This is a genomic window from Streptomyces antarcticus (genome assembly GCF_026627255.1).
Classification (GTDB): Bacteria; Actinomycetota; Actinomycetes; order Streptomycetales; family Streptomycetaceae; genus Streptomyces; species Streptomyces antarcticus.
The window spans coordinates 441,097-485,390 of sequence record NZ_JAPNLM010000002.1 but is presented as its reverse complement, the minus strand read 5'-3'; the positions used below and the strand labels follow the sequence as shown (position 1 = coordinate 485,390).

The following is a 44,294-nucleotide window of genomic DNA, read 5'->3' as shown; positions in this document are numbered from 1 at the left end:
GCCCCCGCCCCAGCCCTCGGCCCCAGCCCCCGCCCCGGACCCTGCCCAAACCCGGGGGAGTTCCGCACCCGGCGCGGCTAGGGTCGCCGGATGGGCGAGATGATCATCAGGTTGGACGCCGCCGACCGCGCCGAGCTGGCCGACCTCGCCGACGCCGTCGGCAGCACCCCCGAGACCGTCGCCCTCGAGGCCGTACGCGCCCGCCTGCGGGCCGAGCGCGCCCGGGTCGGCGCGGCCGCCGGGCGGCTCGCGGAGCAGCACTCCGCCCTGCTGAAGCGGCTCGGCTCGTGACGGCCCGCCCCCCGGCCCGCGCCAAGACCGCCCCGGGGACCGCCGCCGCCCCCGTACGGCACCTCACGCTCGCCGAGGTGCTCGACCTCGCCCGGCACGCCTGCCTCGCCCAGGGGCAGCCCGTCGAGCTGCGCGCGCCCGGGCTGCTGGAGTCCGCCGTGCACCGGCCCCGGGCGCGGATGTTCGGGACGCCGGCCTACGAGGACGCGTACGAGCAGGCCGCCGCGCTGCTCCACGGCATCGCCGTGAACCACCCCCTCGTCGACGGCAACAAGCGCACCGCCTGGCTCGCCGCCGCGACCTTCCTCACCGTGAACGGCGCCGACTTCGGGGGCGTCGACCAGGAGCTCGCGTACGGCCTGGTCATCGACGTGGCGGCCGGGAACGAGTCGGACATCGGGCGGATCGCGCAGCGGCTGCGCCGGATGTGACGCTCGCCGCACTGCCCGAGGTCACGGGCCTGTCCCTCCGCGAGGGGCGGGCCCGGGCCGGTAGGGTGGCCCGGTTGTCCTACGTACGACTGCCCGTACCAGTACGCGAGTACGCCGAGAGCACGAACCGGAGACCGTGACTACTACCGCCTCCCACCACCTCTCACCCGCCTTCCCCGGCCGTGCCCCATGGGGCACCGCCAACGCGCTGCGTGCCTGGCAGCAAGGGGCGCTGGACCGCTACATCGAGACCCAGCCGCGGGACTTCCTCGCGGTCGCGACGCCAGGCGCCGGAAAGACCACCTTCGCGCTGACGCTCGCGTCCTGGCTGCTGCACCACCACGTGGTCCAGCAGGTGACCGTCGTCGCGCCGACCGAGCACCTGAAGAAGCAGTGGGCCGAGGCCGCCGCCCGGATAGGCATCCGGCTGGACCCCGAGTACTCGGCGGGCCCGCTGAGCAAGGACTACCACGGGGTCGCCGTGACGTACGCGGGTGTCGGCGTACGCCCGATGCTGCACCGCAACCGGTGCGAGCAGCGCAAGACCCTGGTGATCCTCGACGAGATCCACCACGCGGGCGACTCCAAGTCCTGGGGCGAGGCCTGCCTGGAGGCCTTCGACCCGGCGACCCGGCGCCTCGCCCTGACCGGCACCCCCTTCCGGTCCGACACCAACCCCATCCCCTTCGTCGCGTACGAGGAGGGGAACGACGGCATCCGGCGGTCCTCCGCCGACTACACCTACGGCTACGGGAACGCCTTGGGCGACGGCGTCGTCCGGCCGGTGATCTTCCTGTCCTACAGCGGCAACATGCGCTGGCGCACCAAGGCGGGCGACGAGATCGCCGCCCGGCTCGGCGAGCCGATGACCAAGGACGCCATCTCGCAGGCCTGGCGCACGGCACTGGACCCGCGCGGCGACTGGATGCCGAACGTGCTGCGCGCCGCCGACCGGCGCCTCACGGAGGTCAGGAAGGGCATCCCGGACGCGGGCGGGCTCGTCATCGCCTCCGACCAGGAGTCGGCGCGCGCGTACGCCAAGCTGCTGAAGGACATCACGGGCAGCAAGGTGACCGTGGTGCTGTCCGACGACACCGGCGCGTCGAAGCGGATCGACGAGTTCAGCGTGGACGGCAGCCGCTGGATGGTCGCGGTCCGCATGGTGTCCGAGGGCGTCGACGTGCCGCGGCTGGCGGTGGGCGTGTACGCGACGACCATCTCGACGCCGCTCTTCTTCGCGCAGGCCGTCGGACGCTTCGTGCGATCGCGCAGGCGCGGCGAGACGGCCTCCGTGTTCCTTCCGACCATTCCCTACCTGCTGGGCTTCGCGAACGAGATGGAGGTCGAGCGCGACCACGTGCTCGACAAGCCGAAGAAGCAGGGCGAGGAAGACCCGTACGCCGAGTCCGAGAAGGAAATGGACGAGGCGAACAAGCAGGAGGACGAGGACACCGGCGACGAGGAGCAGATGTCCTTCGAGGCGCTGGAGTCCGACGCCGTCTTCGACCGGGTCCTCTACGACGGCGCCGAGTTCGGCATGCAGGCCCACCCGGGCAGTGAAGAGGAGCAGGACTACCTCGGCATCCCGGGGCTGCTGGAGCCGGACCAGGTGCAGATGCTGCTCCAGAAGCGGCAGTCGCGGCAGATCGCGCACAGCCGCCGCAAGCCGGACACCGAGGCGGACCTGCTGGAGCTGCCGGCCGACCGGCGGCCCGTGGTCTCGCACAAGGAGCTGCTGGAGCTGCGCAAGTCGCTGAACACGATGGTGGGCGCGTACGTCCACCAGAGCGGCAAGCCGCACGGGGTGATCCACACGGAGCTGCGCCGGGTGTGCGGCGGCCCGCCGAGCGCGGAGGCGACGGCCGGGCAGCTGCGCGAGCGGATCAAGAAGGTGCAGGAGTGGGCCACCCGCATGCGGTGAGCCGTTCGTACAGGGGACGGGCCGGGGTCCGTGCGGCGCATCGCACGGACCCCGGCCCGCGCCGTGCGGTGGGACCCGCCGAACGGCCGTTTTGAGCCACCGCCGGTCTCCTGCCGCGCGCCGGTCCGGGGCTGCGGGCCGGGGTCGCCGGGGCCGTTCACCCGGCCCCGCGGGGCCTCGCCGACGCGGTCGCCAAAGTCGCCGGACCTGCCTCGGGTGCGCCGCCGCGACCGCCCCGCTGGCGTCCCGCCGCCGGAGCCGGCGCCTTGCGGCGAGCGTCCCGGGTGCGCCCGGAGCACCCCTCCGGGGCGGGGTCGGGCCGTCGTGCCGGACGCGCTCGGAGCGGCGACCGGAGCGACGGCCTTCCGGGAGCCTCTGACGACCCGCGAGGTCACAAATTGACACCGAGGACGATCAGGAACCGTCATAAACGGGTAGTAGGCGCCCGGATTCTGGACGAGGCCTTCCGCTCAGCGGACCCGCTCGCTACTGTCCCCGCATCGAACGCACCGTGGCAGCGCCGCCGCGGGAGCGCAGCCGGTGCCATGGCCGCTACCGGCGGCCTCTCCGTGCGCCGCCGCGGGACCGGCGGCGTGCCACCCCGAGAGTCACCGCCGCCCACCGAAAGAGGGAGAGGCGTCGTGACCGCGGAAACCTCCCAGACTCTCGACAGAGGGCTCAGAGTCCTCAAACTGCTCGCCGACACCGACCACGGTCTGACCGTCACCGAGCTGTCCAACCGCCTCGGTGTGAACCGCACCGTGGTCTACCGGCTTCTGGCCACTCTGGAACAGCACGCGCTGGTCCGTCGTGACCTCGGCGGCCGGGCCCGTGTCGGGCTCGGCGTGCTGCGGCTGGGCCGTCAGGTGCACCCGCTCGTACGCGAGGCGGCCCTGCCCGCGCTGCGGTCCCTCGCCGAGGACATAGGGGCCACCGCGCACCTGACCCTCGTCGACGGTACCGAGGCGCTGGCCGTCGCCGTCGTCGAGCCGACCTGGACGGACTACCACGTGGCCTACCGGCCCGGCTTCCGCCACCCGCTGGACCGCGGGGCCGCCGGACGGGCCATCCTGGCGGCCCGCCAGGGCACGCTGATCGAGCCGGGCTACACGCTGACCCACGGGGAGCTGGAAGCGGGCGCCAGCGGCGCCGCCGCGCCCCTCGTGGGCATCACCGGGCTGGAGGGCAGCGTCGGCGTCGTGATGCTGGCCGACGCGGTACCGGAGCGGGTCGGGCCGCGAGTGGTCGACGCGGCACGCGAGGTCGCGGACGCGCTTCGCTGACGCGGGCCGGGCCGGGTCGGGTGCCGCTGGTGGGCACCGGCCCGGCCCGTCTGCGTGCCGCCGTCCGCCCCGCTGCCGACGGCTCCGCCCTCGGACCCCCGCGCCTCAAGCGCCGGCGGGGCTGGGTGATGCGCCTCAAGCGCCGGCGGGGCTGGGTGGCGCGCCTCAAGCGCCGGCGGGGCTAAGGGTGCGCCTCTAGCGCCGGCGGGGCTGGGGTGGTCGCCTCAGGTGTGGCTGGGGCGGGGGAGCAGTCGCGCGTTGGCGGCACCGGGCGGGGTGTGACCGGGCGGGGTGGCTGTGGTCCGGGCGGGCGGGGCGGGCCTCCTGGGGGCGGTGGGCCGATAGATTGGGCGGGTGCTCTCTCGCCTCACGCGCCTGCCGCTTCCCGCCGCCCTGGCCGTCTGCGCCGCGCCCGTCGTGGCGCTGCTCGCCGTCGTGGCGCTCGCGCCGCTGCCCTTCGTGATCGCCCAGCCCGGTCTCACGGCCGACGTGCTCGGCGACCGGGACGGGAAGGCGGTCATCGCGGTCACCGGAGCCCCGACGCGGGAGACCAAGGGCCAGCTGCGCATGACCACCATCCAGGCCACCGGCCCGTCCACGACGGTGACCCTGCCGGAGCTGGTCGACCACTGGTTCGACCCCGCCCGGGCGGTCATGCCCAAGGAGGCCGTCTACTCCGGTGGCGGAAGCGACGAGGAGATCGAAGCGCACAATCTGGAGGAAATGGCCAGGTCCCAGTCGAGTGCCACCGACGCCGCCCTCGGCTTTCTCCGCAAGGACCCCAAGGACGTGAAGGTCGAGCTGAACCTCGCCGACGTCGGCGGCCCGAGCGCCGGTCTGCTCTTCTCCCTCGGCATCGTCGACAAGCTCGACGGCGACGGCAGCGGCGGCGACCTCACCGGCGGCCGCAGCATCGCCGGTACGGGCACCATCACCGCCGACGGTGAGGTCGGCCCGGTCGGCGGCGTCCCCCTCAAGACGCAGGCCGCCCGCCGCGACGGGGCCGGCGTGTTCCTCGTACCGAAGGCGGAGTGCTCGGACGCGCAGTCGGAACTCCCCGAGGGGCTGCGGCTGGTCCCCGTCACTTCGCTGACGGATGCGGTGAACGCGCTGCGCGCGCTGAACCGGGGAGAGCCGGTTCCGTCCTGCTGACGAGGTCCGCGGCCGGCCCCGGGGCCTCCAGCCCGCGCCACGCCGGGAAGACCAGCGGGGCGAGCGTCGTCAGCAGGTAGGTGCCGCCGAACAGCAGCAGCGCCTTCGTCGCCCCGAACCCCTCGACGAGCAGACCGGCCGCCAGCCCGCCCAGCGGCATGGTCAGCTCACAGCCCGCCGTCGTCACCCCGGACACCCGGCTGCGCAGCTCCTCCGGAACCCGCTCGTACGTCACCGTCGTCAGGATCGGGTTGAGCATGCCCGCGCCCAGACCGGCCAGGGCCATCGTCACCGCGAGCGGCAGGGTCGTGTCGGTGACGGCCGCCACCGCGTACCGGGTCGCCCCCGAGGCCAGGAAGGCCGCCGCGAACACCGTCCGGCGCGGGAACCGCTCGCCCCACGCCCCGTAGATCAGGGCGCCCAGCAGCGCGAAGCCGCCGAAGAGGGAGATCAGCAGGCCCAGCGCGCCGGCGCCGCCGAGGCTGCCGCCGGCGTGCACGGGCAGCAGGACGGAAGACCAGCCCTGGTCCAGGCCGTTGGTCATCATCACCATCACGGTGACGCCCAGGAGCAGCCTCGAACGGGTCAGGAAGGCCCACCCCTCGGCGAGTTCGGCCCGGTACGACGCGAACGACACCTTCCCGCCCGTGCGTTGCGGCTCGGCCGCCGGGATCCCGCGCAGGAAGGCGGTGAGCAGCAGCGCCGAGACGCCGAAGGTCACCGCGTCCAGGAGCAGTACGGTCTCGGCGCCGAAGGCCGCGATGAGGACGCCCGCCACCGCCGCCCCGATCATCCGGGCGCCGCGCGAGACGGCGTCGTAGAGGCCCGCGGCCCGGGTCACCGACGTCCCGGCGTGCTCGGCGAGGTGGGGGAGCAGGACGTAGCGGGCGGTCAGTCCCGGCGTGTGTACGAGGCCGCTGACGGCCATCAGCGCGCACAGCATCCAGAACTCCAGCAGCCCCGCGTGGTGCAGCAGCGGCACCGCCCCCACCGCGAGGCCGCAGACGAGGTCGGAGGTTGCCGCGACCCGGCGGCGGCCCGCGCGGTCGATGACCGGGCCGCCGACGAGCGCGGCGACGACGACGGGCAGGGTGGCGCAGAAGGCGACGACACCGGCCCGGGCGGCGCTCCCCGTGGTCTCGAGCACGAACCACGGGACGCCGATGAGGGTGAGCGAACTACCGGCTATTGAGATGGTGTTGGCGGCCAGGACCGCGACGAACGGACGTCTGCTCACGCGGCGCCCCGCTGGTACCGGGTGTGGACGCGGGCGGGCTGCATGAGCCGGATCCCGGTGGCGACCAGGGCCTCGCCCAGCCGGTTGCGCAGGGCGGGTAGTACGGCCGCGACCGCCCCGGCCCCGGCGGCGGGCCCGGTGACCGGCGCGGCCTCCCGGGCGAGGCGCCGCGCGGAGGCCTCGGCGGCCAGCTCGGCGGTGCGGGCGGCGTGCGCGCGGACGTGGTCGAAGGCGTACATGGCAGGTGACTCCTTCTGCGGAAGATGGGGACGGAACGGAACGGAACGGAACGGAACGGGGCAGGGCGGGCCGGCGCCCGAGGACTCGGACGAGGGGCCTGGGGCGAGGGCTGAGGGGCGAGGGACGAGGAGGTGCCTAGCCGCCCGCGGGCCGCGGGGCGGCGGGTGCGAGCGTGCCCGGGAGGACGTGCGTGTGGACGCGGACCGCCTCCGTGCCCTCGGCGGGCTGCAGGTCGCGGTAGCTGTTGACCAGGTCGTGCATCTTGTGGATCAGCTCGTGGCTCTGAGCGGCGGTCAGGTGCAGGGTGAAGTCGCTGAGGTCCGAACCGCGCCGCCAGTCCTGCGACCAGTGGTGGGCGTTGCCGAGCCAGGTGCTCATTTCCTGCGTGTGGATCGTCGCGATCTCGTGCATGAAGAGGTCCGCCGCGCCCCGGGTGGCCGGGTCGTCGCTGTACATCAGGCTCTCGTCGAACCGCGTGCCGTCGTGCGCGGCCCGCCACCAGCGCTCACGGCCCTTGCCGTGCTCCGGCGCGTCCTCGACGAAGCCGTGGGCGGCGAGCTGGCGCAGGTGGTAGCTGGTGGACCCGCTCGACTCCCCGAGCCGCTCGGCCAGTTGGGAGGCGGTCGCCGGACCCTGGTGGCGCAGGTCGGCCAGCATCCGGATGCGCAGCGGGTGGGCCAGGCCGCGCAGGGAGCGGGCGTCGAGCGTACGGACCTCCAGCGCCTGGTCCTGGGCCTGTTCGGGGGAGTGCTGCGGGGGTTCCGGGGCTTCCGGCGTCTCGGGCATGCCTCGACGATAGAGTTGCAAAGGTTCCTATGCAAGGGTTTCTTTGCAACGTCTTCTTCGGATCGACTCGAACCCGGGCCCTCCGCCGTCGTCCCGGCGCCGCGCCCCTCCCGCCGTCCCGGCCCCGCTAGCCCTCCTTGATGAAGCCCTCCTTCAGCAGCCAGTCCTTCGCCACCGCGTGCGGGTCCTGCCCCTCCACGTCCACCTTGGCGTTCAGCTCCTGCGCCACCGCCGTCGTCAGCTTCGCCGTCACCGGCGCCAGCAGCTCCGCGATCACCGGGAACTCGGCCAGCGTCTTCGCGTTGACCGCCGGCGCCGCGTTGTAGTTGGGGAAGAAGCGCCGGTCGTCGGTGAGGGTGTCCAGGTCCATGGCCCTGATCCGGCCGTCCGTCGTGAACGCCTCGCCCAGCAGGCAGGATTCGGACTTCGAGACCTGCGTGTAGATGATCCCGGCGTCCATCTTCCGGATGTTGCCGGCCGGGATCTTCATCCCGTACGCCTTCTCCAGGCCCGGGAGCCCGTCCTCGCGGGCGGCGAACTCGTTCTCCACGCACAGGGTCACCGCCGAGGGGTCCTCCTTGGCCAGCCTCGCCACGTCCGACATCGTCTTCAGCCCGTACTTCGCGTTGTTCTTCTTGCTGATCGCCAGGGTGTAGGTGTTGTTCAGGGTGGCCGGTGGCAGCCACACCACCCCGTTCTTCGCGTCCGCCGCCCGCAGCGCCGCCCACTGCTCCCGCGGGTCGTCGATGGGCTCGGTGTTGCCCAGGTAGGTGATCCAGGCGGTGCCCGTGTACTCGTACATGGCGTCCGCGTCGCCCTTGCGGATCGCCTCGCGCGCGCTGATCGAGCCCGGCAGGTTCGTACGGTCCAGGACCTCCGCGCCGGCCGCCTTGAAGACGAGGCCGAGGATCTGGCCGAGCACGATGTTCTCGCTGAAGTTCTTCGAGGTGATGGTGAGCGAGGCCCCTTCGAGGGGCCGGCCCTGCCCGACCGAGCCCGGCTGGACGTCGTCGGCCATCGGGGAGCCGCTCTTGAGGCCGCAGCCCGCGAGCACCAGCGCCAGCACCGGTCCGGCCAGGACCGCCACCGCCGCCGTGCGAGCGGCCGCCCGTACGCGGAAGGTACGCATCTACGCCTCCAGCCCGCGCGGGGTCAGGACCGTCTCCGCCAGCGACGCCAGCCAGTCCAGGAACAGGGCGAGCACCACGGTCAGCACCGAGCCCAGCACCAGCACCGGCATCCGCTGTGTCTGGATCCCGGAGGTGATCAGGTCGCCGAGCCCGCCGCCGCCGCCGAAGGTGGCCAGGGTGGCGGTGCCGACGTTCAGCACCAGGGCCGTCCGTACGCCCGCCAGGATCAGCGGGACCGCCAGCGGCAGCTCCACCTTCACCAGCCGCCCCGCCCCGGTCATCCCGATCCCGCGCGCCGCCTCCACCAGCTGGGGGTCGACCGCCCGCAGCCCCGCCACCGTGTTGGACAGCACGGGCAGCACGGCGTACGCGACCATGCCGACGATCGCGGTGGACGGGCCGATGCCGAGCCAGATGACGAGCAGGGCGAGGAGGCCGATGGCCGGCGTGGCCTGGCCGATGTTGGCGACCGCCGTGAACAGCGGCGCGGTCCGGCGCATCCCGCCCCGGGTCAGCGCGATGCCCAGCGGGATCGCGATGATCAGCACCCAGAACGTGGAGATGGCGACGAGCTGGATCTGCTGCCACAGCCGCAGCCGCACGTTGCCGCCGCCGAGGGAGTTCTGCTCGATGGGGTCGAGGGGGATGTTGGTGATCCACAGGTACGTGGCCAGCAGCACCAGCGCCAGGACGGCGGGCGTGACCAGCAGCTTGGACCAGGTGAGCCGGCGGGCGGGAGCCTGCGGGACGACCGCCGGCTCCTCGGCGCCGGCGGCGATCCCGTCACGGAACGCGTGGCCCTTCACGTCGTGCTCGCCGGGCGGGCGCTCGCCGGAGGGTCGTTGCCGGGAGGTGGTGTTCACGGGCTGTCCGCACCGCCCTCCAGCTCCTGTTCCGTCCGGTGGTGGCGCAGTTCCTCCAGGTCGTGCCGGTGCTCGGCGGCCGCCAGCCGGTCGGCCTCCAGCATCTCGTGCACCGAGTTCATCAGGGTCTCCATGTCGACGACGCCGATGTACTCGCCGCGCCGCCCGGTGACCGCGACCCGGCCCCCGCTGTCGGTGAGGACGGCCTCCAGGGCGTCGTGCAGGGTCGCGTCCCGGGTCACGGTGTCGTGCACCAGCTGGCCGGCCCGCGCCAGGGACCCCTTGGCGCGCATCAGGTCGCCGCGGCGGAGCCACTTGTACGGCCGGCCGCGCCGGTCCAGCATCAGCAGCTCGTTGCCCGCGCCGCCGCGCAGCGCGTTGAAGATCCGCTGGAGCGGGTCGTCCACGGACACGGTGGGGAAGTCGGCGATCTCCACGTCCCGAACGCGGGTCAGGTTGAGCCGTTTGAGGGCCGCGCCGGCGCCGACGAACCCGGAGACGAAGTCGTCGGTCGGGTTGGTCAGGATGGCCTCGGGGGTGTCGAACTGGGCGATGTGCGAGCGCTCGCGCAGCACCGCGATCCGGTCGCCGAGCTTGATGGCCTCGTCGAAGTCGTGGGTAACGAAGACGATGGTCTTGTGCAGCTCGTGCTGGAGCCGGATCAGCTCGTCCTGGAGGTGGTCGCGGGTGATCGGGTCGACGGCGCCGAACGGCTCGTCCATGAGCAGTACGGGCGGGTCGGCCGCCAGCGCCCGGGCCACGCCGACCCGCTGCTGCTGGCCGCCGGAGAGCTGGCGCGGGTAGCGGCCGTGGAACTCGCGGGGGTCGAGCCCGACCAGGTCGAGCATCTCCTCCACCCGGTCCTTCACCTTCGCCTTGGACCAGCCGGTCATCTTCGGGACGAGGGCGATGTTCTCGGCGACCGTCATGTGCGGGAAGAGCCCCGAGGACTGGATCGCGTAGCCGATCTTGCGCCGCAGCTTGACCGGGTCCATGTCGGTGACGTCCTCGTCGCCGATCCTGATCCGGCCGGACGTCGGCTCGATCAGCCGGTTGATCATCTTCAGGGTGGTGGACTTCCCGCAGCCCGAGGGGCCGACGAAGACGACCGTCTCGCCCGCCTTGATGTCCATTGAGACGTCGTCGACGGAGGGGTTCGGGTTGCCGGGGTAGCGCTTGGTGAGGTTCTCCAGCCGGATGGTCGCGCCGGAGGTGCTGCCCCGGCCGTCGGTCTCAGACACGGATACCCCTCGGGATGGTGAGACGGCCGAGCAGGACGTACGCGGAGTCGAAGAGGAGCGCCAGGATGACGATGCCGATCGTGCCCGCCAGCACCTGGTTCAGGGCATTCGCGCTGCCGAGCGAGGCGATCCCGCGGAAGATCTCGTTCCCCAGACCCGGGCCGGAGGCGTACGCGGCGATGGCGGCGATGCCCATCAGCATCTGGGTGGCCACGCGGATGCCCGTCAGGATCGGCGGCCAGGCGAGCGGCAGCTCCACCCTCAGCAGCTGGGCGCTCCGGGACATCCCGATGCCCTTGGCGGCGTCGACCAGGGCCGGATCCACCCCGCGCAGGCCGACGATCGAGTTCCGGACGACCGGCAGCAGCCCGTACAGGGTCAGGGCGATCACGGTCGGTGGCACGCCCAGCCCGACCAGCGGGATCAGCAGGCCGATCAGGGCCAGGGAGGGGATGGTCAGCATCGTGGCGGTGGAGGTGATGGCCAGGTGGCCGCCCCACGTGCTGCGGTAGCTGACCAGGCCGATGGCGATGCCGAGCGCGGTCGCGATCACCATGCACTGGAAGACGGCGCTGGCGTGCTGGAAGGCGTCGGTGAGGAGCTGTTCGTGGCGGGCGGACAGATAGCTCCAGAAGCTCACGCCGTGTCACCTCGTCCTGTGTCCGGCCGCCCTCGGCCCGCGCTGGCCGGGGGCGGTCAGCGAGTGTCGTCCTCGGCCGCCTGTTCGACGAGCGGGATGATCCGCAGCGGTACGGGATTTTCCATCACGATCGCCGTCGAAGCCCGCACGATGCCATCAAAGCCGACAACCCGGTCGATCACCCGCTGGAGATCGGCGTTGGACCGCGCCACGAGCCGGCACAGCATGTCCCCGTGGCCGGTCGTGGTGTGCAGCTCCAGCACCTCCGGCACCCCGTCCAAGTGGGCCCGTACGTCCGCCCCTTGGCCCTGCTTGATCTCCAGGGTGGCGAAGGCGGTCACCGGGTACCCGAGGGCCGCCGGATCGACCTGCGGGCCGAACCCGCGGATGACTCCGTTCGACTGAAGCCGGTCCAGCCGGGCCTGCGCGGTGCCGCGCGCCACCCCGAGCCGGCGCGAGGCCTCCAGTACCCCGATCCGGGGCTCGCGGGCGAGCAGGACGATGAGCCGGCCGTCGAGATCGTCGATGCCCATGGGTGCCTCCGGGGTGGTCATAGTGCGCAGATGTTTCAGCAATGTTGCGGCGCAGCTGGTCACTATGTACAGCAAAAATTGAAACTATTGCGCAGCTTGTGGATCGGCGGGACTCTGCGGTCATGACTGAGTCTCTGGCGAACCTGGAAACCACCCCCCACACCGCGCGTGAGGCAGACCCCTTCCCGGTGAAGGGCATGGACGCGGTCGTCTTCGCCGTCGGCAACGCCAAGCAGGCCGCGCACTACTACTCGACCGCCTTCGGCATGAAGCTCGTGGCCTACTCCGGACCGGAGAACGGCACCCGCGAGACGGCGAGCTACGTCCTCACCAACGGCGCCGCCCGCTTCGTCCTGACCTCGGTCATCAAGGCGTCGACCGACCGCGGCCGCTTCCTCGCCGAGCACGTCGCCGAGCACGGCGACGGCGTCGTCGACCTCGCCATCGAGGTCCCGGACGCCCGCGCGGCCTACGCGTACGCCGTCGAGCACGGCGCGCGCGGCCTGGACGAGCCGCACGAGGTCAAGGACGAGCACGGCACCGTCGTGCTGGCCGCCATCGCCACCTACGGCCAGACCCGCCACACCCTGGTCGAGCGCCGCGACTACTCCGGCCCGTACCTGCCCGGCTTCGTCGCCGTCGCCCCGATGGTCGAGCCCCCGGCCAAGCGGATCTTCCAGGCCATCGACCACTGCGTCGGCAACGTCGAGCTCGGCCGGATGAACGAGTGGGTCGCCTTCTACAACAAGGTCATGGGCTTCACGAACATGAAGGAGTTCGTGGGCGACGACATCGCGACCGAGTACTCGGCGCTGATGTCGAAGGTCGTCGCGGACGGCACCCTCAAGGTGAAGTTCCCGATCAACGAGCCGGCGATCGCGAAGAAGAAGTCGCAGATCGACGAGTACCTGGACTTCTACGGCGGCGCGGGCGTCCAGCACATCGCGCTGGCCACGAACGACATCGTCGCCTCCGTGCGCGCCATGCGGGCCGCCGGCGTCACCTTCCTGGACACCCCCGACTCGTACTACGACACGCTCGGCGAGTGGGCCGGCGAGACGCGGGTGCCGGTGGAGACCCTGCGCGAGCTGAAGATCCTCGTCGACCGCGACGAGGACGGCTACCTGCTGCAGATCTTCACCAAGCCGGTGCAGGACCGGCCGACGGTCTTCTTCGAGATGATCGAGCGGCACGGGTCGATGGGCTTCGGCAAGGGCAACTTCAAGGCGCTGTTCGAGGCGATCGAGCGGGAGCAGGAAAAGCGCGGCAACCTCTAGCCGCCGCGCCCGGGCCCGTCGGGGCTCCGCCCCGGCCCCGAGTCCCGGCGCCCGGGGGTCCCGCCCTGGTGCTCCGCCCCAGACCCCACGCCTCAAACGCCGGCGAGGCTGGATCTGCCCGCCAGAGCCGCCACGCGCAAACGGGGCTGGGTTGCGCGGAGCGCAATCCCAGCCCCGCCGGCGTTTGAGGCGCGGCGCGGCGCGCCGTAGGGGTCCGGGGCGGAGCCCCGCGGGGCCGGGTCAGTCGGACCGGGGCTTCGCGGACGGTGCCGCAGGCGGGGAGGGCTTCGCCGCAGGCGGCTTCGGCTTCGCCTTCGCCTTCGGCGGGTTCGGCTTCGGCAGCTCCGGAGCCACCCACGGCTTCGTCGGGAGCAGGTTCTCCGGCCCCCCGGCCGCCGGCTGCGCGATGGCCGCCAGCGCCTCCTTGGCCGCGGGCGCCCGCAGCGGCGAGAACCGCGGGTTCGTCCGCAGCGCCTCCTGGAGGTGCCGCCGCGTCGCCGCCTCGTCGCCCAGGCCCCGCTCGATCATCGCCCGGTGGTACGCGAAGTCCGCGTTCCGCACCCCCGGCTCCGCGGCCTTCTTCGCGTACTCCAGTGCCGCCACGTCGTCGCCCGCCTTGTGCAGGGCCCAGCCCAGCGCGTCCGCGACCTGCACGCTCTTGTGCCGCGACCACTCCTGCGACAGCCGCCGCACCGCCGCCGCGGGATCGCCGTGGTCCGCCTCGTACAGGCCCAGCACCACGTCCTCGTCGACGCCGTTCGACCCGTCCCGCGCCGCCAGCGCGCCCAGCATGTCGTACGGGACCTGCGCCTCCTGCTCCCGGCCCAGCGAGTCCAGCAGCTCGCCCAGCTCCAGCGCCAGCTGCGGCACCGGCGTCCGCCCCAGCGCCATCCGGTAGTCCCGTACCGCCTCCCCGCCGCGCCCCAGCCCGGCCAGCGCCCGCGCCCGGCCGCCGAGGGCCTGCGCCTGCGCCGGATCCGCCCGCAGCGCGGCCTCGTACTGCCGCAGGGCCTCCGTGGTCTCCCCCCGCTCCCAGGACAGCTCCCCGAGCCGGAACAGCGCGTAGGCCTTCTCCGCCGGAGCCTTGGCGGCGCCCGCCGCGTGCTCCATCGCCATCACCGCGTCCTCGCGCCAGCCGCGGTCCCGGTAGACCTGCGAGGCCTTCGTGTACGCCACCAGGCCCGTCCGCAGCTCCAGAAGCCGGTCCGCCGCCGCCTGGGCCGCCTTGTAGTCCCCGAGGCCCGAGTACGCGTCCACCAGCACCGGGTACGCCGTCCAGCGCTGCGGGGCCTGCGCCCGCACGAGCTCGCCCCACTTCTTCCCGGTGCCGAAGTCCCGGCGGGCGTTGGCCAGCGTGCCCATGCCCGTCATCGCGTCGAAGTTGCCCTTCTCCACCGGGCGGACCTCCAGCGACCGCTTCAGCGCCCGCTCCGCCTTCGGGTACCAGCCCGTGTCCGCGGTGCGCCGCGCCTGCTCCAGATAGGCGGCGCCCAGCACCGACCACGACGCGTCGTCGTCCGGATGCGCCGCGACCCACTTCTCCCGGTCCGCGACCAGCGCCGTCAGGTCCACCGCCGCCGCCGGCGCGCCCATGCCGACCGCCGAGGCGGCCCGCTCGCTCGGCCCCGGCGGGCGTGCGTCGTCCCCGGTGCGGGCCGGCCGGATCAGCAGGGCCCCGGCGATCAGGACCACGGCGACCGCGGCCGCCACGAGCGTCTTGCGGCCCGTGAACGTCACGGGCGGCGCCGGCTGCTGCGATTCCTCGTCGATACGGTCCATGGGGTCACTGTGCGTCAATATGAAGAGTTCGCCGGAGTGTCCGAAGAGGGGCGCGGGCGTGTTCACACCGATGGCCCCGACTGCCACGCTGGCCCTATGGACGAAGACCTCTCCGCACAGCTCACCGAGCGCCTGCGGGCCGGGCTCCCGGCCGAGGCCCTGCTCACCGATCCCCAGGTCACCGCCTCCTACGCCTCCGACATGGCGGGCTTCTGCGCCGCCGGCAGCCCCGCCGTCGTCGTCCTGCCCCGGACCGTCGAACAGGTGCAGCACGTGATGCGCACCGCCACCGCGCTACGGGTCCCCGTGGTCCCGCAGGGCGCCCGTACCGGCCTGTCGGGAGCCGCCAACGCCTCCGACGGCTGCATCGTGCTCTCCCTCGTCAAGATGGACCGGATCCTGGAGGTCTCCGCCGTCGACCGGATCGCCGTCGTCGAGCCGGGCGTCGTCAACGCCGTCCTGTCGCGCGCCGTCGCCGCGCAGGGCCTGTACTACCCGCCCGACCCCTCCAGCTGGGAGCAGTGCACCATCGGCGGCAACATCGGCACCGCCTCCGGCGGCCTGTGCTGCGTCAAGTACGGGGTCACCGCCGAGTACGTGCTCGGCCTCGACGTGGTCCTGGCCGACGGGCGGCTGCTGCGCACGGGACGGCGTACCGCCAAGGGCGTCGCCGGATACGACCTGACCCGGCTGTTCGTGGGCTCCGAGGGCAGCCTCGGCATCGTCGTCCAGGCCGTCCTCGCCCTGCGCCCCGCGCCGCCCCGGCAACTCGCGCTGGCAGCCGAGTTCCCCTCCGCCGCGGCCGCCTGCGCGGCCGTGTGCGCCGTCATGGAGGCAGGCCTGACCCCCTCGCTGCTGGAACTGATGGACGGGACGACCGTCCGCGCCGTCAACGCCCTCGGGAAGATGGGCCTGCCCGAAACCACCGAGGCGCTGCTGCTCGCCGCCTTCGACACCCCGCACGCCCCCGAGGAACTCGCCGTCGTGGGGGAGCTGTGCACGGCCGCCGGAGCCACCTCCGTGGTCCCCGCCGAGGACGCGGCCGAGTCCGAACTGCTCCTCCAGGCACGCCGGATGTCGCTGACCGCCCTGGACGCGCTGCGCCCCGCGACGATGATCGACGACGTGTGCGTGCCGCGCTCGCGCCTCGCCGAGATGCTGGACGGGACGGCCGCCATCGCCCGCGCGTACGACCTGCTCATCGGCGTCTGCGCGCACGCCGGGGACGGCAACACCCACCCGGTCGTCTGCTTCGACCCCGCCGACGCGGACGAGGCGCGGCGGGCCCGCGAGTCCTTCGACGCGATCATGGCGCTCGGCCTGTCGCTCGGCGGCACGATCACCGGCGAACACGGGGTCGGCGTGCTGAAGAAGGAGTGGCTGGCCCGCGAACTGGGGCCGGTGGGAATGGAGATGCAGCGCGCGGTCAAGCACGCCTTCGACCCACTGGGCCTGCTCAACCCCGGCAAGCTCTTCTGACCGCGCGCGGCCCGTCCGCTCGACCCCGGCAGGTCCTTCCGGCCGCGCGCGCGGCCCGTCCGCTCCGCCGCGCGCATGCCCGGCGGCACGCCGTGGGCCGTACGGCCCGCCCCGGGACCGGGCGTCACAGGTCGCCGTCCGCAGACTCGTCCGACGGCCACGGGTCGCGCAGCCACAGCTCGTCGGCCGGTGTGGGGGAGAGCAGTTCGGCGAGCGCGGCGTCCAGGCCGAGCCGGTCGGCCTCGGTGCCGGGCGGGACGACCCGCAGGGTGTGCTCCAGCCAGGCCGACACGGCGGCGGCGGGGGCCTCCAGCAGGGCGTCGCCGTCGGGGGAGCTGAGCGCCATGCAGAGCACGGCCCTGTTGTCGATCTTCGTCGGCCAGATCCGGACGTCGCCGTGCCCGGACGGCCGGAAGACCCCCTCGACCAGCAGCTCGCGCGAGAAGGTCCACTCGACGGGAGCGTTGGAGCCGGTGTGGAAGGTGATGTGGACGGCGAACGGGTCGTCCGTGAGATAGAGCAGGCGGGCGGGGACGGCGACGCTGCGCTCGGGGGACAGGACCAGCTTCAGTTCCAGCTCGCGTTCGACGACGGGGTGGTGCATGGCGGCCTCACTTCGGTGCACTGCGCGTGCGCTGGGTGCGCGCCGCGCTTCGGTGTGCGGGGCCGGGTCGCGCCCCACACCCGGAGAGAGCGGCGAGGTGCCCGTGTATGACGCGACTTCGGGCCGCGGAACCTAGATTGGCCGGATTCTGTCGTCTGACGAAAAACAGTCGTATGGGCCAGAGTTTGTCCGAAGGCGTGCATTCTCCCGTTACCGGACCTGTCGGGGGGAGGTTCTTGGCTATGGTCCTCCCCTGGACAAGCCTCAAGCCACGAACGGAGTTGGGGACATGACGGCCTCCCCTGGTGACGGCGAGCACGCGGCCCGCGAGGGCTACTACCCGGATCCGTCCATCCCCGGTTTCGTCCGGTACTGGAACGGCGCCGCCTGGGTACCGGGTACGAGCCGCCCTGCTCCGGCCGTTCCGACATCGGGTCCCGCTCCCATGGAGGAGACGGGGCCGGTGTTCCTGGACGACACCTCCGCGACCGAGACCCTGCCGGAACCGGAACCCGAACGTGAACCGGCGCCGGAGCGCGAACCGGAACGCGAAGCGGAATCCGCCGTCGAGCCGGTGTGGCAGGCCGACCGGCTGCACCAGGCCGGCTTCGGCGGGCCGCGCGACCACCGGGTGTCCTGGGGCAGCCCGGCGGAGCCGGCCGCCGCGTACGAGCCCGTGGCGCAGGAGCCGGCCGCCGGGAGCGAACCCGCCGCCGGGAGCGAACCCCACGCCGTGCGTGAGCTGGCTGCCAGGTACGAGTCGGCTGGGTACGAGCCGGCCGCCGGGTACGAGCCCGCTGGGGGGAGCGGGCCCGCCGCCGTGCGTGAGCCGGCCGGGTACGAGCGGGCCGGCGTGCGTGAGCCGGCCGCCGTGCGTGAGCCGGCCGGCCGGCGGGCCGGCGTCTCGCTGGGCCGGCCCCGCCCGGACTCCGCCGACGGGCCGGGCGGGGCCGGGGTCTCCCTGGCGCGTACGCCGGCCGCCGCCGCTCCGGCCGCTCCGGCGGCGCGGTTCCCCGCGCAGGTCTCGGCGGGCGTCCCCTCGGTGCGCCCGCCGGCCGCCGCCCCCGCGGCCCCCGCCGCGCAGGCCGCCCCCGCCCCTGCCGCCGCCCCGGCGCAGGCGTGGCCCGAGGCCCCGGGCGGCAGCGGGAGCGGCGGGGTCTCCGGCCTGACCTCGTCCTGGCCCGGGGCGACCCCCCGCGCCGCGGCGGCCGCCCCGGCGGCGCCCAAGGCCCCCGCCGCTCCGGCCCCGGCCCGGTCCGCCGCGCCGCCCGCCGCCGCCCGCGAGGCGGCCGCGGCCCGCCGCGGGGCCCCGGCGCCCGGTGCCGCGAAGCCCGCCGCCCGCACCGCCGCCCGCACCTCCGCCGCGCCGCCCGCAGCCACCCAGGCGCCCGCGCCCGGCGCGTCCGCCGCCCAGGCGTCCCCGTCTGCGTCCGGGTGGGAGCCCCGGGCCGGGGGAGCCCGTCCGTCGCTGCCGCAGCCCGAGGCGGGGGCCCGTACGGCCCGCGGCTCGACCCCCCGGGCCGTGTTCGAGCGGATGGCGGAGCGGGCCTCGCGCCCGGCCGGACTGCCGCGCCGGGTCGTGGCCCGGATCCTGGACTCCCTGGTGTTCGCAGCCGTCGCGGCCGCCGTCGCCCTGCCGATGGTCCCCGCGGCCACCGCGCACCTCCAGGCCAAGGTCGACGCCGCCCGGGCCGGCGGCCGCACCACCACCGTCTGGCTGTTCGACACCACCATCGCCACCGACGTGGGCCTCGTCCTCGGCGCCGTCCTCCTCTTCGGGGTCTTCTACGAGGTGCTGCCCACCGCGCGCTGGGGCTGGACCCCCGGCAAGAAGCTGCTCGGCGTACGCGTCCTGGCCACCGGCACCCTGCGGCCGCCCACCTTCGGCGCCGCACTGCTCCGCTGGCTGGTGTACGCCTTCCTCGGCCTCCCCGGCAGCCTCTGGTGCCTGGTGGACCGCCCGCGCCGACGGGCCTGGCACGACCGGGCGGCGGGCACGTACGTGGCCCGCTGAGCCGTGCGGGGCCCCGCGTACCCCGAACGGACGCGGTCCCGTTGCGGGGGTCCCGGAGCCGGGTTCGACTCGGGCCATGAGTACCGACCAGCCGCCGCAGGGCCAGCCGCCCGAGGACGACCCGTTCCTCAAGAAGCCCCAGGAACCGACGCCTCCGTCGGGCGGTTCGCCGTACGGCTCACCGCCCCCCGGAAGCGGCGGCTACCCGCCGCCCCCGCCCCCCGGAGGCCCGGGAGGCGGCGGGGGATACCCGCCCCCGCCCCCGCCGTACGGGAGCGGCGGCGATCCGTACGGCGGGGGCGGCGGCATGCCCGATCCGCTCGCCGGGATGCCCCCGCTCGCCGACATCGGCAAGCGGCTCGCCGCCCGCGTCATCGACGTGGTCATCGTGGCGATCCCGCTGTTCCTGATCCAGCTGGCGTTCGGCACGAACCGCTACACGGTCGAGACGGAGCGGGGCGAGGACATCTCCGAGGTCATCACCAAGTCCTACAGCGGCAGTGGCCTGATCATGACCCTGATCTCGATCCTCGCCTACGTCGGCTACGACTGGTTCTTCACCAAGAAGAACGGCCAGACGATCGGCAAGAAGACGGTGGGCCTGCGCGTCGCGATGCTCAACGACGGCAGCGTCCCCCAGTCCGGTCCGGCCCTGTCCCGCGCCGCCGTCCTCTGGCTGCCGACGCTGATCTGCTGCTTCTGCCTGTGGCCGATCGCGCTGATCATCTCGGTCCTCGTGGACAAGCCGTACAAGCAGGGCCTGCACGACAAGGTCGCCAAGACCGTGGTGGTCAGGTCCGCTTAGGGCGGCCGGCACGGCACCACGAAAGCACGGCACCACGGCACCACGAAAGCACGGCACCACGGCAGCGCGCAGCACGAAGCGGGCGGTCTTCCTCCGGGGAGGCCGCCCGCGGCGCGTGGGGCGCCGGCCGGGTGCGGCAACCGTCAGTGGTGCACGGGGTGTTCGGACGCCGCCGCCCTGGGCTCGGGTACCCGGGCGGCCACCGCCGTACGGGCCGCGTGGCGGCCGCGGCGTTTCGGTACGGGCACGGTCAGTGCGACGAGCAGGCCAAGGGCGAGGGCGGCCGCGGAGATGACCCCGACCCCGAACCCCGTGCTGGTCTGCGAGAGCAGCAGCATGGCGATCGTCGACACGATGACGGTGGCTGACCCGTAGGCAAGCTGTGCGGCAGTCGGACGCGGCATGGCGATATCCGTCCTCAGGGAGGGGAGGGGGAGTCGGCTCAACAAGGTCGCGCGTCAAGAGACTCTACGACGGGAGATGCCCGTGGGGAACCGCCAGTAAGCGTGACCTAACCCACGGTGCCGGAGCACGGGGGGCGCACGGGGTCATTTCACGTGCCCCAACGCGGCCTGAACGGGTCGGGAAACTGGCTGGAATCGGACAGGCGTGCCGTCGGGAAGCACCCTTCGCCCCGTATGGCTGCGGAACGTCCGAATAGCGGAACTCATTGCCCGCATAGTGCAGTTGTAACGAACAAGTCAAGGACTGTCTTTTCTCGCGTCTCTCCGGTCAAATGTCGTCACTTGAGACGCGCGCCGCGCGGAACCCCCCGCTCCTATGGAGAAGTTCCGACCTACGTCGCGGCCGCGGGAGGGGAACGACATCAAGTGACCAGCAACTCCGTCAGACGACGCGCGCTGCGCGCCGCTGCCGTCACCGTGACCATGGCCGCCTGTGCGACCAGCGTCACCTTCTTCAGCGTGAGCGCCGCCCAGGCCGAGCCCAGCCCGGTAGCCGCTCCGGCCGCCGACCGGCAGGACCCGACCGCCCCGGCCAAGGTGGTCGAGCACAACCTCAAGGGCCCGTTCAGCGAGCAGCAGGCGCAGCAGCGCAAGGCCGCCCTGGACCAGGTGCTGACCGGCAAGAAGGACGTCGAGCAGCGCGGCGCCTCCAAGGTCGTCAAGCTCGACGAGAAGAAGTACGTCGAGCTCGGCCGGGAGAAGACCGACAAGATCTTCACGATCCTCGTGGAGTTCGGCGACCAGGTCGACAACACGACCATGCACGACCCGGACGGTCCGGGCCCCAAGCCCGAGGCGCCCAAGTACGGCGGCACCCCCGGTCCCATGCACAACACGATCGCCCAGCCGGACCGGAAGCTGGACAACAGCACCGCCTGGCGCGCGGACTTCAGCCGCAGCTACTTCCAGGACCTGTACTTCGGTACCGGCAAGGGCAAGGACTCGCTGAAGACCTACTACGAGAAGACCTCCTCGGGCCGTTACTCGGTCGAGGGCGAGGTCTCCGACTGGGTGAAGGTCCCGTACAACGAGGCCCGTTACGGCTCGAACTACTGCGGCCAGACCAACTGCTCCAACGTGTGGGACACCGTCAAGGACGGCGTCCTCGCGTGGACGGAGGCCCAGAAGAAGGCCGGGAAGACCGACGCGCAGATCAAGGCGCTGCTGGCCCAGTACGACCTCTGGGACCGCTACGACTTCGACGGCGACGGCAACTTCAACGAGTCCGACGGCTACATCGACCACTTCCAGATCGTCCACGCGGGCGAGGACGAGTCGGCCGGCGGCGGCGTGCAGGGCACCACCGCGCTGTGGGCCCACCGCTGGTACGCCTACGGCACCAGCGCGGGCAAGACCGGCCCGGCGAACAACAAGGCCGGCGGTACCCAGATCGGTGACACCGGCATCTGGGTCGGCGACTACACGATGCAGCCCGAGAACGGCGGCCTCGGCGTCTTCGCGCACGAGTACGGCCACGACCTGGGCCTGCCGGACCTCTACGACACCTCCGGTGGCGGCGAGAACGGCGTCGGCTTCTGGTCCCTGATGTCGGCGGGCTCCTGGCTCGGCAAGGGCAAGGACTCCATAGGCGACCTCCCGGGCGACATGACCGCCTGGGACAAGCTCCAGCTGGGCTGGCTGAACTACGACAAGGCGAAGGCCGCGACGAAGTCCACCCACAAGCTGGGCGTCTCCGCGTACAACACCAAGGACAAGCAGGCGCTGGTCGTCGAGCTGCCCAAGAAGAAGGTCCAGACCGACGTCGTCGCTCCCGCCGAGGGTTCCTCGCAGTGGTGGAGCAACATGGGTGACGACCTCAAGAACACCCTCACCCGGTCGGTCGACCTGACCGGCAAGAAGTCCGCCGCCCTGTCCCTCAAGGGCTGGTGGGACATCGAGGCCGAGTACGACTACCTCTACACCGAGGTGTCCACCGACGGCGGCGCCAACTGGACCGCCCTCGCGGGTACGGCCGACGGCGTGGCCCTCCCGGCCGACGCGGGCGGCAGCCCCTCGCTGACCGGTGTCTCGGGTACCTGGAAGTCGCTGAACTTCCCGCTCGACGCCTACGCGGGCAAGAAGGTCGACGTCCGCTTCCGCTACCAGACGGACGGCGGCGCGGGCGGCAAGGGCTTCACGGCCGACGCCGTCAACATCACCGCGGACGGCTCCACCGTCTTCGCCGACGGCGCCGAGAACGGCGACAACGGCTGGACCGGCAAGGGCTTCTCCCGCATCGGCGCCGGCTTCACCAAGGAGTACGCGCAGTACTACCTGGCCGAGAACCGCCGCTACGTGTCGTACGACTCCACCCTGAAGGTGGGCCCGTACAACTTCGGATTCGGCAACACCCGTCCGGACTGGGTCGAGCACTACCCGTACCAGGACGGTCTGCTGATCTGGCAGTGGGACACCTCCCAGAAGGACAACAACACCAGCCAGCACCCGGGCCAGGGTCTGATCCTGCCGGTCGACGCCAACGCCAAGCCCATGAAGTGGGCGGACGGCACGCTGCTGCGGAACAAGATTCAGCCGTACGACGCGACGTTCAGCGCCTACTCGACGGACGCGTTCACGCTGCACAAGAACGGCGAGGAGCTCTTCGTCAAGCCGAAGCCCACGAACCTGGTCTTCGACGACCGCAAGGGCAAGTACTACTACGACGAGAACCCGACCGGCTCCGTGAAGGTCACTGACACCAACACGAAGATCAAGATCCTCAAGGAGGCCTACGACGGTCTCCAGATGACGGTCGAAGTGGGTCCCTCCAAGTAGTTTTCCAGCCAAACCGCAGGTCAAAGCATGATCGGCCGTCGCCCTCTAGCGGGCGGCGGCCGTTCGCGTTTAGATGCACGGGCTGAGTTTTCTTATTGACGGGGGAGCTGAAGATCATGCCCGGTGGAGGTTTCGTCAGATTGCCAGGCGGCAGCGTGGTGGTCGCGCTCACGCTGCCGAGGCCGTCATCCGGCGACGGCGGCGACGGTGGGAGCGTCCGCGTGCTGGTGCACGCCGCGAACCGGGCCCGCGCCCTGACCAGGCTGCGGAACCTCGGAATGCGCGCGGTGTACCTGCGGGGCAACGCCCGCCCCCCGACCCCGGACGAGGTCACGGCCGTCCTGCACCACCCGGACGGCCTGCTGTGGCGCTGTGCCCCCGACGTGGCGGAGGAGCTCTGGCACCCGATCCGGGCCCTGCTCGGCCGCTAGGGGGTGTCTTCACCCTCGTTCCCGGGGGTGGCGGGCGGCCCCGGGAACGGCCGGGGTCAGCCGCCGGCCAGCTCCACCCCGGCCGCGCGGAGCTCGTCCAGGGCGCGGGCGGTGGTGTGCGGGGCTACGGCGGCCGTCAGGTCGAGCAGGACGCGGGTGGTGAAGCCGGCGCGGGCCGCGTCGAGGGCGGTGGCCTTCACGCAGTGGTCGGTGGCGATCCCGACCACGTCGACCTCGGTCACGTTCCGGTCCCGCAGCCAGCGGTCGAGCGTGACGCCGTTCTCGTCGGCCCCCTCGAACCCGCTGTACGCGGCCTCGTGGGCGCCCTTGTCGAAGACGGCGGCGACGGCTCCGGACGCCACGGCGGGCGCGAAGTTCGGGTGGAAGCCGACGCCCTCGGTCCCCGCGACGCAGTGCACGGGCCAGGACGTCTCGAAGTCGGGCAGGGCCGGGGGGCGTGCGAAGTGGGCGCCGGGGTCGATGTGGTGGTCGCGGGTGGCGACGACGTGCCGGTACCCGGGCGTGGCCTGGCCTATCAGCTCGGTGACGGCGGCGGCGACATCGGCCCCGCCGGTGACCGCGAGGCTGCCGCCTTCGCAGAAGTCGTTCTGTACGTCGACGACGATCAGTGCGCGGTGCATGGCGCGTGCCCTTCGGTTCGTGGTGGTGTGCGGGGTGGGGCCGGGGCCCGCGAGGCTCCTCCCCCACCCCGCCCCTTCCCGAAACCGGGGGCCCGACCCGGCCGACGGGCCCCGGGCGCGGGGGCGACGTACGCGGTGGGGGTCAGACGTACGCGGCGGGAGGTCAGACGTACTCGGTGGGGAGCACGGCCTCGCCCCGAGAGAGCTGCGTCGCGGACAGCGGCAGGCCGGCCAGGACCGTCCGGTGGCGGTCGCGGGCGGTCTCCAGCGGCTCGCGCGCGATCACCTCGCCCGCCTTGACCAGCTGGGTCAGCAGCTGGTGGTCGGCCAGCGCCGCCGGGACCGGCCCCAGGCCCACGACCTCCGCCTCGGCGACGCCCTCGGCGTCGACCCGGCGGGCCGCCCACTTGCGGCCGCCCAGGGAGGTCTTGCCGCCCGAGGACTTCTTCGCCACCGGGGCCAGCGCCGCCTTCGGGTCCGCCGAGGTGGCCCGCGCCACCAGCTTGTAGACCATCGAGCACGTGGGGTGGCCGCTGCCCGTCACCAGCTGCGTGCCGACCCCGTACGCGTCCACCGGCGCCGCCGCCAGCGAGGCGATGGCGTACTCGTCCAGGTCCGAGGTGACCACGATCTTCGTCGCGGTGGCCCCCAGCTCGTCCAGCTGCTGGCGGACCCGGTGGGCCACCAGCAGCAGGTCGCCGGAGTCGATGCGCACCGAGCCCAGGTCCGTCCCGGCGATGTCGACGGCCGTGCGGACGGCCTCGGCGACGTCGTAGGTGTCCACCAGCAGCGTCGTGCCCCGGCCCAGCGAGGCGACCTGCGCGGTGAACGCGTCGCGCTCGCTGTCGTGGACCAGGGTGAAGGCGTGGGCGCTGGTGCCGACCGTGGGGATGCCGTACCGGAAGCCGGCCGCCAGGTCCGAGGTCGAGGTGAAGCCGCCCACGTACGCGGCCCGCGCCGCGGCCACCGCCGCCAGTTCGTGCGTGCGCCGGGCGCCCATCTCGATCAGCGGGCGCGCGCCCGCCGCCGAGGACATCCGGGAGGCGGCCGCGGCGATCGCCGAGTCGTGGTTCAGGATCGACAGGATCACGGTCTCCAGCAGCACGCACTCGGCGAAGCTGCCCTCGACGCGCAGGACGGGAGAGCCGGGGAAGTAGACCTCGCCCTCCGGGTAGCCCCAGATGTCGCCGGAGAAGCGGTAGGAGGCCAGCCAGTCGAGCGTCCGCATGTCGACGACGGCCCGCTCGCGCAGGAACTCCAGCACGGCGCCGTCGAAGCGGAAGTTCTCCACCGCGTCCAGCACCCGGCCGGTGCCGGCGACGACCCCGTAGCGGCGCCCCTCGGGCAGCCGCCGGGTGAATACCTCGAAGACCGAGCGGCGGTCGGCGGTGCCGTTCGCCAGGGCGGCCTGCAGCATCGTGAGCTCGTAATGGTCCGTGAAGAGCGCTGTCGACGGCACGTCCACCGGCAGGCCCAGGTCCGCAGGGTTCATGGCTGGGATGCTAGCGCACATTTCGTCAGAGTGACGAGATGTACGGCCCGTTTGTGCGACGGGCCCCCGGCAGTGGCAGCATGGGACGAGTGAGTGTTGCTCCTGTAGAGATCGAACGCACCGAATCGGCCGAAGAGACCTTCGCGGTCCCCGACCCCGACGTCCCCTGGGTGACCTTGGTGCACAACGACCCGGTCAACCTCATGAGCTACGTGGCGTACGTGTTCCAGGCGTACTTCGCCTATTCCAAGGACAAGGCGCACAAGCTGATGCTGGACGTCCACCACAAGGGGCGGGCGGTCGTCTCCAGCGGCACCCGCGAGGAAATGGAGCGCGACGTGCAGGCCATGCACGGCTACGGCCTGTGGGCGACCCTGACGCAGGACCGCGGCTGATGGGGGGCACGTTCGAGACCCGCAAGGGCGGCGGCGCCGCCATCGCGCTCGACGAGATCGAGATCTCCATCCTGCGCTCGCTGGCCGTCCAGCTGCTGGAGCTGATCGGCCCCGGCGCCCCGGAGCCCGCCGAGGACGCCGACCCGCTGGCCGCGCTGTTCGCCGAGGGCCCCTCCGAGCCCCCGTCCGACCCGGCGCTGGCCCGGCTCTTCCCCGACGCGTACGGGGCTCCCGGCGGAGCCGCCGAGGCGGGCGTGGACGCGGCCGAGCTGACGGCCCGGGCGGCGGAGTTCCGCCGCTTCACCGAGAACGACCTGCGCGCCCGCAAGCGCGAGGACGCGCTCGCCGTCGTGCGCAGCCTGGACGGGCTCACCCCGGCCGGTGACGGGGCGGCGGTGCTGGAGCTGGCGGGGGAGCTGCCGCTGCGCTGGCTCGGCGCGCTCAACGACCTGCGCCTGACGATCGCGGCCCGCCTGGACATCACCGAGGACGACGAGAGCGCGGTGCTGTTCCGGCTGCCGGACGACGATCCGCGCAAGCCGATGGTGATGGCGTACCTGTGGCTCGGCGGGCTTCAGGAGACCCTCATCGAAACCCTCTGAGGCGGCGGGCTCCCCGCGGCCTCCGGAGATCGTCCGGAGATCGTCCGGAGGGCCCAAGAAGATCCTCAGAAGATCCTCAAGGACGGACGGCGTTCGCTCAGTGGACGCTCAAATCCGGATAACGATCAGATCACCGCGATGCGGTGATCTGACGTGTTCCGGGGTCCATGTCCTGAATTTCCCGTGGCCCGTGTCACATCCGCCTGCCTCGATCACCCGTAAGCCCGTGATAAATCTTCACGACCGCCGCCGGGACGCCACCCATGTCCCGCGGCCTGCTTGAACCGGCGGACCGCCGGCGTGCAACTCCATCCGTATCCGGGGGGATCGAGGACCCGATCCGCAGCCTGTAGAGGGCGCGGGTCGGCGTGGAGAAAGGCGCACCAGACATGACCTCTGTGCAGGTCGAGCAGCACGGCAAGACGCCCGGCGAGGGCACGCGGGGCGAGGGCGACGGCGAGGGTTACCACCGCGCGCTCGGGGCCCGGCAGATCCAGATGATCGCGATCGGCGGGGCCATCGGCACCGGCCTGTTCCTGGGAGCGGGCAAGGCCATCTCCAAGGCCGGCCCGAGCCTGATCCTGGCCTACGCCATCGCGGGCCTGGTCATCTTCTTCATCATGCGGGCCCTGGGTGAGCTCCTCATGTACCGCCCCGTCTCCGGTTCCTTCTCGGACTACGCCCGCGAGTTCCTGGGCCCGTTCTGGGGGTACGCGACTGGCTGGACGTACTGGCTGTTCTGGGTGGTCACCGGCATCACCGAGGTCACCGCGGCCGCGAAGTACATGTCGTACTGGACCGATGACAGCTTCCCGCAATGGGCGTACGCGCTGATCTTCACGGTCATCCTCTACGGCGCCAACCTGATCTCCGTGAAGCTCTTCGGCGAGCTCGAGTTCTGGTTCTCCATGGTCAAGGTCACCGCCATCGTCGGCATGATCCTGATTTGCGCCGGCATCCTCACCATCGGCTTCTCCGACGCCGCCGCGACCGCGTCCGTCTCCAACCTCTGGAACGACGGCGGGTTCTTCCCCAAGGGCATCGGCGGCACGCTCATGACCCTGCAGATCGTGATGTTCGCCTTCCTCGCGGTCGAGCTGGTCGGCGTCACCGCCGGCGAGTCCAAGGACCCCGAGAAGACCCTCCCCAAGGCCATCAACACCGTGCCGTGGCGCATCGCCGTCTTCTACGTCGGCGCGCTCGTCATGATCCTGTCGGTCGTCCCGTGGACGCACTTCCAGCCCGGCGTCTCGCCCTTCGTCGCCGCCTTCGAACGCATGGGCCTCGGCGTCGGCGCCGCGATCGTCAACTTCGTCGTCCTGACCGCCGCGCTGTCGTCCTGCAACTCGGGCATGTACTCCACCGGCCGCATGCTGCGCGACCTCGCGCTCAACGGCCAGGGCCCGAAGGTCTTCACCAGGCTCACCAAGAGCGGCACCCCGCTCATCGGCACCACCTTCTCCGCCGCGCTGATGCTGGTGGGCGTCTGGATCAACTACGTCGCCCCGGGCAAGGCCTTCGACTACGTCGTCTCCTTCGCCACCATCTCCGGCATGTGGGCCTGGATCATGATCCTGGTCTGCCAGATCAAGTACCGCGCCAAGGCCGACCGCGGCGAACTGCCGCAGTCGACCTTCCGGGCCCCCGGCGCCCCGTGGACCAGCTGGTTCTCCCTGCTGTTCATCGGCATGGTCATCGTCATGATGGGCGTCGACAAGGACTCCCGGGTGTCGCTGTACTGCGCCCCGCTGTGGGGCCTGCTGCTCGGCGTCTCCTACCTGGTCCTGAAGTCCCGCAACCCGCAGGGCGCCGCCTTCAACAAGGTCTCGCGGCCCTCGCAGACCTCCGAGTCCTCGTAGCCGCACCGCCGACCGTGGTTCCCGGCCGCCTGCCGCGGCCGGGAACCACACTCCCGACACCCCGCCCCCCGGGCGGTGTGTCCATCATTCGGGCCCTCCCGTACCGCCCCTCGGTACGGGAGGGCCCGTCTGCTTATCCTGTCGCTCATGCTGACCCTCACCCAGGCCCTCTACGACCAGATCGTCGGGCACGCCCGCCAGGACCACCCCGACGAGGCCTGCGGCATCGTGGCCGGGCCGGCCGGCACCGACCGCCCCGAGCGGTTCGTCCCGATGCTCAACGCGGCCCGCTCGCCCACGTTCTACGAGTTCGACTCGAAGGACCTGCTGAAGCTCTACCGCGAGCTGGACGACCGTGACGAGGACCCGGTGATCGTCTACCACTCGCACACCGCGACCGAGGCCTACCCCTCGCGCACCGACGTCACCTACGCGAACGAGCCCGGCGCCCACTACGTCCTGGTCTCGACGGCGGACCAGGACGGCCTCGGAGAGTTCCAGTTCCGCTCGTACCGGATCGTCGGCGGAGTGATCCGCGAGGAAGAAGTACAGGTCGTCACGGCCTACTGATCAGTATGTGAGCCGCTGGCGTCCACGATGCGGGATCACACTCCAAACCGGTGACCGGGAATCGTTAACATGACCGCATGGTTTCCCACGACGTGAGCATCGAGACGCCCGGCAGGCTGCTGCTCGTGGCGCGGCTGCACGTCGACCTGTGCCGCCTCGCCAGTGCCATCTGTCCTGCTGCCTGAGCACCGCACCGCCCCGTCGCGCGAGGGGCACCAGAACCGCGCGCCCCGCATCGACGCCCCACGCCCCCGCACGATCTCTCAGATCCTCACGACACAGGAGCCCGCCATGGCCATCGAGGTCCGCATCCCGACCATCCTCCGCACCTACACCGACGGCGAGAAGGCCGTGTCGGGCCAGGGCACGACGCTGTCCGAGCTGTTCTCCGACCTGGAGACCCGTCACAAGGGCATCGAGGAGCGCATCGTCGACGGCGGCAAGCTGCGCCGCTTCGTGAACGTCTACCTCAACGACGAGGACGTCCGCTTCCTGGACGGCATCTCCACCGCCCTCAAGGACGGCGACAGCGTCACCATCCTCCCGGCCGTGGCCGGCGGATCGAAGTAATGCGCTACGACTCCCCGCTGGCCGCGGTCGGCAACACGCCGCTGGTCCGGCTGCCCCGGCTGTCGCCCTCGGACGAGGTGCGCATCTGGGCCAAGCTGGAGGACCGCAACCCGACCGGCTCGATCAAGGACCGCCCCGCGCTCCACATGGTCGAGCAGGCCGAGAAGGACGGCCGGCTGCACCCCGGCTGCACCATCCTGGAGCCCACCTCGGGCAACACCGGGATCTCCCTGGCGATGGCGGCCAAGCTCAAGGGCTACCGCATCGTCTGCGTGATGCCGGAGAACACCTCGCAGGAGCGCCGGGACCTTCTGAAGATGTGGGGAGCCGAGATCATCCCCTCGCCGGCGGCGGGCGGGTCCAACACCGCGGTCCGGGTGGCCAAGGAACTGGCGGCCGAGCACCCGGACTGGGTGATGCTCTACCAGTACGGCAACCCGGACAACGCGGGCGCGCACTACGCCACGACCGGCCCGGAGATCCTCGCCGACCTCCCGTCGATCACCCACTTCGTGGCGGGCCTGGGCACGACCGGCACCCTGATGGGCGTCGGCCGCTACCTGCGCGAGCACGTCGAGGGCATCAAGATCGTCGCGGCCGAGCCGCGGTACGACGACCTGGTCTACGGCCTGCGGAACCTCGACGAGGGCTTCGTCCCGGAGCTGTACGACGCCTCCGTGCTGACCACCCGCTTCTCGGTGGGCTCGGCGGACGCCGTCACCCGCACCCGGGAGCTGCTCCAGCAGGAGGGCATCTTCGCGGGCGTCTCGACGGGCGCGGCGCTGCACGCGGCGATCGGCGTCGGCCGCAAGGCGGTGGCCGCGGGCGAGACGGCGGACATCGTGTTCGTCGTGGCCGACGGGGGCTGGAAGTACCTGTCCACCGGCGTGTACACGGCCGCGACGACGGAGGAGGCCATCGAGGCCCTCCAGGGCCAGCTCTGGGCCTGACGCCGTACGCCTCGCGGCGGGCCGGGGTACGGGCGGGCCGGGGGTACGGCGCGCCCGCGGCGGGCCGGCCGGTCGGTGCGGGGCGGTGGCCTGACGGCACCCCCGGTGCCCCCGCCGCCCCGGGCGCTGCCCGGACCCCCGGCCCGGCTCCCAGGCCCCCGGGCGCTGCCCGGACCCTGGTCCGCTCCTTGACGGGGGTGGGGCCCAAGCCCCGGGGCTCCGCCCCGGACCCCGCGCCTCAAACGCCGGCGGGGCTGGATGTGTGCGCGGATCACCGGCCGCCTCCCAGTCCCTTGACCTCGTCCCACACCGCCGGGTCCAGCACCCCCGCCCGGTCGCGGAACTCCCACACCGACACCTCCGCCGGCCGGTCCGCCTCCAGGTAACCCGCCCGGCCCTGCGCCCCCACGGTTCCCGGCGGCAGCGGGATCACCCCGGCGCGCCGGTCGTCGTACTTGCCCGTGATCCACGCGACCCGCGCCCGGTGGCCCCGTACCGGCCCCGCCGACAGGACCAGGCACAGCCGGCCGTCCGCCAGGCGCCACAGCTCGCCCGCCCGCGGCCGCGGCGGCGTACCCGTCCCCTGCGCGGGCGGGGCCCGGCGGGGGAGTCCCAGCCGTCCTCCGGCGACCAGCACCACCAGCGCGACGGCCACGACCGCGGCCACCCCGGGCCACCAGGAGGTGTCCATGTTTCGACCGTAGCCGGGTGGGAAGGCCCCGGCACGGCAGGGGACACCCGGCCGTGGCAACGTCCGTGCCCACCGTCGCTCCCCCGGGTGACAGCGCAGGTGATTCCCCCCACAACGGCCCGCAGCGGAGGAGCGACCCGACGCTCCGCGCCTTACGCTCGACCCACGCACGGCCCGCATTCCGTCCACGGACCGTCCACGGAGGTTCACGCTCCATGAAGCTCACCGTCGTCGGCTGTTCGGGCTCGTTCCCGTCCGCGGAATCGGCCTGTTCGAGCTACCTCGTCGAGGCCGACGGCTTCCGGCTGCTCCTCGACATGGGCAACGGCGCTCTCGGCGAACTCCAGCGCCACTGCGGTCTCTACGACCTCGACGCGATCTTCCTGAGCCACCTGCACGCCGACCACTGCATCGACATGTGCGCGTACTTCGTCGCCCGCTTCTACCGGCACGAGGGCGGCCGCTGCCCCGCCCTGCCCGTCTACGGCCCCGAGGGCACCGAGAGGCGCCTGACCACCGCCTACGACGACGTACCCGACGAGCGCTCGATGAGCGAGGTCTTCGACTTCCGCACCCTGAAGTCCGGCACCTTCGACATCGGCCCCTTCCGGGTCCGCACCGAGCGGGTCAGCCACCCGGTCGAGTCGTACGGCATCCGCGTCGAGCACGGCGGCCGCTCGCTCACCTACTCCGGTGACACCGGCGCCTGCCCCGAGCTGGGCCTGCTCGCCGAGGGCACCGACCTGTTCCTGTGCGAGGCCTCCTTCACCCACGGCAAGGAGGACGTCCCGGACCTCCACCTCAACGGCCGCGAGGCCGGCGAGTACGCCCGCGGCGGCGACGTCGGCCGGCTCGTCCTCACGCACATCCCGCCGTGGACAGACGCCGAGCGCAACCTCGCCGACGCCCGTGCCGTCTACGGCGGCCCCGTCGACGTCGCGTACGCGGGCGCCGTCTACGAGGTCTGAGGCCCGGGCCCGTCGCCGGACACCGCCGGCCAGGCCGCCGCGTGCCGGGCGTGCCGGCCGCCGAGCGCCATCCGGTTCCAGGTGTGGCGGCGGCCGCGGATCGCCACCGAGTACGCGTACATGACCTCGGGGTCGCACATCCCCGGGATGTAGGAATCCCCGAAGTGGTGCGCGTCGAAGCCCGCCTCCTTGGCGTTCAGCGCAAGCTGCGGCACCACGTTCGCGTGGCTGCCCTCCTGGCTGGTGCCGATCGCAGCCCTCACGATCACGCCCGCGTCCTGCACCGCGGCCACCGCCGTCGCGGCCAGCTCCCGGGTCACCCCGGGCAGCGTCCCGGGCAGCGGCATGACCACGCCGTCCGCGCCCGCGTCGACCAGCGCCGTCAGCCGCGCGGTGGTGATCCGCTCCGGGTGCCCGGCGTGGTGCATCTTCCCCGACCACAGGGCCGCGTCGTCGCCCAGCCCCCGGCGCAGCTCGTCGGTGACCCGGGCCATGGCCCCGTACGAGCCGCCCGTGCCTGGGTTCGCCGTGATGCACAGCAGGGCCGCGCCCATGCCGACGAGCCGTTTGGCGTACTCGGGCTTCGCGCGCCGGATCTCCGGCACGTCGCCGGGCTCCAGGTTCACGCCGACGGGCCGGCCGATGACCCGGGCCAGCTCGGTGAAGGAGGTGATACTCGCCCAGCCCCGGCAGCCGCAGCCGCTCGCCGTCCCAGGCCCGCTCGATCAGGTTCAGTACGACGACGTCCGCGCCGAAGGCGGCGACCAGCTCGGCGTTGTGCACGCCGCTCCCGTCGGGGTGCGGGGACAGCGCGGCGCGCTCGGCGAACACCTCGGCGACCATGGTCCGCCCCTCGGCGGCGGCCACGGCCCGGGTCAGGGCGCGCCCGCGCAGGGCGGCGAGCCGGTCGCGGTCGAGGTCGAGGATGCGGGGCTGTGCGGGGGAGTCATGTCTTCCACGCTAGGGAACGCGGGCAGGCCGAAGCCCCTGCCTTTCGTAGGGAAAGGCAGGGGCTTCGGTCCTGAAATGCCGGGTGCGGCGGGTGGGGCTGAGGCTTACTTCGCCTCGGCCTTCGCCAGCTCGGCGAGCTCCTCGTCGGACTCGCGGCCCGGGGTGGGGAGGTTGAACTTGGTGATGGCGAAGCGGAAGACGAAGTAGTAGACCACCGCGAAGCAGAGGCCGACGCCCGCCAGCATCCAGGGCTTCTCGGCGATGCCCAGGTTGAGGGCGAAGTCGACGAGGCCGGCGGAGAAGCCGAAGCCGTCGCGCATACCGAGGGCCCAGGTCAGGGCCATGGAGACACCGGTGAGGACCGCGTGGATCGCGTAGAGCACCGGGGCGATGAACATGAAGGTGAACTCGATGGGCTCGGTCACACCGGTCACGAAGGAGGTGAGGGCGAGCGAGAACATCATGCCGCCGACGACCTTGCGGCGCTCGGGGCGGGCGCAGTGGACGATCGCGAGGCAGGCCGCCGGGAGGGCGAACATCATGATCGGGAAGAAGCCGGTCATGAACTGTCCGGCGGACGGGTCACCGGCGAGGAAGCGGGCGATGTCGCCGTGGACGGCGCCGTTGGCGGTGTCGTACGAACCGGCCTGGAACCACGGGAAGGAGTTCAGCAGGTGGTGCATGCCGATCGGGATGAGCGCGCGGTTGGCGACACCGAAGATGCCGGCGCCGACGGCGCCCGAACCGGTCAGCCACTCACCGAAGTTGTGCAGGCCGGTGCCGAGGACCGGCCAGATCAGACCGAAGACGATGCCGGCGAGCAGACCCGCGAGGGCGGAGAGGATCGGGACGAGGCGGCGGCCGCCGAAGAAGCCCGCCCAGTCCGGCAGCTTGGTCCGGTAGAACTTCTGGTAGAGCAGCGCGGTGATGATGCCCATCACGACACCGCCGAGCACACCGGCGTTGACCGGGGCGTCGACGTTGACGATCTTACCGCCGACGACCTTGGCGACCTGGGGCAGGTTGCTGTCGGTGAAGGTGGCGAGGACCTTCTGGAAGACCAGGTAACCGGTGACGGCGGCCAGCGCCGTGGAACCGTCGGACTTCTTGGCGAAGCCGATCGCGATGCCGACGGCGAACAGCAGCGCCATGTTGTCGAGGATCGCGCCACCACCGGCGGCCATGTACCCGGCGATCTTCAGGATGAAGGTCGGGAACACGTCCTTGTCGCCGAGCATGTCGTCGGCGCCCAGGCGGAGCAGGAGCGCGCCGGCGGGCAGCACGGCAACGGGGAGCATGAGGCTCCGGCCGATGCGCTGCATGACGGCCATCACGCCAGCGCCCTTCTTGGTTTCCGCAGCGGTCGCTGTGGACATGTGGTTCCTCCAGTGGGCAAGGCGCCGCCAGGGGACAAGGAAACTGGGGATGGCGACGTCTCAGAAAGGTGGACCGCAGGGGCCGGACAAGCCCGCATGGTCTACACCAATAAGTGGTGTAGACCAGTTGTAACACGGTGAGGGTTAGATAAGGAACCTTCAATTTCCTGTGGTCTGCGCCACATCTCGCCGGGACGGGCCGCGTGTCCGCGGCCCCGGACCTCCGGACAGGGCGAAGGCCCCCGGATCCAGGGATCCGGGGGCCTCCACCACAGGGCCCGAAGGCCCGTCACGCTAGGCGCACGCCTCCATCACGGCTCGGCTACGCCCGCGTGTTCTCGGCCTCCATCGCCTCGATCTCCTCGTCCGACTCCCGGCCCGGGGTCGGGATGTCGAACTTCGTGATCGCGAAGCGGAACACCGCGTAGTAGACGACCGCGAAGCACAGGCCGATCGGAATGATCATCCAGGGCTTCGTGGCCAGGCTCCAGTTGATGACGTAGTCGATCAGGCCGGCCGAGAAGCTGAAACCGTCGTGCACGCCCAGCGCCCACGTCACCGCCATCGACACACCCGTCAGCAGCGCGTGGATCACGTACAGCAGCGGCGCCACGAAGAGGAACGAGTACTCCAGCGGCTCCGTGATGCCCGTGACGAACGAGGTCAGGCCGACCGACAGCATGAGCCCGCCCACCTCCTTGCGCCGCAGCGGCTTGGCGCAGTGGGTGATGGCCAGGGCCGCCGCCGGGAGGGCGAACATCATGATCGGGAAGAAGCCCGAGAGGAACTGCCCGGCGTTCGGGTCGCCCGCCAGGAACATCGGGATGTCACCGTGCACCACCTGGCCGTCCGGCTTGGTGAAGCTGCCGAACTGGAACCACACCGGCACGTTCAGGAACTGGTGCAGGCCGATCACCAGCAGCGCGCGGTTCGCGATGCCGAAGATTCCGGCGCCCCACGAACCCAGACCCACCAGCCAGTCCGAGAAGCTCTCCAGCGCGCCGCCGATCGGCGGCCACACCCACAGGCACAGCACGGCGAACGCGATGGCGACGAACGTCATGATGATCGGCACCAGCCGGCGGCCGTTGAAGAAGCCGAGCCAGTCGACCAGCTTCACCCGGTGGTAGCGCTGCCAGAACCAGGCGGCCAGCAGGCCCATGATGATGCCGCCGAAGACCCCCGGGTTCTGGAAGGCGTACTCGGCGAAGGTGTCGTCCGCCCCCAGGCAGCCGCCCCCGATGTCCCTCGTCCCCTCGGGGCAGGCCAGGGGGAACGCCCGCAGCACGCTCCGGTAGACCAGGAAGCCCACCACCGCGGCGAGCGCCGTGGAGCCGTCCGCCTTCTTGGCCATCCCGATCGCGACGCCGACGCAGAAGAGGAGGGGGAGGCCGAGGTCGGCGTTCAGCAGGGCGCCGCCCGCGCTCGCCATCACCTTCGCGACGTCGTTCCAGCCCAGACCGTCCTTGCCGAACACGTCGTCCTGGCCGAGCCGGTTCAGGATGCCCGCCGCCGGCAGGACGGCGATCGGCAGCTGCAGGCTCCGCCCCATCTTCTGCAGTCCCTGGAACAAGCCGTTCCACCACTTTCGCTGTGGCACTCCCGCTGCGCTGCTCGCGCTCATCGGCGTCCTCCCTGACCGGCCCGTTTTTGGCAGCCGCAACACTTGCGGCACACTGGTGTAGACCAGTTGTGGGCAGGTTGCTGCTGATCATCATGATTCGGCAGAGACCGGGCACGCGCCCGTGAAGATGGGCCAACCGTGAGTTACCGTGACGAAGCGGACCACGCGGCACATTCCACGTACTGGCCGCCGAGACTCGTTCTTCGTAACACTCAGGGAGACACACATGGCCACCAAGGCTGAGAAGATCGTCGCCGGGCTCGGCGGTATCGACAACATCGAAGAGGTCGAGGGCTGCATCACCCGCCTCCGCACCGAGGTCAAGGACCCCAGCCTCGTCGACGAGGTCGCGCTGAAGGCCGCCGGCGCCCACGGCGTCGTCAAGATGGGCACCGCGATCCAGGTCGTCATCGGCACCGACGCCGACCCGATCGCCGCCGACATCGAAGACATGATGTGAACGACCTGATCGTCTGATCAGCGGCGGAGGGCCCGCGCAGTGCTCCGACCTGCGCGGGTCCTTCTGTTTTGTTCTGGAGAGGCACGGCAAGATCCGGCTTGATCCGGATTCCATGTGTACGCGATGCGTACGCGCAAGGGCCCCACGCCATCGCTGTCGGTGTGGGGCCTTCGACGCGGGTCAGGGCCGGACGGCCGACACGATCAGGGTGCCGATGTGGCCAGGCGTGGGGGCGTCGATCTCCCGGGCCTCCACCTCGGTGAACCCGGCGGCGGTCAGGAACTCCTCCCACTCCTTGGGACGGTAGCTGTAGCGGTAGGTGAACGTCGCGGGCCCCGCGAACCCGCCCTTGTACATGCCCTGCGGGCCGTAGGCGCCGGGGATGGCCGGGGGCTGGGAGAACAGGAACCGGCCGCCCGGGTTGAGCGAGGCCAGCACGAGGGGGAAGAGGCGGGCGGGGTCTGTGAACCAGGCGGCACCGAAGATCGAGTAAACGGCGTCGTAGGTCGTCTTCCCGCCCGCGAGGTGGGCCAGGACCTCGGCGCACACGAACTCGGCCCCCAGATGGCCGTATCGCCGGTTGGTTTCCTCCACCGCGACGGGGGACAGGTCCACGCCGGTCACCTTGACGCCGTTGCCGCAGAGGTAGGCGGCGGAGCGTCCGGTGCCGGATCCGATCTCCAGGGCCGTGGCGGGGTCACCGAGGAGCGAGGGGCCGGGGTCGGCGGGGTGGTCGGCGTACTGGGTCCACCGGAAGACACCGCCTCCCTCGCGTCGTCCGTGAGACCACGCTAGGAGCGGCCGGTACTCAAGTCCCGCCCGGTTCCACAGAGTTCCACGCGGATCACTCCAGGGCGTCAATGGCGGCCGTGATGCACGCCCGCGCCCCGGCCCCGTACACGGCCAGCTTCGAGAACTTCGAGAACGCGCGCAGGTACTGCCCGACCTCGGACGGGGCGGTGACGGTCACCCGCGCGGTCAGCAGCTCTACCGACGCCTGCTCCTCGTCGAAGAGGCTGAAGGTCTCCAGGCCCCACATGCGGCGGTCGGCGGTGAAGGGGATCACCCCGAGCGACACCGAGGGAAGGGCCATGACCGACAGCAGATAGCCCAGCTGTCCGGCCATCACCTCCGGGCCGCCGATGCGGTGCCGCAGTACGCCTTCCTCCACCAGCAGGGCGAAGCGGTGGTCACCTTCGCGGATCACCCGGGACCGGTCCATCCGTGCTGCGACCGCTTCATCGACGTCGTTGGGCAGGCGCCGGAAAGCCGAGATGGAGCCCAGCAGCGCACGGGCGTAGCCGTCCGTCTGGAGCAGCCCGGGCACGACGTTGGAGCAGTACACCCGGAAGGTCCGGGTGCGCTCGTACAGCGGCACCTTGGAGGCTTGCAGCCGGGCGAGGCCGGTGCGCTGGAGCCGCCACCACTCGACATGCATCGAATCCGCCGAGCGGGAGGAGGCGATCAGATCCGGCGCCCGGTCCTCCGCGCCGCAGGCGGCGCACCATGCCCGGATGTCGGCGTCCGAGGGCGGCGTGACGGCGTTCTCCAGCCGCGAGACCTTCGACTTGTACCAACCGGCCGAGGCCGCGAGATCGGCCCCGGACAGGCCCGCGTCATGGCGGATCTCCCGAAGCCTCTCGGCGACGGCCTTCCGCGCGGCCTGGACGCTCGATGACGGGGAAACGGGCATGGTGCGCTGGTGTCAGATCCTGTACTCCGTGTGCGGGACCGCACGCTCCCACACGGCCGCGAACGCGTCCGCGCACAGCTTGGCCACGTCCGGCTCACTCGTCCACGTATGACCGGTCAGCGTTCCCTCACCGTCGAAGTGACCGAACCTGACCCACGTTCCGTCGAACAGCCAGAAGTCATTCCCGGGCAGGGCGATCTCTGAAGCCAGTCGGCGGGGCAGCCACCGGACATCCTCACCGGCCGCGATGTTGGTGCACGTCCCGTCGTACTCGTACCGGATGTACTCGCTCACCGGCTCCGACACGATCCGGGCCCGCCGGACCGGGACACCCCGGGCGACGGCGTCGGCCACCATGCCGTGAAACGGCCGCCACCAGGATTCACGGTCGGCGAGGTCCGGCCGGTGTCCGGCCCGCCATGCTGCGATCCGCGTGTCCTCGCCCTCGACGCCGTAGCGGTCCCACATCTCCAGGTGCACCGCCGAGTGCTGGCACCCGGCCAGCAGCTCAGCGAACGTCGGTTCGCTCCGCGACATCACACGCCTCCCTGATCGCCTTGATCATGCTGGCCGGCAGGCGTACGACACTCTCACCCTCCGGTACCGGGCCGTCCTTCAGGCACCGCTCCACGGTGACGGCGTCCGCGTCCCACCCCTGCACCACAAGCTGACCGCTCTGGTCGTCGACCCACACCGTCGGACAGTTGTCGTCATCCGAATTGGGGTCTTTGGCGATGAACACTAGTGCCACGTCGATCTCCGATCGCTCCGAGTTCCACACCGTTCCACGACCCTCACCCTGCCGGGGAGGAGCGTCAAGGGCGCACGATGGCGAGGAAGTTGCATAGACCGAAAGGATCGTCGTCCGGTTGTCCTCATGCCCTGTCGTCTGCCGGATGAGCGACAGCATTCCGGTCATCAAGATCTACGATCCCGCTACCAACCATGGCAACGTCCTGACCTTCGACTACCCGAACGGGGCGTACGTGGAGGTCGAGAGGCTGAAGGAGCGGGAAGACCCGGACGACGCGGATTCGGAAGCCCTCTTCCAGATCACCGTCTACGCGTCCTCCCCGGAGACCGACGAAGACGCTGTCATCGTCGCCAACGAGTACCGAATCAACGCGCGGCGCATGACCGAGGCCCTGGCGCAGTGGCGGACGATCCTGGGATAACCCGCTTAACTTGAAGGCACGTTCATCGGTAGCCGGTGCCGCCCTGGACGGGCAGAAGTCGGCGATCACCCCAAAGGGCCTGCGCGACACTGCCGCCTCCCTCGCGGTGGCGTCCGGCGCCAACGTGAAGGACGTCCAGCGGATGCTCGGCCACAAGTCGGCGGCCCTGACCCTGGACGTGTACGCGGTGCTGTGGCCGGAGGGTCTGCACACCGTCGCGTCCAAGCTGGATGCCGCCCGCGCCGTGGCCCTGGCGGCCTAGGTCCACCTGTACGCCATCCGTACGGGAAGGACCCTCCCCGATCCTTTCCCCATGCTGATCAGCACGTCTGTCCGGTGGGTGTCACCGACATGATGTGATCCGGACCCACTGACCGGACCCACCCCAGCACCACCGAAGACCCCGCCCCCCACCCCCCGGGCGGGGTCTTCGCGCACCCCCGCAGGGACTAGGCTCGGAGCCATGTCTCGCATCGACGGCCGTACGCCCGAACAGCTCCGCCCGGTCACCATCGAACGCGGATGGAGCAAGCACGCCGAGGGCTCCGTCCTCATCTCCTTCGGCGATACCAAGGTCTTCTGCACCGCCTCCTTCACCGAAGGCGTCCCGCGCTGGCGCAAGGGCAGCGGCGAAGGCTGGGTCACCTCCGAGTACTCGATGCTGCCCCGCTCCACCAACACCCGCGGCGACCGTGAATCCGTACGCGGCAAGATCGGCGGCCGCACCCACGAGATCTCCCGCCTCATCGGCCGGTCGCTGCGCGCCGTCATCGACTACAAGGCGCTCGGCGAGAACACCATCGTCCTGGACTGCGACGTCCTCCAGGCCGACGGCGGCACCCGCACCGCCGCCATCACCGGCGCGTACGTCGCCCTCGCGGACGCCGTCGCCTGGGGCCAGAAGAAGAAGCTGATCAAGGCCGGCCGCAAGCCCCTCACCGGCACCGTCGCCGCCGTCAGCGTCGGCATCGTCGACGGCGAGCCCCTCCTCGACCTCTGCTACGAGGAGGACGTGCGCGCCGAGACCGACATGAACGTGGTCTGCACCGGCGACGGCCGCTTCGTCGAGGTCCAGGGCACCGCCGAGGGCGAGCCCTTCGACCGCAAGGAACTGAACGCCCTCCTCGACCTCGCCACCGGCGGCTGCGCGGACCTCGAGGCCATCCAGCGGAGCGCGCTGGATCTGTAGGCGGCAACCGCCGGGCCCGGCCCGGCGTCTACGCCGGTACGGGCGCGCGGTGTCGAAGCCGTGCGCCCGTCCGCGTACCCGCGCATACGCGTACCTGCGCACCCGCGCACCGCGCACCCGATGTCCACGTCCACGTATCCGAGTTCCTGGGGGACCCGAAGTGAAGCCGATCAAGCCGAAGTACCGCATCGCCGCCGTGGCCGTCGCCGCGGCCCTGGTCATACCCGGCCTCTCCGCCTGCGACGCCATCTCCACGGCGATGGACTGCGCCAGCACGGCGGTGGCCATCACGGACGGCGCGAACGACCTCCAGCAGGCCGTCTCCCAGGCCGGCAACAGCCCCCAGGACGCCCAGAACGCGCTCGACGCGATCGAGGCCAACCTGAAGAAGATCGGCGACCAGACGGACAACGCCGACCTGGGCAAGGCCATCGACTCGATGGAAGCGGCGGTCACCAACGTCCGCACCTCGATCGAGAGCGGCGACGCCACCCCGGACATCCAGCCGGTCGCCGACGCGGCGAGCGAAATCTCCAAGGTCTGCACCCCGGGCTGACGCGGCCGGCGCGGGTAGCGCGGTGCCGCGGCGCGGGCCCGGGCCGCGCGGGCCCCGGCACGGGCCCCGGCCCCCGGCACGGGTCGCGCGGGCCGGAATAATGGCGGGCATGACCTCCACGCCCAGCCGCCTCATCCTCGCCACCCGCAACGCGGGCAAAGTCACCGAACTCCGCGCGATCCTGTCCGACGCCGGCCTGCCGCACGAGCTGGTCGGCGCGGACGCGTACCCCGAGATCCCGGACGTGAAGGAAACCGGCGTCACCTTCGCCGAGAACGCCCTCCTCAAGGCCCATGCCCTGGCGCAGGCCACCGGCCTGCCGGCCGTCGCCGACGACTCCGGCCTGTGCGTGGACGTCCTGAACGGCGCCCCCGGCATCTTCTCCGCCCGCTGGGCCGGCGCCCACGGCGACGACGCCGCGAACCTCGCGCTCCTGCTCGCCCAGCTCGGCGACATCGCCGACGAGCACCGCGGCGCCCACTTCTTCTGCGCGGCCGCCCTGGCCCTCCCGGACGGCACCGAGCGCGTCGTCGAGGGCCGCCTCCTCGGCACCCTGCGCCACACCCCGGCGGGCACGGGCGGCTTCGGCTACGACCCGGTCCTCCAGCCGCTCGGCGAGTCCCGCACGTGCGCGGAACTGACGGCGGCGGAGAAGAACGCCATCTCCCACCGCGGCCAGGCCTTCCGCGCCCTGGTCCCGGAGGTCCGTGAACTGCTGGGCGGCTGACGCCCGGTACGACGAGGGCCCCGTACGCAACTGCGTACGGGGCCCTCGTCCCTGTGCGGTCGGAGGGACTCGAACCCTCAAGGGATTTCTCCCACAACTACCTAAAAGTTGCGCGTAGGCCAATTCCGCCACGACCGCAATGAACCGCCCCAATTCAGACATCGGGTCGGCTCGGCTGCGGTCATTCTATGGCCGCTCCCGTTCGCTGTGCGACCGACTTGCCCCGGCGGTTTCCGCACCAGGTGTCGGTCAGCGCATGGCAATTGGGGCACAGGAGGCGGAGGTTCTCCCGCCGGTCATCGCTTCGGTCGCCGTTGACGTGATCGACCTCCAGCGTCATCGGGCGTCCGAACCACTCGGGTGGTGTACCGCACCGGTCGCAGCGCTCGGGGACGCCGGTCTCCCGCAAGGCCCTCCGGAGCAGATGCGTACGGGTTCGCCCTTGCGCTTCGCGCTTGACGAGGATCTCCGCGGCGGGTCTGGTGGCCGCGGTGCCCGGTCGGCCGCGCTGATGGGCCTGTCCGAGGAAGTGCGCAGTCGAGAGCGACTCCTCCCGTATCCACTGGTGCAGCTTCCGGCGCTGGGTGCCGTTGTCGGGTCGGCCGAGGCGCCGCAGGGTCTCCGCCAGCGAGCGGGAGGCCGCGACCGCGGCGTCGAGCTCGGCGCGGTCCGGAGGGGACGCCCCGGCGGAGCCGCGTCGAGCTCGACGCCGCGGCCACGGCCTCCGCCAGCACCTCCCTGGTCCACTTCACGCCCTCGCGCTCGAAGTGGGCGACGTCCACGCCCAGCCGTCGCATGCGCAGGTGCAGGTACTGCCTCCGGGACCGGTTCTCCGGGTCCACCCCCAGTCGCTTCAGCGCCTCGGACAGCGTCCGGGCCCCCTGTGCCGCCTCCGTCAGGCGTTCCTTCGTGTACGGGCTGACCGGCATCCCGCCCCCCTCATTTTCGTCGTCCGGCCACGCGTGCGGCCCTCGTACGGAGTAACGGGTCGGGGGGCAGGCGGTTACGGGGAGTACGGGCGGATAAGCGCAGCGGCCCGCACCGGGGGTGCGGGCCGCGTCGTCGGGGGAAGAGGGCGGGTCAGATGCCCAGGTCCTTGATGATCTTCGCTACGTGGCCGGTGGCCTTGACGTTGTAGAAGGCGTGCTCGACCTTGCCGTCCTCGTCCACGACCACCGTGGAGCGGATCACCCCGGTCACCGTCTTGCCGTACAGCTTCTTCTCGCCGAAGGCGCCGTACGCCGTCAGGACGCCCTTCTCGGGGTCGCCGACCAGGGTGACCTTCAGGTGTTCCTGCTCGCGGAACTTCGCCAGCTTCTCCGGCTTGTCGGGGGAGACGCCGATGACGTCGTAGCCCGCCGTCGCCAGGACGTCCAGGTTGTCCGTGAAGTCGCAGGCCTGCTTCGTGCAGCCCGGCGTCAGGGCGGCCGGGTAGAAGTAGACGATCACCTTGCGGCCCTTGTGGCCGGCGAGCGAGACCTCGTTGCCGTCCGCGTCGGGCAGGGTGAAGGCGGGGGCGGTGTCGCCCGGCTGGAGTCGCTCGCTCATGTCAGACAGTCTCCTCGGGAGGGGATCGGTACGGCATGAGCCTAAGCTGACAGAGTGTCCACGACGGATCATGCCCAGAGACCACACGACGACGGAGGCAGCGCGGTGCCGGAAGCCAGGACCCCCGCACAGATCGAGGCGGACATCGTCCGCCGCCGCGAGCAGCTCGCCGAGACGCTCGACGAGATCGGTGTGCGCATGCACCCGAAGACGATCATCGGGGACGCGAAGGCCAAGGTCGCCTCGACGGTCGACCACACCGCCGGGCGCGCCTACGTCTCGGTGAACCGTCTGGTGACGGACGTGACGAGCCGGTTCCGCGACGAGGACGGGGCTCCGCGTGTCGAGCGGATCGTGCCCGTCGCGCTGCTGGCGGTCGGTGTCGTCGGCCTGCTCGTGGTGTCGGCGCGCCGCAAGCGCCGGTGACCCCTGCGGCGTACGGGGTGCGTGCGGGCGGGTAGGTTCGGGGCGTGAGCGAGAAAACCACCCACGACAAGCTGCCCATCCGCATGCTGCACGACCGCGTGCTCGTGAAGTCCGATCTGCCGGAGGGCGAGCGCCGCTCGGGCGGCGGCATCCTCATCCCGGCGACCGCCGCGGTGGGCAAGCGGCTGGCCTGGGCCGAGGTGGTCGCGGTCGGGCAGAACGTGCGGGGTGTCGAGCCCGGCGACCGGGTGCTGTACGACCCGGAGGACCGGGCCGAGGTGGAGGTGCGGGGTGCGACGTACGTGTTGATGCGCGAGCGCGACCTGCACGCCGTGGCCGCCGAGCGGCTGGAGGGGGCGGAGGACTCCACGGGGCTGTACCTCTAGGGAGCGGACGACGGGCGGTGTGCGGGGGCGGTGACCAGGGTCACCCGCCCCCCACCCCCCCCGATTCAA

General features: G+C 71.7%; 50 protein-coding genes, 1 tRNA gene and 1 pseudogene. 27 read left to right on the top strand and 25 right to left on the bottom strand.

Annotated elements, in window-relative coordinates:
- Positions 1–90: 90 nt before the first annotated feature.
- The 5 genes from OTB16_RS05965 (at position 91) to OTB16_RS05945 (ending at position 5,078) form a co-directional block, all read left to right on the top strand.
- Entirely contained in the window at positions 91–291 is a 201-nt protein-coding gene (locus OTB16_RS05965) for a hypothetical protein (protein ID WP_267718784.1), read from the top strand.
- Complete coding sequence (locus OTB16_RS05960; RefSeq protein ID WP_267718783.1) at positions 288–722, top strand: type II toxin-antitoxin system death-on-curing family toxin; 435 nt, start codon at positions 288–290, stop codon at positions 720–722. The genes OTB16_RS05965 and OTB16_RS05960 overlap by 4 nt, the downstream gene beginning before the upstream one ends.
- Before the next feature lie 136 nt (positions 723–858).
- On the top strand, positions 859–2,643 hold the full coding sequence (locus OTB16_RS05955; protein WP_267718782.1) for a DEAD/DEAH box helicase: 1,785 nt from the start codon (positions 859–861) through the stop codon (positions 2,641–2,643).
- 641 nt (positions 2,644–3,284) lie between these two features.
- Positions 3,285–3,926, top strand: a complete 642-nt coding sequence (locus tag OTB16_RS05950; protein ID WP_054222485.1) for an IclR family transcriptional regulator — start codon at positions 3,285–3,287, stop codon at positions 3,924–3,926.
- 354 nt (positions 3,927–4,280) lie between these two features.
- Positions 4,281–5,078 (top strand): S16 family serine protease, encoded by a 798-nt coding sequence (locus OTB16_RS05945; protein ID WP_267718780.1) that lies wholly within the window; start codon positions 4,281–4,283, stop codon positions 5,076–5,078.
- Here OTB16_RS05945 and OTB16_RS05940 read toward each other — a convergent pair.
- The 8 genes from OTB16_RS05940 to OTB16_RS05905 all read right to left on the bottom strand — a co-directional run bounded on the left by OTB16_RS05940 (position 5,008) and on the right by OTB16_RS05905 (position 11,748).
- Positions 5,008–6,315 carry an MFS transporter gene (locus OTB16_RS05940; protein ID WP_267718779.1) on the bottom strand — a complete coding sequence of 436 codons (1,308 nt, stop codon included), beginning with the start codon at positions 6,313–6,315 and terminating at the stop codon, positions 5,008–5,010. The genes OTB16_RS05945 and OTB16_RS05940 overlap by 71 nt on opposite strands.
- Entirely contained in the window at positions 6,312–6,554 is a 243-nt protein-coding gene (locus tag OTB16_RS05935; RefSeq protein WP_267718778.1) for a hypothetical protein, read from the bottom strand. Before OTB16_RS05935 ends, OTB16_RS05940 begins: the two co-directional genes overlap by 4 nt.
- Positions 6,555–6,690: 136 nt before the next feature.
- Complete coding sequence (locus OTB16_RS05930; protein ID WP_267718777.1) at positions 6,691–7,341, bottom strand: ArsR/SmtB family transcription factor; 651 nt, start codon at positions 7,339–7,341, stop codon at positions 6,691–6,693.
- Positions 7,342–7,468: 127 nt separating this feature from the next.
- A complete protein-coding gene (locus OTB16_RS05925) occupies positions 7,469–8,470 on the bottom strand; it encodes a glycine betaine ABC transporter substrate-binding protein (protein WP_267718776.1) in 1,002 nt (333 codons plus the stop codon).
- Positions 8,471–9,334: an ABC transporter permease gene (locus OTB16_RS05920; protein WP_267718775.1), complete on the bottom strand. Its 864-nt coding sequence runs from the start codon at positions 9,332–9,334 to the stop codon at positions 8,471–8,473. It lies immediately after the preceding gene.
- Positions 9,331–10,575 carry an ABC transporter ATP-binding protein gene (locus tag OTB16_RS05915; protein WP_267718774.1) on the bottom strand — a complete coding sequence of 415 codons (1,245 nt, stop codon included), beginning with the start codon at positions 10,573–10,575 and terminating at the stop codon, positions 9,331–9,333. Before OTB16_RS05915 ends, OTB16_RS05920 begins: the two co-directional genes overlap by 4 nt.
- Positions 10,568–11,215 carry an ABC transporter permease gene (locus OTB16_RS05910; RefSeq protein WP_267718773.1) on the bottom strand — a complete coding sequence of 216 codons (648 nt, stop codon included), beginning with the start codon at positions 11,213–11,215 and terminating at the stop codon, positions 10,568–10,570. The genes OTB16_RS05915 and OTB16_RS05910 overlap by 8 nt, the downstream gene beginning before the upstream one ends.
- A 56-nt stretch (positions 11,216–11,271) precedes the next feature.
- On the bottom strand, positions 11,272–11,748 hold the full coding sequence (locus OTB16_RS05905) for an Lrp/AsnC family transcriptional regulator (protein ID WP_031150179.1): 477 nt from the start codon (positions 11,746–11,748) through the stop codon (positions 11,272–11,274).
- A gap of 122 nt (positions 11,749–11,870) precedes the next feature.
- On the opposite strand from OTB16_RS05905, the gene hppD reads away from it, so the two are divergent.
- Positions 11,871–13,025, top strand: coding sequence for a 4-hydroxyphenylpyruvate dioxygenase (hppD, locus tag OTB16_RS05900; protein WP_267718772.1), 1,155 nt, complete (start codon positions 11,871–11,873; stop codon positions 13,023–13,025).
- Positions 13,026–13,265: 240 nt separating this feature from the next.
- On the opposite strand, the gene OTB16_RS05895 is transcribed toward hppD, so the two are convergent.
- The gene (locus OTB16_RS05895) at positions 13,266–14,804 is read right to left on the bottom strand and encodes a tetratricopeptide repeat protein (RefSeq protein WP_267718771.1); all 1,539 of its coding nucleotides are present in this window, start codon (positions 14,802–14,804) and stop codon (positions 13,266–13,268) included.
- Positions 14,805–14,900: 96 nt separating this feature from the next.
- Here OTB16_RS05895 and OTB16_RS05890 point away from each other — a divergent pair, with 96 nt between their 5' ends.
- A complete protein-coding gene (locus tag OTB16_RS05890) occupies positions 14,901–16,283 on the top strand; it encodes an FAD-binding oxidoreductase (RefSeq protein WP_267718770.1) in 1,383 nt (460 codons plus the stop codon).
- A 124-nt stretch (positions 16,284–16,407) separates the two neighbouring features.
- Here OTB16_RS05890 and OTB16_RS05885 read toward each other — a convergent pair whose 3' ends face one another.
- Complete coding sequence (locus tag OTB16_RS05885) at positions 16,408–16,887, bottom strand: SsgA family sporulation/cell division regulator (RefSeq protein WP_267718769.1); 480 nt, start codon at positions 16,885–16,887, stop codon at positions 16,408–16,410.
- Between the two features lie 289 nt (positions 16,888–17,176).
- Here OTB16_RS05885 and OTB16_RS05880 point away from each other — a divergent pair, with 289 nt between their 5' ends.
- Entirely contained in the window at positions 17,177–18,901 is a 1,725-nt protein-coding gene (locus OTB16_RS05880; RefSeq protein ID WP_267718768.1) for an RDD family protein, read from the top strand.
- Between the two features lie 76 nt (positions 18,902–18,977).
- Positions 18,978–19,706, top strand: a complete 729-nt coding sequence (locus OTB16_RS05875) for an RDD family protein (RefSeq protein ID WP_267718767.1) — start codon at positions 18,978–18,980, stop codon at positions 19,704–19,706.
- Between the two features lie 143 nt (positions 19,707–19,849).
- On the opposite strand, the gene OTB16_RS05870 is transcribed toward OTB16_RS05875, so the two are convergent.
- Positions 19,850–20,110, bottom strand: coding sequence for a hypothetical protein (locus tag OTB16_RS05870; RefSeq protein ID WP_267718766.1), 261 nt, complete (start codon positions 20,108–20,110; stop codon positions 19,850–19,852).
- Between the two features lie 483 nt (positions 20,111–20,593).
- Here OTB16_RS05870 and OTB16_RS05865 point away from each other — a divergent pair, with 483 nt between their 5' ends.
- Positions 20,594–22,945, top strand: a complete 2,352-nt coding sequence (locus OTB16_RS05865; RefSeq protein WP_267718829.1) for an immune inhibitor A domain-containing protein — start codon at positions 20,594–20,596, stop codon at positions 22,943–22,945.
- 116 nt (positions 22,946–23,061) lie between these two features.
- Positions 23,062–23,376, top strand: a complete 315-nt coding sequence (locus OTB16_RS05860) for a hypothetical protein (RefSeq protein ID WP_267718765.1) — start codon at positions 23,062–23,064, stop codon at positions 23,374–23,376.
- A gap of 56 nt (positions 23,377–23,432) precedes the next feature.
- Here OTB16_RS05860 and OTB16_RS05855 read toward each other — a convergent pair whose 3' ends face one another.
- Both OTB16_RS05855 and OTB16_RS05850 read right to left on the bottom strand, forming a co-directional pair.
- A complete protein-coding gene (locus OTB16_RS05855; protein WP_267718764.1) occupies positions 23,433–24,017 on the bottom strand; it encodes an isochorismatase family protein in 585 nt (194 codons plus the stop codon).
- A gap of 163 nt (positions 24,018–24,180) precedes the next feature.
- Entirely contained in the window at positions 24,181–25,509 is a 1,329-nt protein-coding gene (locus OTB16_RS05850; RefSeq protein WP_267718763.1) for a nicotinate phosphoribosyltransferase, read from the bottom strand.
- A gap of 80 nt (positions 25,510–25,589) precedes the next feature.
- On the opposite strand from OTB16_RS05850, the gene clpS reads away from it, so the two are divergent.
- The 7 genes from clpS (at position 25,590) to OTB16_RS05820 (ending at position 30,455) form a co-directional block, all read left to right on the top strand.
- A complete protein-coding gene (clpS, locus tag OTB16_RS05845; RefSeq protein ID WP_267718762.1) occupies positions 25,590–25,904 on the top strand; it encodes an ATP-dependent Clp protease adapter ClpS in 315 nt (104 codons plus the stop codon).
- Positions 25,904–26,506 (top strand): DUF2017 domain-containing protein, encoded by a 603-nt coding sequence (locus OTB16_RS05840; RefSeq protein WP_267718761.1) that lies wholly within the window; start codon positions 25,904–25,906, stop codon positions 26,504–26,506. Before clpS ends, OTB16_RS05840 begins: the two co-directional genes overlap by 1 nt.
- Positions 26,507–26,895: 389 nt before the next feature.
- Entirely contained in the window at positions 26,896–28,365 is a 1,470-nt protein-coding gene (locus OTB16_RS05835; protein WP_267718760.1) for an amino acid permease, read from the top strand.
- A gap of 147 nt (positions 28,366–28,512) precedes the next feature.
- Positions 28,513–28,935 (top strand): M67 family metallopeptidase, encoded by a 423-nt coding sequence (locus tag OTB16_RS05830; protein ID WP_267718759.1) that lies wholly within the window; start codon positions 28,513–28,515, stop codon positions 28,933–28,935.
- Between the two features lie 77 nt (positions 28,936–29,012).
- On the top strand, positions 29,013–29,120 hold the full coding sequence (locus tag OTB16_RS39210; protein ID WP_311736929.1) for a putative leader peptide: 108 nt from the start codon (positions 29,013–29,015) through the stop codon (positions 29,118–29,120).
- A gap of 106 nt (positions 29,121–29,226) precedes the next feature.
- Entirely contained in the window at positions 29,227–29,505 is a 279-nt protein-coding gene (locus tag OTB16_RS05825; RefSeq protein ID WP_267718758.1) for a MoaD/ThiS family protein, read from the top strand.
- Complete coding sequence (locus tag OTB16_RS05820; RefSeq protein WP_267718757.1) at positions 29,505–30,455, top strand: PLP-dependent cysteine synthase family protein; 951 nt, start codon at positions 29,505–29,507, stop codon at positions 30,453–30,455. Before OTB16_RS05825 ends, OTB16_RS05820 begins: the two co-directional genes overlap by 1 nt.
- Before the next feature lie 271 nt (positions 30,456–30,726).
- Here the strand turns inward: OTB16_RS05820 and OTB16_RS05815 are convergent, their stop codons facing one another.
- Complete coding sequence (locus tag OTB16_RS05815; protein ID WP_267718756.1) at positions 30,727–31,146, bottom strand: hypothetical protein; 420 nt, start codon at positions 31,144–31,146, stop codon at positions 30,727–30,729.
- 215 nt (positions 31,147–31,361) lie between these two features.
- Here OTB16_RS05815 and OTB16_RS05810 point away from each other — a divergent pair, with 215 nt between their 5' ends.
- Positions 31,362–32,114, top strand: a complete 753-nt coding sequence (locus OTB16_RS05810; RefSeq protein ID WP_267718755.1) for an MBL fold metallo-hydrolase — start codon at positions 31,362–31,364, stop codon at positions 32,112–32,114.
- Here OTB16_RS05810 and OTB16_RS05805 read toward each other — a convergent pair.
- The 4 genes and pseudogenes from OTB16_RS05805 to OTB16_RS05795 all read right to left on the bottom strand — a co-directional run bounded on the left by OTB16_RS05805 (position 32,102) and on the right by OTB16_RS05795 (position 36,065).
- Complete coding sequence (locus OTB16_RS05805) at positions 32,102–32,788, bottom strand: DUF7916 family protein (RefSeq protein WP_476470158.1); 687 nt, start codon at positions 32,786–32,788, stop codon at positions 32,102–32,104. The two genes, OTB16_RS05810 and OTB16_RS05805, sit on opposite strands and share 13 nt — an antisense overlap.
- A 58-nt stretch (positions 32,789–32,846) precedes the next feature.
- A pseudogene (locus tag OTB16_RS39820) lies at positions 32,847–33,041 on the bottom strand (DUF7916 family protein); the annotation flags it as partial.
- Positions 33,042–33,169: 128 nt separating this feature from the next.
- Positions 33,170–34,441, bottom strand: coding sequence for a PTS transporter subunit EIIC (locus tag OTB16_RS05800; protein WP_267718753.1), 1,272 nt, complete (start codon positions 34,439–34,441; stop codon positions 33,170–33,172).
- A gap of 322 nt (positions 34,442–34,763) precedes the next feature.
- On the bottom strand, positions 34,764–36,065 hold the full coding sequence (locus OTB16_RS05795) for a PTS transporter subunit EIIC (RefSeq protein WP_267718752.1): 1,302 nt from the start codon (positions 36,063–36,065) through the stop codon (positions 34,764–34,766).
- Positions 36,066–36,237: 172 nt separating this feature from the next.
- Here OTB16_RS05795 and OTB16_RS05790 point away from each other — a divergent pair, with 172 nt between their 5' ends.
- Positions 36,238–36,525 carry a PTS sugar transporter subunit IIB gene (locus OTB16_RS05790; protein ID WP_267718828.1) on the top strand — a complete coding sequence of 96 codons (288 nt, stop codon included), beginning with the start codon at positions 36,238–36,240 and terminating at the stop codon, positions 36,523–36,525.
- Positions 36,526–36,705: 180 nt separating this feature from the next.
- On the opposite strand, the gene OTB16_RS05785 is transcribed toward OTB16_RS05790, so the two are convergent.
- From OTB16_RS05785 to OTB16_RS39205, 4 genes are read right to left on the bottom strand one after another with little or no spacing between them, the layout of a single operon-like run.
- The gene (locus OTB16_RS05785; protein WP_267718827.1) at positions 36,706–37,356 is read right to left on the bottom strand and encodes a class I SAM-dependent methyltransferase; all 651 of its coding nucleotides are present in this window, start codon (positions 37,354–37,356) and stop codon (positions 36,706–36,708) included.
- 13 nt (positions 37,357–37,369) lie between these two features.
- Entirely contained in the window at positions 37,370–38,218 is an 849-nt protein-coding gene (locus OTB16_RS05780) for a helix-turn-helix domain-containing protein (protein WP_267718751.1), read from the bottom strand.
- A 12-nt stretch (positions 38,219–38,230) separates the two neighbouring features.
- On the bottom strand, positions 38,231–38,755 hold the full coding sequence (locus tag OTB16_RS05775; protein WP_267718750.1) for a DUF6879 family protein: 525 nt from the start codon (positions 38,753–38,755) through the stop codon (positions 38,231–38,233).
- Positions 38,727–39,137 carry a hypothetical protein gene (locus OTB16_RS39205; protein ID WP_324290771.1) on the bottom strand — a complete coding sequence of 137 codons (411 nt, stop codon included), beginning with the start codon at positions 39,135–39,137 and terminating at the stop codon, positions 38,727–38,729. The genes OTB16_RS05775 and OTB16_RS39205 overlap by 29 nt, the downstream gene beginning before the upstream one ends.
- On the opposite strand from OTB16_RS39205, the gene OTB16_RS05765 reads away from it, so the two are divergent.
- The 5 genes from OTB16_RS05765 (at position 39,115) to rdgB (ending at position 41,865) form a co-directional block, all read left to right on the top strand.
- Positions 39,115–39,393 carry a hypothetical protein gene (locus OTB16_RS05765; protein ID WP_267718749.1) on the top strand — a complete coding sequence of 93 codons (279 nt, stop codon included), beginning with the start codon at positions 39,115–39,117 and terminating at the stop codon, positions 39,391–39,393. The two genes, OTB16_RS39205 and OTB16_RS05765, sit on opposite strands and share 23 nt — an antisense overlap.
- Before the next feature lie 10 nt (positions 39,394–39,403).
- On the top strand, positions 39,404–39,655 hold the full coding sequence (locus tag OTB16_RS05760) for a tyrosine-type recombinase/integrase (RefSeq protein WP_267718748.1): 252 nt from the start codon (positions 39,404–39,406) through the stop codon (positions 39,653–39,655).
- 201 nt (positions 39,656–39,856) lie between these two features.
- Positions 39,857–40,582 carry a ribonuclease PH gene (gene rph / locus OTB16_RS05755; RefSeq protein WP_267718747.1) on the top strand — a complete coding sequence of 242 codons (726 nt, stop codon included), beginning with the start codon at positions 39,857–39,859 and terminating at the stop codon, positions 40,580–40,582.
- A 160-nt stretch (positions 40,583–40,742) separates the two neighbouring features.
- Positions 40,743–41,138, top strand: a complete 396-nt coding sequence (locus tag OTB16_RS05750) for a hypothetical protein (protein ID WP_267718746.1) — start codon at positions 40,743–40,745, stop codon at positions 41,136–41,138.
- Between the two features lie 109 nt (positions 41,139–41,247).
- Positions 41,248–41,865 carry an RdgB/HAM1 family non-canonical purine NTP pyrophosphatase gene (gene rdgB / locus OTB16_RS05745; RefSeq protein WP_267718745.1) on the top strand — a complete coding sequence of 206 codons (618 nt, stop codon included), beginning with the start codon at positions 41,248–41,250 and terminating at the stop codon, positions 41,863–41,865.
- A gap of 54 nt (positions 41,866–41,919) precedes the next feature.
- On the opposite strand, the gene OTB16_RS05740 is transcribed toward rdgB, so the two are convergent.
- From OTB16_RS05740 to bcp, 3 genes are all read right to left on the bottom strand, one after another.
- Positions 41,920–42,003 (bottom strand) — tRNA-Leu (locus OTB16_RS05740).
- Positions 42,004–42,046: 43 nt separating this feature from the next.
- Positions 42,047–42,205, bottom strand: a complete 159-nt coding sequence (locus tag OTB16_RS39450) for an HNH endonuclease (protein ID WP_420717627.1) — start codon at positions 42,203–42,205, stop codon at positions 42,047–42,049.
- Between the two features lie 740 nt (positions 42,206–42,945).
- Positions 42,946–43,413, bottom strand: a complete 468-nt coding sequence (gene bcp / locus OTB16_RS05730) for a thioredoxin-dependent thiol peroxidase (protein WP_267718744.1) — start codon at positions 43,411–43,413, stop codon at positions 42,946–42,948.
- A 105-nt stretch (positions 43,414–43,518) separates the two neighbouring features.
- Here bcp and OTB16_RS05725 point away from each other — a divergent pair, with 105 nt between their 5' ends.
- Complete coding sequence (locus OTB16_RS05725; protein WP_267718743.1) at positions 43,519–43,839, top strand: DUF3618 domain-containing protein; 321 nt, start codon at positions 43,519–43,521, stop codon at positions 43,837–43,839.
- 83 nt (positions 43,840–43,922) lie between these two features.
- Complete coding sequence (locus OTB16_RS05720; RefSeq protein ID WP_267718820.1) at positions 43,923–44,225, top strand: GroES family chaperonin; 303 nt, start codon at positions 43,923–43,925, stop codon at positions 44,223–44,225.
- Positions 44,226–44,294 lie beyond the last annotated feature (69 nt).

What these genes read in the sequence shown, in the direction of transcription:
- OTB16_RS05965 (WP_267718784.1), top strand. Translation starts at nt 91, where the DNA reads ATGGGCGAGATGATCATCAGGTTGGACGCCGCCGACCGCGCCGAGCTG.
- OTB16_RS05935 (WP_267718778.1), bottom strand. Translation starts at nt 6,554, where the DNA reads ATGTACGCCTTCGACCACGTCCGCGCGCACGCCGCCCGCACCGCCGAG.
- OTB16_RS05930 (WP_267718777.1), bottom strand. Translation starts at nt 7,341, where the DNA reads ATGCCCGAGACGCCGGAAGCCCCGGAACCCCCGCAGCACTCCCCCGAA.
- OTB16_RS05925 (WP_267718776.1), bottom strand. Translation starts at nt 8,470, where the DNA reads ATGCGTACCTTCCGCGTACGGGCGGCCGCTCGCACGGCGGCGGTGGCG.
- OTB16_RS05905 (WP_031150179.1), bottom strand. Translation starts at nt 11,748, where the DNA reads ATGGGCATCGACGATCTCGACGGCCGGCTCATCGTCCTGCTCGCCCGC.
- hppD (WP_267718772.1), top strand. Translation starts at nt 11,871, where the DNA reads ATGACTGAGTCTCTGGCGAACCTGGAAACCACCCCCCACACCGCGCGT.
- OTB16_RS05895 (WP_267718771.1), bottom strand. Translation starts at nt 14,804, where the DNA reads ATGGACCGTATCGACGAGGAATCGCAGCAGCCGGCGCCGCCCGTGACG.
- OTB16_RS05890 (WP_267718770.1), top strand. Translation starts at nt 14,901, where the DNA reads ATGGACGAAGACCTCTCCGCACAGCTCACCGAGCGCCTGCGGGCCGGG.
- OTB16_RS05885 (WP_267718769.1), bottom strand. Translation starts at nt 16,887, where the DNA reads ATGCACCACCCCGTCGTCGAACGCGAGCTGGAACTGAAGCTGGTCCTG.
- OTB16_RS05880 (WP_267718768.1), top strand. Translation starts at nt 17,177, where the DNA reads ATGACGGCCTCCCCTGGTGACGGCGAGCACGCGGCCCGCGAGGGCTAC.
- OTB16_RS05875 (WP_267718767.1), top strand. Translation starts at nt 18,978, where the DNA reads ATGAGTACCGACCAGCCGCCGCAGGGCCAGCCGCCCGAGGACGACCCG.
- OTB16_RS05870 (WP_267718766.1), bottom strand. Translation starts at nt 20,110, where the DNA reads ATGCCGCGTCCGACTGCCGCACAGCTTGCCTACGGGTCAGCCACCGTC.
- OTB16_RS05865 (WP_267718829.1), top strand. Translation starts at nt 20,594, where the DNA reads ATGGCCGCCTGTGCGACCAGCGTCACCTTCTTCAGCGTGAGCGCCGCC.
- OTB16_RS05860 (WP_267718765.1), top strand. Translation starts at nt 23,062, where the DNA reads ATGCCCGGTGGAGGTTTCGTCAGATTGCCAGGCGGCAGCGTGGTGGTC.
- OTB16_RS05855 (WP_267718764.1), bottom strand. Translation starts at nt 24,017, where the DNA reads ATGCACCGCGCACTGATCGTCGTCGACGTACAGAACGACTTCTGCGAA.
- OTB16_RS05850 (WP_267718763.1), bottom strand. Translation starts at nt 25,509, where the DNA reads ATGAACCCTGCGGACCTGGGCCTGCCGGTGGACGTGCCGTCGACAGCG.
- clpS (WP_267718762.1), top strand. Translation starts at nt 25,590, where the DNA reads ATGGGACGAGTGAGTGTTGCTCCTGTAGAGATCGAACGCACCGAATCG.
- OTB16_RS05840 (WP_267718761.1), top strand. Translation starts at nt 25,904, where the DNA reads ATGGGGGGCACGTTCGAGACCCGCAAGGGCGGCGGCGCCGCCATCGCG.
- OTB16_RS05835 (WP_267718760.1), top strand. Translation starts at nt 26,896, where the DNA reads ATGACCTCTGTGCAGGTCGAGCAGCACGGCAAGACGCCCGGCGAGGGC.
- OTB16_RS05830 (WP_267718759.1), top strand. Translation starts at nt 28,513, where the DNA reads ATGCTGACCCTCACCCAGGCCCTCTACGACCAGATCGTCGGGCACGCC.
- OTB16_RS39210 (WP_311736929.1), top strand. Translation starts at nt 29,013, where the DNA reads ATGGTTTCCCACGACGTGAGCATCGAGACGCCCGGCAGGCTGCTGCTC.
- OTB16_RS05825 (WP_267718758.1), top strand. Translation starts at nt 29,227, where the DNA reads ATGGCCATCGAGGTCCGCATCCCGACCATCCTCCGCACCTACACCGAC.
- OTB16_RS05820 (WP_267718757.1), top strand. Translation starts at nt 29,505, where the DNA reads ATGCGCTACGACTCCCCGCTGGCCGCGGTCGGCAACACGCCGCTGGTC.
- OTB16_RS05815 (WP_267718756.1), bottom strand. Translation starts at nt 31,146, where the DNA reads ATGGACACCTCCTGGTGGCCCGGGGTGGCCGCGGTCGTGGCCGTCGCG.
- OTB16_RS05810 (WP_267718755.1), top strand. Translation starts at nt 31,362, where the DNA reads ATGAAGCTCACCGTCGTCGGCTGTTCGGGCTCGTTCCCGTCCGCGGAA.
- OTB16_RS05800 (WP_267718753.1), bottom strand. Translation starts at nt 34,441, where the DNA reads ATGTCCACAGCGACCGCTGCGGAAACCAAGAAGGGCGCTGGCGTGATG.
- OTB16_RS05795 (WP_267718752.1), bottom strand. Translation starts at nt 36,065, where the DNA reads ATGAGCGCGAGCAGCGCAGCGGGAGTGCCACAGCGAAAGTGGTGGAAC.
- OTB16_RS05780 (WP_267718751.1), bottom strand. Translation starts at nt 38,218, where the DNA reads ATGCCCGTTTCCCCGTCATCGAGCGTCCAGGCCGCGCGGAAGGCCGTC.
- OTB16_RS05775 (WP_267718750.1), bottom strand. Translation starts at nt 38,755, where the DNA reads ATGTCGCGGAGCGAACCGACGTTCGCTGAGCTGCTGGCCGGGTGCCAG.
- OTB16_RS05765 (WP_267718749.1), top strand. Translation starts at nt 39,115, where the DNA reads ATGAGCGACAGCATTCCGGTCATCAAGATCTACGATCCCGCTACCAAC.
- OTB16_RS39205 (WP_324290771.1), bottom strand. Translation starts at nt 39,137, where the DNA reads ATGACCGGAATGCTGTCGCTCATCCGGCAGACGACAGGGCATGAGGAC.
- rph (WP_267718747.1), top strand. Translation starts at nt 39,857, where the DNA reads ATGTCTCGCATCGACGGCCGTACGCCCGAACAGCTCCGCCCGGTCACC.
- rdgB (WP_267718745.1), top strand. Translation starts at nt 41,248, where the DNA reads ATGACCTCCACGCCCAGCCGCCTCATCCTCGCCACCCGCAACGCGGGC.
- OTB16_RS39450 (WP_420717627.1), bottom strand. Translation starts at nt 42,205, where the DNA reads ATGACGCTGGAGGTCGATCACGTCAACGGCGACCGAAGCGATGACCGG.
- bcp (WP_267718744.1), bottom strand. Translation starts at nt 43,413, where the DNA reads ATGAGCGAGCGACTCCAGCCGGGCGACACCGCCCCCGCCTTCACCCTG.
- OTB16_RS05720 (WP_267718820.1), top strand. Translation starts at nt 43,923, where the DNA reads ATGCTGCACGACCGCGTGCTCGTGAAGTCCGATCTGCCGGAGGGCGAG.